At 63.2% G+C, this 57,671-nt stretch carries 45 protein-coding genes and 2 pseudogenes (2 of these 47 cut by a window edge); 19 read left to right on the top strand and 28 right to left on the bottom strand.

Annotation, left to right across the window (positions count from 1 at the left end):
* Window positions 1-51: the 5' end (the start) of a hypothetical protein gene (locus FQK05_RS17825; protein ID WP_158969360.1), read on the bottom strand. The gene continues 744 nt to the left of window position 1, outside the view; the window shows 51 of its 795 coding nt (coding positions 1-51); it begins with the start codon at window positions 49-51; its stop codon lies beyond the left edge, outside the window.
* Between the two features lie 493 nt (window positions 52-544).
* On the opposite strand from FQK05_RS17825, the gene FQK05_RS17830 reads away from it, so the two are divergent.
* Entirely contained in the window at window positions 545-751 is a 207-nt protein-coding gene (locus FQK05_RS17830) for a cold-shock protein (RefSeq protein ID WP_158969362.1), read from the top strand.
* 633 nt (window positions 752-1,384) lie between these two features.
* Window positions 1,385-2,281, top strand: coding sequence for an NAD(P)-dependent oxidoreductase (locus FQK05_RS17835; RefSeq protein ID WP_199252703.1), 897 nt, complete (start codon window positions 1,385-1,387; stop codon window positions 2,279-2,281).
* Between the two features lie 45 nt (window positions 2,282-2,326).
* Here FQK05_RS17835 and FQK05_RS17840 read toward each other — a convergent pair whose 3' ends face one another.
* Both FQK05_RS17840 and FQK05_RS17845 read right to left on the bottom strand, forming a co-directional pair.
* Entirely contained in the window at window positions 2,327-3,067 is a 741-nt protein-coding gene (locus FQK05_RS17840) for an SDR family NAD(P)-dependent oxidoreductase (RefSeq protein ID WP_158969364.1), read from the bottom strand.
* Complete coding sequence (locus FQK05_RS17845; RefSeq protein WP_158969366.1) at window positions 3,064-4,011, bottom strand: aminotransferase class IV; 948 nt, start codon at window positions 4,009-4,011, stop codon at window positions 3,064-3,066. Before FQK05_RS17845 ends, FQK05_RS17840 begins: the two co-directional genes overlap by 4 nt.
* A 408-nt stretch (window positions 4,012-4,419) precedes the next feature.
* Here FQK05_RS17845 and FQK05_RS17850 point away from each other — a divergent pair, with 408 nt between their 5' ends.
* Both FQK05_RS17850 and FQK05_RS17855 read left to right on the top strand, forming a co-directional pair.
* A complete protein-coding gene (locus FQK05_RS17850; RefSeq protein ID WP_158969368.1) occupies window positions 4,420-5,694 on the top strand; it encodes an acyl-CoA dehydrogenase family protein in 1,275 nt (424 codons plus the stop codon).
* A gap of 75 nt (window positions 5,695-5,769) precedes the next feature.
* Complete coding sequence (locus tag FQK05_RS17855; RefSeq protein WP_158969370.1) at window positions 5,770-6,414, top strand: GntR family transcriptional regulator; 645 nt, start codon at window positions 5,770-5,772, stop codon at window positions 6,412-6,414.
* A 99-nt stretch (window positions 6,415-6,513) separates the two neighbouring features.
* On the opposite strand, the gene FQK05_RS17860 is transcribed toward FQK05_RS17855, so the two are convergent.
* A complete protein-coding gene (locus tag FQK05_RS17860; RefSeq protein ID WP_158969372.1) occupies window positions 6,514-7,557 on the bottom strand; it encodes a zinc-binding dehydrogenase in 1,044 nt (347 codons plus the stop codon).
* 111 nt (window positions 7,558-7,668) lie between these two features.
* Between FQK05_RS17860 and FQK05_RS17865 the strand changes: the two genes are divergently transcribed.
* Window positions 7,669-8,451, top strand: coding sequence for an SDR family NAD(P)-dependent oxidoreductase (locus FQK05_RS17865; RefSeq protein ID WP_158969374.1), 783 nt, complete (start codon window positions 7,669-7,671; stop codon window positions 8,449-8,451).
* Window positions 8,452-8,522: 71 nt separating this feature from the next.
* Here FQK05_RS17865 and FQK05_RS17870 read toward each other — a convergent pair whose 3' ends face one another.
* Genes FQK05_RS17870 through FQK05_RS17900 form a run of 7 tightly spaced genes read right to left on the bottom strand, consistent with a single transcriptional unit; the run spans window position 8,523 to window position 15,758 of the window.
* Window positions 8,523-9,056, bottom strand: a complete 534-nt coding sequence (locus FQK05_RS17870; protein ID WP_158969375.1) for a biotin transporter BioY — start codon at window positions 9,054-9,056, stop codon at window positions 8,523-8,525.
* Window positions 9,057-9,085: 29 nt separating this feature from the next.
* Window positions 9,086-9,685 carry an energy-coupling factor transporter transmembrane component T family protein gene (locus tag FQK05_RS17875; protein WP_158969377.1) on the bottom strand — a complete coding sequence of 200 codons (600 nt, stop codon included), beginning with the start codon at window positions 9,683-9,685 and terminating at the stop codon, window positions 9,086-9,088.
* The gene (locus FQK05_RS17880; RefSeq protein ID WP_158969379.1) at window positions 9,682-10,437 is read right to left on the bottom strand and encodes an energy-coupling factor ABC transporter ATP-binding protein; all 756 of its coding nucleotides are present in this window, start codon (window positions 10,435-10,437) and stop codon (window positions 9,682-9,684) included. Before FQK05_RS17880 ends, FQK05_RS17875 begins: the two co-directional genes overlap by 4 nt.
* Window positions 10,434-12,173: an acyl-CoA dehydrogenase gene (locus FQK05_RS17885; RefSeq protein WP_158969381.1), complete on the bottom strand. Its 1,740-nt coding sequence runs from the start codon at window positions 12,171-12,173 to the stop codon at window positions 10,434-10,436. The genes FQK05_RS17880 and FQK05_RS17885 overlap by 4 nt, the downstream gene beginning before the upstream one ends.
* On the bottom strand, window positions 12,173-13,183 hold the full coding sequence (locus FQK05_RS17890) for an ABC transporter permease (protein ID WP_158969383.1): 1,011 nt from the start codon (window positions 13,181-13,183) through the stop codon (window positions 12,173-12,175). Before FQK05_RS17890 ends, FQK05_RS17885 begins: the two co-directional genes overlap by 1 nt.
* Window positions 13,180-14,730, bottom strand: a complete 1,551-nt coding sequence (locus FQK05_RS17895) for a sugar ABC transporter ATP-binding protein (protein WP_158969385.1) — start codon at window positions 14,728-14,730, stop codon at window positions 13,180-13,182. The genes FQK05_RS17890 and FQK05_RS17895 overlap by 4 nt, the downstream gene beginning before the upstream one ends.
* 56 nt (window positions 14,731-14,786) lie before the next feature.
* Window positions 14,787-15,758 carry a sugar ABC transporter substrate-binding protein gene (locus FQK05_RS17900; protein ID WP_233270561.1) on the bottom strand — a complete coding sequence of 324 codons (972 nt, stop codon included), beginning with the start codon at window positions 15,756-15,758 and terminating at the stop codon, window positions 14,787-14,789.
* A gap of 227 nt (window positions 15,759-15,985) precedes the next feature.
* Between FQK05_RS17900 and FQK05_RS17905 the strand changes: the two genes are divergently transcribed.
* Window positions 15,986-16,738, top strand: coding sequence for a tyrosine-protein phosphatase (locus tag FQK05_RS17905; protein WP_158969389.1), 753 nt, complete (start codon window positions 15,986-15,988; stop codon window positions 16,736-16,738).
* 371 nt (window positions 16,739-17,109) lie between these two features.
* Here FQK05_RS17905 and FQK05_RS17910 read toward each other — a convergent pair whose 3' ends face one another.
* From FQK05_RS17910 to FQK05_RS17925, 4 genes are all read right to left on the bottom strand, one after another.
* A complete protein-coding gene (locus tag FQK05_RS17910) occupies window positions 17,110-18,720 on the bottom strand; it encodes a benzoate-CoA ligase family protein (RefSeq protein WP_158969391.1) in 1,611 nt (536 codons plus the stop codon).
* Between the two features lie 80 nt (window positions 18,721-18,800).
* Entirely contained in the window at window positions 18,801-19,943 is a 1,143-nt protein-coding gene (gene cehH / locus FQK05_RS17915; RefSeq protein ID WP_158969393.1) for a salicylyl-CoA hydroxylase, read from the bottom strand.
* Between the two features lie 649 nt (window positions 19,944-20,592).
* Window positions 20,593-21,357 carry an enoyl-CoA hydratase-related protein gene (locus FQK05_RS17920; RefSeq protein ID WP_158969395.1) on the bottom strand — a complete coding sequence of 255 codons (765 nt, stop codon included), beginning with the start codon at window positions 21,355-21,357 and terminating at the stop codon, window positions 20,593-20,595.
* A gap of 215 nt (window positions 21,358-21,572) precedes the next feature.
* Entirely contained in the window at window positions 21,573-23,681 is a 2,109-nt protein-coding gene (locus FQK05_RS17925; RefSeq protein ID WP_158969397.1) for a 3-hydroxyacyl-CoA dehydrogenase NAD-binding domain-containing protein, read from the bottom strand.
* A gap of 250 nt (window positions 23,682-23,931) precedes the next feature.
* Here FQK05_RS17925 and FQK05_RS17930 point away from each other — a divergent pair, with 250 nt between their 5' ends.
* Window positions 23,932-24,717 carry an IclR family transcriptional regulator gene (locus FQK05_RS17930; protein ID WP_158969399.1) on the top strand — a complete coding sequence of 262 codons (786 nt, stop codon included), beginning with the start codon at window positions 23,932-23,934 and terminating at the stop codon, window positions 24,715-24,717.
* A gap of 34 nt (window positions 24,718-24,751) precedes the next feature.
* Here FQK05_RS17930 and FQK05_RS17935 read toward each other — a convergent pair whose 3' ends face one another.
* Both FQK05_RS17935 and FQK05_RS17940 read right to left on the bottom strand, forming a co-directional pair.
* Window positions 24,752-25,987: an Hsp70 family protein gene (locus tag FQK05_RS17935; RefSeq protein ID WP_158969401.1), complete on the bottom strand. Its 1,236-nt coding sequence runs from the start codon at window positions 25,985-25,987 to the stop codon at window positions 24,752-24,754.
* 381 nt (window positions 25,988-26,368) lie between these two features.
* A pseudogene (locus FQK05_RS17940) lies at window positions 26,369-26,485 on the bottom strand (IS5/IS1182 family transposase); the annotation flags it as partial.
* On the opposite strand from FQK05_RS17940, the pseudogene FQK05_RS26180 reads away from it, so the two are divergent.
* A pseudogene (locus FQK05_RS26180) lies at window positions 26,483-26,758 on the top strand (IS5/IS1182 family transposase); the annotation flags it as partial. The pseudogenes FQK05_RS17940 and FQK05_RS26180 sit on opposite strands and share 3 nt — an antisense overlap.
* Window positions 26,759-27,002: 244 nt before the next feature.
* On the opposite strand, the gene FQK05_RS17945 reads toward FQK05_RS26180, so the two are convergent.
* Complete coding sequence (locus FQK05_RS17945) at window positions 27,003-27,920, bottom strand: LysR substrate-binding domain-containing protein (RefSeq protein ID WP_158969403.1); 918 nt, start codon at window positions 27,918-27,920, stop codon at window positions 27,003-27,005.
* A gap of 271 nt (window positions 27,921-28,191) precedes the next feature.
* Here FQK05_RS17945 and FQK05_RS17950 point away from each other — a divergent pair, with 271 nt between their 5' ends.
* Together FQK05_RS17950 and FQK05_RS17955 are read left to right on the top strand one after the other, a co-directional pair.
* Window positions 28,192-28,692 (top strand): NAD(P)-binding protein, encoded by a 501-nt coding sequence (locus FQK05_RS17950; RefSeq protein ID WP_158969405.1) that lies wholly within the window; start codon window positions 28,192-28,194, stop codon window positions 28,690-28,692.
* 3 nt (window positions 28,693-28,695) lie between these two features.
* Window positions 28,696-29,634: a BKACE family enzyme gene (locus FQK05_RS17955; RefSeq protein WP_158969407.1), complete on the top strand. Its 939-nt coding sequence runs from the start codon at window positions 28,696-28,698 to the stop codon at window positions 29,632-29,634.
* A 310-nt stretch (window positions 29,635-29,944) separates the two neighbouring features.
* On the opposite strand, the gene FQK05_RS26555 is transcribed toward FQK05_RS17955, so the two are convergent.
* From FQK05_RS26555 to FQK05_RS17970, 3 genes are all read right to left on the bottom strand, one after another.
* A complete protein-coding gene (locus tag FQK05_RS26555; protein WP_158969409.1) occupies window positions 29,945-30,340 on the bottom strand; it encodes a DDE-type integrase/transposase/recombinase in 396 nt (131 codons plus the stop codon).
* A gap of 222 nt (window positions 30,341-30,562) precedes the next feature.
* Entirely contained in the window at window positions 30,563-31,471 is a 909-nt protein-coding gene (locus tag FQK05_RS17965; protein ID WP_158969411.1) for a LysR family transcriptional regulator, read from the bottom strand.
* A 242-nt stretch (window positions 31,472-31,713) separates the two neighbouring features.
* The gene (locus FQK05_RS17970) at window positions 31,714-32,037 is read right to left on the bottom strand and encodes a type 2 periplasmic-binding domain-containing protein (protein WP_158969413.1); all 324 of its coding nucleotides are present in this window, start codon (window positions 32,035-32,037) and stop codon (window positions 31,714-31,716) included.
* Between the two features lie 130 nt (window positions 32,038-32,167).
* Here FQK05_RS17970 and FQK05_RS17975 point away from each other — a divergent pair, with 130 nt between their 5' ends.
* The gene (locus tag FQK05_RS17975; protein WP_158969415.1) at window positions 32,168-33,247 is read left to right on the top strand and encodes a GlxA family transcriptional regulator; all 1,080 of its coding nucleotides are present in this window, start codon (window positions 32,168-32,170) and stop codon (window positions 33,245-33,247) included.
* 653 nt (window positions 33,248-33,900) lie between these two features.
* Complete coding sequence (locus tag FQK05_RS17980) at window positions 33,901-34,365, top strand: hypothetical protein (RefSeq protein WP_158969417.1); 465 nt, start codon at window positions 33,901-33,903, stop codon at window positions 34,363-34,365.
* Here the strand turns inward: FQK05_RS17980 and FQK05_RS17985 are convergent.
* Entirely contained in the window at window positions 34,362-34,787 is a 426-nt protein-coding gene (locus FQK05_RS17985) for a hypothetical protein (RefSeq protein WP_158969419.1), read from the bottom strand. The genes FQK05_RS17980 and FQK05_RS17985 overlap by 4 nt on opposite strands.
* Window positions 34,788-34,969: 182 nt before the next feature.
* Here FQK05_RS17985 and FQK05_RS17990 point away from each other — a divergent pair, with 182 nt between their 5' ends.
* On the top strand, window positions 34,970-42,175 hold the full coding sequence (locus tag FQK05_RS17990) for an autotransporter outer membrane beta-barrel domain-containing protein (RefSeq protein ID WP_158969421.1): 7,206 nt from the start codon (window positions 34,970-34,972) through the stop codon (window positions 42,173-42,175).
* Between the two features lie 117 nt (window positions 42,176-42,292).
* Here the strand turns inward: FQK05_RS17990 and FQK05_RS25915 are convergent, their stop codons facing one another.
* Window positions 42,293-42,574, bottom strand: a complete 282-nt coding sequence (locus FQK05_RS25915) for a hypothetical protein (RefSeq protein ID WP_199252708.1) — start codon at window positions 42,572-42,574, stop codon at window positions 42,293-42,295.
* On the opposite strand from FQK05_RS25915, the gene FQK05_RS17995 reads away from it, so the two are divergent.
* The 5 genes from FQK05_RS17995 (at window position 42,573) to FQK05_RS26560 (ending at window position 48,107) form a co-directional block, all read left to right on the top strand.
* Entirely contained in the window at window positions 42,573-45,068 is a 2,496-nt protein-coding gene (locus tag FQK05_RS17995; RefSeq protein WP_158969657.1) for an arylsulfatase, read from the top strand. The genes FQK05_RS25915 and FQK05_RS17995 overlap by 2 nt on opposite strands.
* 112 nt (window positions 45,069-45,180) lie before the next feature.
* Complete coding sequence (locus FQK05_RS18000) at window positions 45,181-46,161, top strand: MBL fold metallo-hydrolase (RefSeq protein ID WP_158969423.1); 981 nt, start codon at window positions 45,181-45,183, stop codon at window positions 46,159-46,161.
* Between the two features lie 27 nt (window positions 46,162-46,188).
* The gene (locus tag FQK05_RS18005) at window positions 46,189-47,220 is read left to right on the top strand and encodes a fumarylacetoacetate hydrolase family protein (protein WP_158969425.1); all 1,032 of its coding nucleotides are present in this window, start codon (window positions 46,189-46,191) and stop codon (window positions 47,218-47,220) included.
* Between the two features lie 144 nt (window positions 47,221-47,364).
* Entirely contained in the window at window positions 47,365-47,637 is a 273-nt protein-coding gene (locus FQK05_RS26185; protein ID WP_233270563.1) for a hypothetical protein, read from the top strand.
* 233 nt (window positions 47,638-47,870) lie between these two features.
* Window positions 47,871-48,107, top strand: a complete 237-nt coding sequence (locus tag FQK05_RS26560) for a hypothetical protein (protein WP_407644512.1) — start codon at window positions 47,871-47,873, stop codon at window positions 48,105-48,107.
* Here the strand turns inward: FQK05_RS26560 and FQK05_RS18015 are convergent.
* From FQK05_RS18015 to FQK05_RS18030, 4 genes are all read right to left on the bottom strand, one after another.
* The gene (locus FQK05_RS18015) at window positions 48,038-48,589 is read right to left on the bottom strand and encodes an NADPH-dependent FMN reductase (protein WP_158969428.1); all 552 of its coding nucleotides are present in this window, start codon (window positions 48,587-48,589) and stop codon (window positions 48,038-48,040) included. The two genes, FQK05_RS26560 and FQK05_RS18015, sit on opposite strands and share 70 nt — an antisense overlap.
* A gap of 269 nt (window positions 48,590-48,858) precedes the next feature.
* A complete protein-coding gene (locus tag FQK05_RS18020) occupies window positions 48,859-50,565 on the bottom strand; it encodes an FAD-dependent monooxygenase (RefSeq protein ID WP_158969430.1) in 1,707 nt (568 codons plus the stop codon).
* A 188-nt stretch (window positions 50,566-50,753) separates the two neighbouring features.
* Entirely contained in the window at window positions 50,754-51,347 is a 594-nt protein-coding gene (locus FQK05_RS18025; protein WP_158969432.1) for a VOC family protein, read from the bottom strand.
* 167 nt (window positions 51,348-51,514) lie between these two features.
* Window positions 51,515-54,976 carry an indolepyruvate ferredoxin oxidoreductase family protein gene (locus FQK05_RS18030; RefSeq protein WP_158969434.1) on the bottom strand — a complete coding sequence of 1,154 codons (3,462 nt, stop codon included), beginning with the start codon at window positions 54,974-54,976 and terminating at the stop codon, window positions 51,515-51,517.
* Between the two features lie 119 nt (window positions 54,977-55,095).
* Between FQK05_RS18030 and FQK05_RS18035 the strand changes: the two genes are divergently transcribed.
* Complete coding sequence (locus FQK05_RS18035) at window positions 55,096-55,569, top strand: Lrp/AsnC family transcriptional regulator (protein ID WP_158969436.1); 474 nt, start codon at window positions 55,096-55,098, stop codon at window positions 55,567-55,569.
* Window positions 55,570-56,048: 479 nt separating this feature from the next.
* Here FQK05_RS18035 and FQK05_RS18040 read toward each other — a convergent pair whose 3' ends face one another.
* Window positions 56,049-57,671: the 3' portion of an arylsulfatase gene (locus tag FQK05_RS18040; RefSeq protein WP_233270564.1), read on the bottom strand. Its footprint extends 87 nt past the window's final position; the window shows 1,623 of its 1,710 coding nt (coding positions 88-1,710); its start codon lies beyond the right edge, outside the window — the gene reads right to left on this strand; it ends in the stop codon at window positions 56,049-56,051.

Raw genomic sequence — 57,671 nt, forward strand, 5'->3', positions numbered from 1 at the left:
CAGACCGCGCACGGCCCGCACGATTCCGGCGGCGTTCTTCGGACGAAGCATTGATCCTCTTTCAGGTCATTCACTGACCCGGCTGTGGCCTGCAAAGATGGTGGCAAGCGATAGGGTGGTCGGGCCGCACCGGTGCGAACGGTCCCTTCGTGGGACGACCGCACAGAACTCTCGGTTCCAGAGTTCCGCCGGCCCGCGGGCTTCCAAAGCGACTTGTCTGAAGTTTCGCCTGCATCTGCGGCGTTCGGGGCCCCACGCCTGGCGAAGGGTTCATGACTTCGGAGACAACGAAACTGTGTCTGCCCAAACACATGGGGCTGGACTCTGATATTGTCAATCGCAACCTGTGGTCGTTGCGGATTGCACCCAAACAGAAAAGACGCTTGCCATCTTGCCCTGAGGGCCGTCTGGGTGCATAATGAGAGCGCTATAGAAGTTTCTTTCGAACCTCTGCCTCCGTCTACCGGCTCTCAGTTGATCGATACGGACTGACTTTGCCGGGTCGTCGCATCCTGTGGACGACACCAGAACAGGAGACACGGACATGGCCACTGGCACCGTGAAATGGTTCAACACTACCAAAGGCTTTGGCTTTATCGAGCCGGAATCCGGCGGCAAGGACGTTTTCGTCCACATCTCGGCTGTCGAGCGTTCGGGTCTGACCGGCCTGGCCGACGCCCAGAAAGTGACCTACGATCTGGAATCCGGCCGTGACGGTCGCCAGAATGCGGTCAATATCGCTCTGGCCTGACCTCGGCCTATCGGGCGCTCGGAAGAGCGCCCGAACTTCCTGACCCTAGTATCGGCCACGCTTCTGCCCTCTCGGGCAGAGGGCATACTTAAGGGTATTGCGTCCCGCCGCGTTTCGAGCGCTCCGGTACGCGCCTGTTCGTTGTGGCTGTTTCCGCAGCAGTCCAAATGGCGACGTCAGTCAGCCTCTGGTTTGAACGGGCGTACGGCCCCCCTAAATAAATAAATTCAATGAACCGGAACAGACGCTTCTTGGACGTGTCGAGGACCAGTGAGTTCTGGCGTCGGACGCATGCGATTCCCCTAAGACGACCATAGATCGCGACCTCCGCTGCACCGTTGGCCTTTCGGACTTTGGCTTGCCGTATGTCTTGCCCAGATCACGAGGCAGGCAAGAGCCCAAACAATCTGTCCCTCAATCGTCGTTCCGTTCCACATTTTCATCCTGCAGAACAGGATGGGTCAGGCCCGGCCGCCCGAACAGTCTCTGCCTCGTAGCCTGCCTGAATGCACAGCAACCCAGAACTTGCCTTATGTTAATTAAGTGTGTGGCGGAGCCGGGATGTGGGTCCTTCGCCCCTCGACATTGGCGATGTGGGGCGTCAAGACCGTGCCGGGGCGCAGGTCCCGGATGATGACCCAAGAAAGAGGTGGACTGGTGGAGAAGATCGGACTTGTCGGCGTGGGCCTGATGGGCCACGGGATCGCGAAGAACCTTGTCACGAAAGGCTGGGCGCTGAATTACGTCGACCATCCGGGCAACCAGCCGACGGATGACCTGGATGCGGCGGGCGCCGTGAAATGGAACTCGGCCGCGGACATGGCTGCAGCCTGCGACGTGGTAGTCCTGTGCGTCACCGGATCGCCCCAGGTCGAGGATGTGCTGATCGGGTCCGGCGGCGTTCTGGCGGCGCTGAAGCCCGGCACGGTGATCGTCGATTGTTCCACCGCGATCCCTGCATCCACCCAGAAGCTGGCCGCACAGGTCGAAGCGCAGGGCGCTCATTTCGTCGATGCCGCAATGACCCGCACGCCGAAAGAGGCCGAGGAAGGCCGCCTGAACCTGTTGGTCGGCGGCGCACCGGAACTGGTCGACCGCCTGCGGCCGATGCTGGGCGCCTTCGCGGAAAACATCTTCTATGCCGGGGCCACGGGCACCGGGCACCAGCTGAAGCTTCTGCACAACATCGTTTCGCTGGGCAGCGTGACACTGCTGACCGAGGTCTTCGCCTGCGCCCAGAAGGGCGGCGTCGATATGGGCGCGCTGGTCGACTGCCTGCGCAAGGGCGGTGGCAGCGGCGTGGCGCTGGAACGGGTCGCGCCCTACGTGCTGGACGACGGCGCGCTGGACCAGATGCGCTTCACCGTGTCGAACGCGGCCAAGGATGTGGCGTATTACAGCCAGATGGCCAGCGATCTTGATGCAGAGGCCGCAGTCGCCGCGGGCGTGAAGACCGTCGTCGACGGCCAGATCGAAAAGGGCAATGGCGGCGCCTTCATGCCCGAGCTGATCAAGCTGCTTCAGGGCTGATGGCCTGCGTCCCGGTCTGCCCGGGACGCGATACCGATCCCCGCGTCAGCACGCCTGACGCGGGTTTCTCAGACCGGCCGTTTCGCCGCCGTCGACGGGCAGGACGACCCCGTTCACGTAGCGCGCGTCGTGGGACAGCAGCCAGGCGATGACATCGCCGATTTCGTCCGGACCAGCAAAGCGTTCCAGCGGGATTCGCATTTCGATCGGCTTTCGGCGTAGCTCGTCGTTCAGGATCGCCCCCATCATCCGCGTCGCAACCTGCCCCGGACACACGGCGTTGAACCGGACCTTCGCCCCCAGCTCCAGCGCCAGCGCCCGGGTCATCCCGATCACCGCGGCCTTCGACGCGGTGTAGATCGCCAGGTTTTCCTCGCCCAGGTGCCCGGCGACCGAGGCGACGTTGACCACCGCCCCCTGCCCCGCGATCAGCCCTTCGATGCAAAGCCGCGTCATCAGGAAAACGCTGCGCGCGTTCAGGTTCATGACCCGGTCCCAATCGTCGGCGCTGGTCTTCAGGAAGTCGTGGCGTTCGCCGAAGCCTGCGTTATTCACCAGGCCGGTCAGTTTGCCCTGGCCCATCGACAGCGCGGTGTCGACCAGCGCCCGGCATTCGTCATCCGACCCGACATCGGTGCGCTGAAAGGCGATGCCGGGCGTTGCCGCCGCCACCGCTTGCCCCGCCTCCTCGTCCCGCCCGGCGATCAGGACGGTATTCCCGTCCCGCGCCAACCGTTCCGCCGTGGCCCGCCCGATCCCGTGGGTTCCGCCCGTGACGATGATCATGCCGCAGCCTCGGCCACGCTATAGTCGACCGGTGTCGCGTGCCAGCCTTCGGCGCGTTTCGCCCAGAACGTTTCCTTCAGCAGGGTCGAGATCGGGCCCGGCCGGTCGTTGTTCATGATCCGCCCGTCGATGCGAGAGGCGGGCATGATCCCGCCCGCCGTGGTGCAGGTGAATATCTCGTCCGCGTCGCGGAATTCCTGTGCGGTGATGTCCCGTGCCTCGGCCGTCAGGCCCAGTTCGGCGCAGAGTTCGAAGACGGATTTCCTGGTCACCCCTTCGAGCGCCCCGCGGGCCGGGCAGGAAACAGTTTTTCCCTTGACCATGAAGACGTTGAAGCCCGCTCCTTCAGTGATGTTCCCGTCGGCATCCGGCAACAGAGCATAGTCGCCGCCCTTGTCTTCGACCTCGAACAGGCTGCGGGTCAGGTCGCCCCAGTGGAAGTTCTTCACCGTCGGATCCACCGCCTTGGGAGAGATCCGCTCCACCTCGGAAATGATCAGGTGCATGCCGCGGTCGAACATTTCCTCTGTCGCGACCGACACCCAGGGCGAGGCAAAGCAGACCAGGTAGCTGCGGCAGTTCGACGGGTGGCGGGTCTTGCCCGGGGGCGGCGCCGCGCGCAGGCACTCCATCGAGACATAGGTGTTCGCAAGCCCGGTCAGGGCCACCAGCTTGTTCAGGATCGCCCTAAGATCCTCGTCCGATTCCGGCGGATACATCCGCAATTCCTCGCGCGAGCGGTGGAAGCGCGCGATGTGATCGTCGAGGCGGAAGAAATTGCCGTCGGCGGTTCCAACCACATCATATGTCACGTCCGACCGGCGATAGCCTGAATCCATGATCGGAATCGCTGCTTCTCCTACGGGCATGAAGCGGCCGTCGATATAGGCGGCGCCATTTTCGAAACCGGGAACCGGCGGGAAGATGCGGGCTTTGGGGTCCATCCTTAATCCTTCCTGGACGAGCGGCACGGTCCGGGCAGAGCTGTCGCGGATGCCCCGGTCAGGGCGATCCGCCAGCCACGCTCGCCGGGCGCTTTGACCGACATCCTTGGGCGCACAGCCATCATGGGGCAAGTCTGACGACACCGCCCGCACCGCGACAAAGGGCATCGTACCGGTTCGGATCGGTTGGTTTATCTGGTTTAGATTTTGATATTATTCATTTGTTCTAAAATGGTTTTCTGGATTTGAGATCGGTCTGTCCGCCCGGCTGGCGACGACCGGTCTCCAATACTCCTGTCGTCCCGGCCGATCCAGGGCTTCGCATACGGTATCGTCTGACGGTATTGTCATTCGGTGGATCGTTGACTAGTCTTGGTCCAGACAACAACGACAGATCCGGACACGCACATGATCCCCGAGAAATCCCAGAAGGTCCTGCGCCTTGAAGCGCAGCTGCACGCCTTCATGGAGGCACATATCTATCCCAACGAGGCGCGGTACTATCGCGAGTCCGAGGATGTCGGCCCCTGGGGTGTGCAGCCCGTGGTCGAAGAGCTGAAGGCCCTGGCCAGGGAAAAGGGTCTGTGGAACCTGTTCCTGCCCGAAAGCGACCGCGGTGCCGGCCTGACCAACCTGGAATATGCGCCGCTGTGCGAGATCATGGGCCGCAGCCACCTGGCGCCCGAGGTCTTCAACTGCTCTGCCCCTGACACCGGCAACATGGAAGTGCTGGAACGTTATGGCACTGAAGAGCACAAGAAACAGTGGCTTGAACCGCTGCTGAATGGCGAGATCCGATCCTCCTTCGCGATGACGGAGCCGGCGGTCGCGTCCTCGGATGCGCGCAATATCGAAAGCGCCATTGTCCGGGACGGCGATCACTACGTGATCAACGGGCACAAGTGGTACACGACGGGCGCCACAGATCCGCGCTGCAAGATCCTGATCTTCATGGGGAAATCAGATCCGACAGCCGAAACCTACCGCCAGCAGTCGATGATCCTTGTGCCCAAGGACACCCCCGGCGTGACCGTGAAGCGGTCGATCCCGGTCTTCGGCTTCTACGGCGTGCCTGATCGGGCGGCGGAGGTCGTGTTCGAGAATGTGAAAGTTCCGGCCTCGAATATGCTGCTGGGAGAAGGTTGCGGTTTCGAAATTGCACAGGGCCGCCTCGGGCCGGGCCGCATCCATCACTGCATGCGGCTGATCGGTCTGGCGGAACGGACCCTGGAAAAGATGGTCGCCCGGGCCGAAGACCGCGTGGCCTTCGGCAAGAAACTGTCCGAACAGTCGGTGACCCGGGAACGGATCGCGGAAAGCCGCATCCTGATCGAACAGTCCCGGCTTTTGACGCTGCGTGCCGCGCACATGATGGACACGGTCGGCAACAAGGAAGCCAAGTCCGAGATCGCGATGATCAAGGTCGCCGTGCCCAACATGGCCTGCAAGGTCGTCGACTGGGCGATCCAGCTGTTTGGCGGCGGCGGCACTTCCAACGATTTCGGTCTGGCCGCGGCTTATGCCACTGCTCGGCTGTTGCGACTGGCCGACGGCCCGGACGAGGTGCACCGCGACCAGATTGCCCGGCTGGAATACAAGCGCCAGGCGGCGCGGAATTCGGGCCGACCCATGACCGACTGGTCGCCGGCCGTCAGCACCGTGGCACTTGGGCCCCTAGCATGACACACTCCGTGCCGGCGCCCGTGGACAGCGGAACGCCGGCACTCTAACTTGCCGCGACCTAGACGAAGAGACAGCGTGACAGACGTGAGCGCAGAACCGGACGAGACGCCAAGTGCCGCCGAAATCATCGTCCGCGACATCCTGCGCGGGCTTTACGAGGGGCGCTATGTCTCGGGGCAGCGGCTGGTCGAACCGGACCTGATCGAACGCTATGGCGTCAGCCGCTCGACGGTGCGCGAGGCGATCAAGCGGCTGGCCGCGCAGGGCGTCGTGGAAACCCGCCACCAGCACGGGGCGCGGATCCTGAACGTCACGCGCGAAGAGGCGCTGAACATCCTTTCCATCGCCGAGTTGCTGGTGGGACTTGCCGCCCGCCAGGCGGCCGAGCACATCGACGAGGGCGACGGCCGCAAGGCCCTGCAGGACGCGCTGGACTACGTAACCGAGGCGGCGGCGGCCGAGGACCGGTTCACCTTCATCCAGGCGCGAAACCGCTTTCACCGCGCGCTGGCGCGGATCGCGCGCAGTCGGGTTCTGGAACAGACTCTGGCCAACCTTCATGTCCATCTTGTGCGCAACAAGCTGGTCATGACGCCGGAAGAGCGCGCCACCTCCTACCGTTGGATCGCCGACGCCGTCTTTGCCCGCGATCCCGAACAGGCCGAAGCCCGCGCCCGCGCCCATGTCCGCGCCATGTCGGACAAGCTGGGCCAGGGCTGAGGCCCGGTTCCCTGCTCCCACGAACGCAGACCCGGACACCGCGTCACCTGCATATCTTCTGCCGCCGGCAGCATCTGCGCCAGCGGCAAGGGCGGTCGCCTACCCGTTCGGATGGATCATCAGCTTGATCTGGCTGCCAGGTTTCCGCAGTGCTTCGAAAGCGTCCGGCAGACCTTCAAGGTTGGTCGTGTCCGTGATCATCGACTTCGCATCGATCAGCCCACGGCCCATCATATCCAGCACCCGGGCGAAATCGGCCTCGGCATAGCCCAGCACGAACTGCAGCTTCAATTCCTTAAGCGTTGCCGAAATCGGGATGATCTGGTCGGGTTTCATGCAGACGCCGACCAGCACGATGGTGCCCCGGACAGGCGCCAGATCGATGGCCTGCTGGATGATACCCGGCACGCCGACACAGTCGAAGATCACGTCCGGTGGCCCGCCCGCGGCTTCGGCAAAGGCCGCCCCGACATCCGGCGTCTGGCCCGGGTCCAGCACCGTGTCGGCGCCGAAGGCCGCCGCGGCCTCGCGTCTTGCCGGGGCGTATTCGGACACGACCACCGCCCCCGCCCCGCGCAGGCGCGCGAAGGCCGTGACCGCCAGGCCGATGGGCCCTGCCCCGATCACCAGCACCCGGCCGCCCAGCGGGATGTCGGCCCTGTCGACCGCATGCAGGCCCACGGCCAGCGGCTCCACCAGCGCGCCCTCGTCGTAGGAGACGCCTTCGGGCAGGGGCACGACCTGCTTTGCCCCCACCCGGATCGTCTGCGCATAGGCACCGGGGACGGACAGGGCCAGACCGGTGATCCGGTTTTCCGGGCACAGGATGCCCAGGTTCTTGCGGCAGGAACCGAACCCCATCTGGCGGCAACTGTCGCAGGCATTGACCGGCACCGCGGCCGCCCGCAGCCCCACCGGGACGTCCGGATCGTCAGAGGCGATAACCTCGCCCGCGAATTCGTGGCCCAGGATGGTGCCCGCCTCCTGCAGGAAGACGCCTTCCTGCGTGGCGTGAAGGTCCGATCCGCAGACTCCGCAGGCCTGGACCCGGATGACGACATGCCCGCCGTCGACCACGGGTTCAGGGACCTGTTCGATCGACAACGGCTGTCCCGTTCCGTGAAAAACGGCTGCTTTTCCCATGAAGAATCCTCCCGTTTGCATTGTTGGTCTTTTTTGTAGGACAATAATGTGTGTATGTCTATAAAGGGCATCCCGGGGAGGGGATGTCGAACCGATACGGGAGGACCAGGAATGGACCGTTTGAAGGACAAGGTCGCGCTGATTACCGGCGCCGGCACCGGGGTGGGCCGCGCCTGCATGGAAATCTTCGCGAAGGAAGGCGCAAAGGTCGTGGGGGTTTCGCGCACGCAAGGAAATCTGGACGAAGCGCTGAAGGCCGTGACCGATGCCGGCGGCGAAGGGGCCGTTGTGGCAGCGGATCTGGCCACGCCGGAAGGGGCGCAAAAAGCCGTCGACGGGGCGCTGGCGGCCTTCGGGCGGATCGACGTGCTCGTGAACTCGGCCGGTGTGGGCTACAGCTTCCAGGACGCCAACCCGGGCACGATGGAGGATACCGTCAACACCACGCCCGACGCCTGGCACAAGGTGCTGGCGATCAACCTGGACAGCGGATTCTACATGTGCCGGCTGGTGATCCCGCTGATGCAGAAGCAGGGCGGCGGATCCATCGTCAACGTAACCTCGATCTCGGGCTATCAGGGCCTGCCGGGCGCACATACCTACACGGCAGCGAAGGGCGGCATGATCAACCTGACGCGGTCGCTGTGCGTGGCCTACGCCAAGGACGGGATCCGCGCCAATGCCATCGCGCCGGGATTTATCGCCACGCGGATGGTGGAAAGCTTCCTGCCGCTGTTCGAGGACGAGGCCGTCGCCGAATCGATCACGCCCATGCGGCGCCCCGGCACCCCGGAGGAGATGGCCTATGGTTGTCTTTACCTTGCCAGTGACGAGGCCGGGTATTGCAACGGCACGATCCTGACGATCGACGGCGGCACCACCGCGCGGCAATGAAAAGGCCCGGCCTCGGCCGGGCCGGATCCAGGTCGGCGCAGGGTAAAACCGCGCCGACCTTGTAACAGGGTTCAGACCAGCGCCGGACGGGCTTTCCACAGGGCGGCGGTGATGCCTGCGGTCAGCACGGCCTTGATCACGTCACCCGGCAGGAAGGGCAGCGCGAAGGTCGTGGCCTTGGCAAGCGACACACCCATCGTCACCGACATGCCGATGATCCCGCAGATCGTCATCACGATGATGCCGCCGACGACGGCGCCAGTCAGCGCCGGGACGAAGGCCATGCGGTTTTCGAACCGTTCGGCCGTGTAGCCGGTCACGAAGGCCCCAAGCACGAAGCCCACAAGGTAGCCCAGCGTCGGGCCCACGAAAACGCCCAGGCCGCCGCGGCCGCCGGCCAGAAGCGGCAGGCCAAGCGCCACCAGCAGCAGGAACAGCAGCACCGCCAGCGCGCCCTTGCGCGCGCCCAGGATCGTGCCGCACAGCATGATCCCCATGCTTTGCGCGGTCAGCGGAATGCCGGAGGCCAGCGTCAGTTTCGGCATCAGGCCCAACACTGCGATCAACGCCGCGAAAAGCGCGATACGGGACAGGTCACGTTCCAATTGAATTCCTCCCACGGGTCACTTTGGGGTCAGTTCAGGTCGGCACGGGCGCGCAGGGCTTCGGCTGCCCGGTCGGCTTCGTCCAGCGCCCCTATCGCAAGCGGCGGCAGGATGCGCCAGCCCGGCCGTTTCGGGGACCGGCTGCGATGGGCGTCGGTCAGCCGGCCGGCACGCTCGGAGAGGGCCGGAATGAAGCGCAATGTCAGTGCGACCGCAAGGGCCAGCCTGCGGCGCGGTCTTTCCGGGACACCCAGCCCCCCCAGCCAGCGGTCGACCGTGTCCAGAAGCTCGGCCGGAGAGGTCGTGCGAGTCAGCATCATTGCGGCCCCGATGCAGGACAGAAGCCCGCCGGCGACCGCGACGCCCTGCATGGGGTCGCCAAGAATGGCATGGAAGATCGCGATCAGCGCAGCGATCACCACGGCCGGCCTCAGGTCCGACAGGATCAGCTTCAGGAACCAGCCGCCCGCAACGACAGCCATTCCCAGAACGACAACCAGCCCGACCCAGCCTGCGAAAGGCCAGCGGAGGAAACCGATGACCGTGCAGAACACGCAAAGCGCGATCAGTTTCGCCCCGGCCGGCCAATCGTGATAGCGCGTCTTCCGCGCCGACAGGGCCCCGATCACAGCGCGTCGGGCGGCAGGATGCGCCCTTCCATCGCGTCACGATAGGCCGGCAGGATCTGTTCCGGCGTGCCGGTCGTGCGGACCGTGCCCGCGTCTATCCAGATCAGGCTGTCGTTTCGGGCAAGGGCCGCAAGGTCATGGCTGGCCGCAATCTGCGCGACGCTCAGCCGCGACAGCATCCGGTGCAGGCTGGTTTCCGTCGGCAGGTCCAGTCCGGCAAAGGCCTCGTCCAGCAGCAGCAGCCCGGGCCCGGGCGCCAGGGCGACCATCAGGCACAGAAGGTGCTTCTGGCCCTGGGACAGCGAATGAACCAGCCGGTCCGGCCAGCCGGGCACGCCGAAGCGGGCAAGGATCCTGTGCGCCTGCGCCTCGGCCTCGCGCTTGCCCATGCCGTGGGCTTTCAGGCCAAAGGTGAGCTCCTCCAGCACCGTTGGGAAAAGCAGCCCGTGTTCAGGGTTCTGGAAGACGAAGCCGATCTCGGTCGTGGCCCGCTTGCGGTCGGCGGCCGGGTCGAAGCCGTTCACCGTCACGTTGCCGCTGTCGGGTTTCACCAGCCCCGCGACCAGCCGCAGGAACTGGGACTTGCCCGCGCCGTTCCGTCCCACGAGCCCGGTGCGCGAAACGTCGACATCAAGGCTGAGGCCATCGAAGACCACCCGGTCCTCGAGCTTCAGCGAAACATCCTCGAACCGGATCCGCGCAGGCGTGATCTCGGCCTCCAGGAACCGGTCGGGGGTCTCGCTTCGGCTCATAGTGCCGCTTCGTCCAGATCGGCCATCAGGGGCGATTTGGCCATGACCGGCGCCAGCCAGGCCGCGACCTGGGGCAGTTCGAAGCCCGCGAAGTAGCGGCAGGCCAGGCGCTGGCCTTCGCCCGCGGCCGGCAGGCTTGCCAGATCCAGCAGCAGCCAGCCGGCGACCAGGTGCCCCACGGCCGACAGCATCGGCGTCGCATTGGCCAGCGCTGCGGCGGGGTCGTTCATGCCGTGGGCCGTGGCGACTGCGGCCTCTACCGCTTCGCGCGCGGATCGCAGGGCGGTGGCGCAGTCGGCCAGCGCCTCGGGTGCCTGGTCCTCGGTCGCGCGGATGCGCTTCGCCAGCAGGTCGAAGCCGCCGGTCCGGTCGAACAGCATCTTGCGGCCCATCAGGTCGATGGCCTGGATACCGGTCGTGCCTTCGTGGATCGGGTTCAGGCGGTTGTCGCGATAGATCTGTTCGACTTCGAAATCGCGGGTATAGCCATAGCCGCCGTGGATCTGGATCGCATAGTGGTTGGCGATCAGACCCATTTCCGACGGCCAGCTTTTCACCACCGGAGTCATAAGGCTCAGCAGAACCTCTGCCTCGGCATCGCCAGCCCCGGCCAGGTCGACCAGTCGTGCGGCGTAAAGGCAGATGGCCAGGCTGCCTTCGGCAATCGCCTTCTGCGCCAGAAGCATACGGCGCACGTCAGGGTGGCGGGTCAGGGGCACCGGCGCAGGTGCATCGCGCGCGTCCAGCGGACGCCCCTGCACCCGTTCCTGCGCATATTCGCGCGAGGTCATGTAGCCCCGCCAGGCCAGCGCCGCGGCGCCGATGCCGACACCGATCCGGGCCTCGTTCATCATCTGGAACATGATCGGCAGGCCCTGCCCTTCGGCCCCGATACGCCAGCCCAGGGCGCCGTCGGTTTCGCCAAAGGCCATCACGCAGTTGGGCGTGCCCCGCCAGCCCATCTTGTGGTTCAGACCCGCTACGACCACGTCGTTCGGCGTGCCGTCCGGCAGTACAGCGGGCACGGCGAACAGGGACAGGCCTTTCGAGCCTGCGCTGACCGTGCCGTCCGCAGCCTCTGCCTTTGCCAGTACAAGATGCATGGTCTCCGGCACGACGTCCTGACCGCCGACGCTGATCCACATCTTGGTGCCGTGCACGCGGTAGCGGGGACCAAGCGCATCTTCTTCCTCGAACCGCGCGCGCGTCGTCACGTCCCCCAACGAGGATCCGACTGCCGGTTCCGAAAGGCACATCGTCCCAAGCGCGCGGCCTTCCAGCTGGGGAACCGCGAAGGCCTCGATCTGGGCGGGCGTGCCGAAGGTGCGGATCACCCGGCAATTGGCGACAGACAGCATCGGGAAGGATGCGGCGGCAATGTGGCTTGCCATGCTCATCGCCATGGTTGCGGCCGAAACGGTAAAGGGCAAGGACATGCCGCCCTGATCTTCCGGCACGGCGGCGAGGTGCAGCCCCGCCTCCAGCCAGGCACGGACGGCGTCGCGGGTACCGGGTTCGACCCTGACCTGACCGTCGGCCAGTTCGGGCTCCACCTTGTCGGACGCCCGCCAGGCCGGCGCGAACCGCTCTCGCGAGACGCGGTCGGCCAGATCCAGCACCGCGCGCCAGTCCTCTTCGGTCTGGCCCCGGTGTGCGGGCAGGTCGGTCAGGTCTCCGGTCTTAAGCCAGTCGAACAGCAGAAGATCCAGGACGTCCCGGTCGAAGGGCGCCGCCATCAGACGCGCCGGACAGTGTTCAGCGACGCCGAGATCAGCGCAAGGATCAGGATCCCGCCCTGCACGATATATTGCCAGAAAGTTGCCACACCCATCACCGAAAGCCCGTTGTTGATCACACCAATCAGCAGAACGCCGACCGCTGTCCCGATAATGTGGAACTTCCCGGGTTTCAATGTCGACGCCCCGATGAACACGGCGACGAAAGCATTCAGAAGATAGACGTCCCCCACCCCCTGCGGTCGCCCGGCGCCCAGATTTGCGCCGGCCACCAGACCGCCAAGCGCCGCGCAGGAGGCGCTGATGGCCATGGCGATCAGCGCATGGCGCGCGAAGGAAATGCCGGAAAGCCTTGATGCTTCACGGTTTCCCCCCAGGGCATACATGTTGCGGCCCGTCTGGGTGTGTTCCAGGAAGACCCACAGCGCCAGCCCCAGCAGCAGCAGGATCAGGATCGGGTTCGGGATGCCCGCGATCTTGCCCTGGCCGATGATCGTGAACGCCTCTGGAATGTCCGTCGAATAGACGGTGCGCCCGCCGGAGACGCCAAGGATGACGCCGGTGGCAACGAAGCTCATCGCCAGGGTTTCGACGATGGCGGAGATCCCGAGATAGGAGATCAGCGCCCCGTTCAGCATCCCGATCACCGCCGACAGCGCCAGCACGGCCAGGATGACCAGCGCAACGACGATCCCGCTTTCGGCACCCAGTTCCGCCAGGAAGCGCGCCGCGAAATAGCCGCCGAAGGTGGCCATCGCACCGATGGACAGGTCGAACAGGCCCACGACCAGACAGATCGTCAGGCCGAAGGCGATCATGCCCAGGATCGACACCTGGTTCAGGATGTTCAGCATGTTGCGAAGGGTCATGAAGACCTCGGGCCGACCGATGGAAAAGAGGACAATCAGGAGGCCCAGCGAGATCAGCGTGCCCCAGCGCGACAGGAATGTGATCCAGTCAAAGCCCTGCCGGTCAACGGCGGTGCCCTTGGCGGTATCCGTAGTGCTCATGCGGCGAGTGCCCCTCCGGCGGCGAGTGTCATGATGTTGGGTTCGGTCACCTGGTCGCCGGTCAGTTCGCCCACCACCCGTCCGGCGGCGAAGACAAAGACCCGGTCGCAGACCAGCGCGTATTCTTCCAGTTCGGTCGAGGCGAAGACGATGCCCTTGCCCTCGCGGGCCAACTCGTCGATCAGGTCGTAGATTTCCTTCTTGGCGCCCACGTCGACCGCCGCGGTGGGCGAGTTCAGAAGGAAGATCCGCGCGCCGGTGGTCAACCACCGGCCCAGCACGACCTTCTGCTGGTTGCCCCCGGACAGAGAGTCGATGGACGCCCCGATCCCGGCCATACGCACGCGCATCTTGGCGGTGACCTCCTCGGCCGCCGCATCCTCGCGGCCCCGGTGGATCAGCCGCAGGACCGGTTCCCGCAGGTAATTCGCAAGACTGGGCAGGGTCACGTTGGCCCGCACGCTGTCGGCGTGAAAGATCGCCTCGGCCAGCCGGTTCTTCGGCACGTTGGCGATCCCCGCCGCGATGGCATCGGCCGGATCGCGCAACGGCACGGGTCGCCCCTCGACCTCGATCCCGCCGCCGGTCGGGCGGTTCCGGCCGAACAGCAAGTTCATCGTCTCGTCCGCGCCCGATCCGGGCAGGCCGGCCAGCCCCACGATTTCACCCGGGGCCAGGTCGAAGGAGATGCCGCGCGCCCGCTGGCCCGACAGGTCCCGCACCTTCATCAGGGTCCCGGTGCGCGCATGGCTGGTGCCCCGGCGTTCGGCCAGCGAACCGCCACGGCCCACGATAGCCTCGACAATGCCGGAATGGGTCATGTCCGCCCGTTCGAAGGTGCCCGCATGGCGACCGTCCCTCAGGACGGTGGCGCGGTCGGCGATCTCGAACACCTCGGACAGGCGGTGGCTGATGTGCAGGAACGAATGCCCCCTGGTCGCCAGGGCGCGCATCTGTTCGAAAAGCCGTTCCACCTCGTGCGGCAGAAGCGCGTTCGTCGGTTCGTCCAGGATGACGATCCGCGCATCCGCCGATACGGCCCGCGCGATGGAAATCATCGCGTGCTGTTCCGGCCGCAGGTCCCCCACGATCGCCGTGGTCGGCACGTCCAGTGCGACGCGGTCCAGTACCTCGCGCGCACGGCGGTGGACCTTGCGCCAGTGAAGCAGACCAGCCCGGCGGGGTAGCCTTTCGCCCAGGTGCAGGTTCTCGGCCACGCTGAGTGTCGGCACCAGGTTCATGTGCTGGTGCACCACGGCGATGCCGGCGGCCGCGGCATCGGCGGGCGACGTCATGGTGACAGGCCGCCCGTCGATCAGGATCTCGCCGCCGGTCGGCGCATAGGCGCCGCAGACGCATTTGATCAGGGTGGACTTGCCGGCGCCGTTCTCGCCCAGAAGCGCGTGGATCTCTCCCGGGCGGACGCCGAAGGATACGGCGTCCAGCGCCAGCGTTCCGGGGAATTGCTTGGTCAGACCGCGGATCGTCAGCACCTCTCCCGAAGGATCGGAGGCGCCGGTCGCGGCCGGGTGATCTGTCGATGTCATGGGGTCCGTCCCGCGGAAGGGGGTCCGGGCGCAGGGCGCCCGGAAAGCTGGTTCAGTCAGTTCGTGCCGACGCCTTCGCCCGAGAAGAGCCCGCAGGTATCGAAGTCCAGCGGCTGGCCCTTGGCCGGGGCGGTGGCCTCGGTCACCAGGCAGGGGCGCAGTGTCAGAAGCGACGAGGACGGCATCTTTCCATCCAGCGCATCGGCGATCACGTCAACGGCCACGACGCCCATCCGTTTCACATTATAGGCAACGGTCAGTTCGACCGGCCCGCCCTGGCGCACCAGCTCCAGCACTTCCGGGATGCCGTCCTGGCTGACGACGAAGACCTCGTCCGCCTTGCCCGCCTGCTCGATCGCGCGGGCCACCGGTGCGGCCAGTTCGTCCCAGCCGACCCAGATCGCCTTCAGGTCGTCATTGGCCAGTAGCAGGTTCGTGGTCTGCGCATAGGCATCGTCGACCTGGCCCGGGACCTTGATCTCGATATTGGTAACCTCGATGCCGGGGAAACCGACCATCACCGCCTCGAACCCGCGCTGGCGTTCGATCAGTGCCGGCAGGACGTTCCAGTTCAGCGCCGCGACATGGCCCGTACCCTGGATCCGGCCGGCCAGTTCCGTCGCCGCGATCACCCCGTCGGCGGTATTGTTCGACCCGATATCGGCCGTGATCCCCGGGACCAGACCCGAGAACGTGGACACGAAGGGAACCTCGTTTTCCTGAGCGTACCTGATGACGCCCGACATCTGGGTGTTGGCCGAAGCCACGTTCAGGATCGCGTCGAAGCCCCGGTCGATGAAGGCCATGGCCGCGTTGTTCGTCGCCACCTGGTCGCCCTGGCCGTCGAACAGCTCGACCTCCCAGCCAAGGTCCTTGGCCCGTGCGATGCCGCTGTCGGCCTGCAGCTGGATCGAGGGCGAGTTGTAGTTCACCGCCACGACGCCCAGCTTTACGTCCCCGGCCGCGGCCGCGGTCGCCAAGGCACCCAAGACGACGGCCCCGGCGAGCCTGGTCATGTAATTGATCATTTTGTCCTCCCTGTGCGCCCCTCGAGGCGCATCGTGTCGCCCTGCGGTGGCCGGGCTCCCCACCCTTGGCCGCCTGGGGTCGATGGGGGCGAGCCTAGCCATGAAGCTCAATGTTGGTCAACGTTTTTGCAGTACAAGATTGTCAAACAATATTGGGAGACGTAAACTCGGCCCGTTCCACGTTCTGCCGTGGAGCGGAGAAATCTAACCATCAGCGGACCTTACCGATGAGCCAGCCCCGCCGCCTTCCTTTCGAAGGAGCCATCAACTTTCGCGATCTGGGCGGATATCCCGCAGGTCCGGGCCGGCAGACGCGCTGGAGCCGGATCTATCGCAGCGATTCTCTGGCCGAGCTGACGGACCCGGACCTTGAGCGCCTGTCGGCTCTGGGTCTTTACGGTATTTGCGACTATCGCTTGCCCGGGGAGGCCGCGAAGAATCCCGACCGCCTGCCGGACGGCCACGGAATGCGGGTGACGAACCCCGGTTTCCTGCCGCGCGGCACCGAACGGATGCTGGACGGCATCGCCGCCGGAACGATGACCGCCGGCGCGATCCAGACCGAGGTCATCGGCCACTATCGGCTTTTCGCGCAGGAGCACATCGCCGACTACATCCCCTTCTTCCGCATGCTGCTGGAGGCCGACGGGCGCCCGGTGCTGATCCATTGCACGTCCGGTAAGGACCGGACCGGCTGGGGGTCCGCCCTGGCCCTGCTGGCCGCGGGCTGTGCCGACGGGACGGTGATCAGGGATTATGTCCTGACCGACACCTATCGCCGCGACGTGGGCTTCATGTTTCCCGATGGCGTGGATGCCGGGGCGATGGACATGCTGACCAGTGCCCGCCCCATCTATATCGAGACGGCCCTGTCCGAACTGCGCCGACTGCACGGGACCGGCGACGGGTGGATGGATCTTCTGGGCCTGGACGGGTCCGAACGGGCACAGTTGCGCAATCTTCTCAGCGTCGCGGGGTGACGTAGCGCGCCCCTCGCCCCCTCGCCCGCGCGGGCGGCCAGACCCGTTCGTCGCCGGGGGCTCTTCCCCCACCCGCCCGTTCCGGGCGGACTCCCCCGGAGGTATTTTCGAAGAGAAGAAGCGGGCTCAACCGTCCCGGCGGTGGCCTGCAAGGCCCGCGACACAGGGGCGATGCCGGCCGTCTTGGCGTTGCGGTTTCACCCGGTGGGCATCCTGTCATTCGCCGCGCCGTCGAGGCCATTTCGCAGGACCTGCGCCATCCCGTGACCCTGCCACGGGAAGGCCTGCGGCAGGAGGAAGCGGCGGGCGAGTTCCGCTTCGAGTGAGGGCGAAACATGCACGGCCGTCGACCGGCCGCGCGCCCCTGACCCTTACACGGTGGTCCGGACCAGCGACTGCCGATCGATCTTGCCGGTGCCGGTCTTCGGCAGCTCGGCGACATAGATGAAGGTCCGCGGCGACTTGAACGGCGTCAGCTTCGCCTTGACGTAATCGCGCAGCTTCAGCGTCTGCACATCGTCCCCGGCCACGCCCGCCATCAGGCTCACCACCGCCCGCAGCGCCATCCGCTTGTCCGGCAACTGATGCGCCAGCACCGCGCATTCGTGAACGTCGGGATGTTCGTTCAGGCAGCGTTCGACCTCCAGCGGCCAGACCCACTGGCCCGAGACCTTGATCAGGTCGTCCGCCCGCCCCTGGAAGTAATAGTATCCGTCCTTCTCGACGAAACGATCGCCGGTATAGATCCAGTCGTCGCGCATCGTCTCGGCAGTCTTGTCGGGGCGGTTCCAGTAGCTGGGGGCCGAAGAATGGCCGCGCACCAGCATCACGCCTTCCTCGCCCGGGCCCGCGGGCGCCCCTTCCGGCGTTTCCAGCCGGATCTCGTATCCCGGCACCCGGGCGCCCGCCGCGCCGGGGCGGTGATCGTCCAGCCGGTTCGACAGGTAGACATGCAGAAGCTCGGTCGAGCCCAGGCCTTCGGTCGGCCCGTGGCCGGCAAGGTCTTTCCACGAGGCATAGACGTCTTCCGACAGGATTTCGGCCGCGGACATCGACTGGCGCAGGGACGAGAGGTCGAATGTGCCCTGCTTCGCCCGCCGGACCAGCGCGGTGTAAAGCGTGGGCAACCCGTACAGCACCGTCGGCCGCCAGGTCTGGATCGCACCCAGCACGACGTCGGGCACCGGTTGCCCCGGCATCAGCAACGCAGTGGCCCCGACCGAGGCCGGGAAGACGATGGAATTGCCGAAACCGTAGGCGAAATAGGCCTTGGGCACGGAATAGCAGATATCGTCGGCGCGCAGCTTCAGCACGTGGTTGCCAAAGCTTTGCTGGATATAGGCCACGTCGTGGTGCAGGTGGACGATCCCCTTGGGCCGCCCGGTGGAGCCCGAGGAATACATCCAGAAGGCCATGTCGTCGGGGCCGGTATCCGCGCAATCCAACGTGCCCGGCTGCCCGTCCAGGAAATCGGCCGCGGCAATGGCACCCTCGGCCGCGCCGTTGGCGACGATCACCTGCTCCAGCGCGGTGCCGGTCGTGGTCTCGGCCCCGAACAGTTCCATCAGGTCGGCGTCGGTCACCGCCAGCCGCGCGGCGCTGTCGGCCAGGAAATAGTTCAGGACATCCGGTCGGGTCTGGATGTTCAGCAGCACCGGCACGAACCCGGCCCGCACCGCCCCCCAGAAGGCCGCGGGAAAGGTTGGCGTGTCGTCCAGGAAGAAGGCGATCCGTTCGCCCCGGGCCAGCCCGAAGGCTGTGAAGGCATTGCCCCAGCGGGCCGCCTCGGCGATCAGTTCTGCATAGGTCAGCTGGCCCAGCGGGCCGGTCACGGCGACCTTGTCGGGATTGCGGGCCAGATTCTGCCACAGGACCTGCGAACAGTTGGGATGGTCGGCCTTGACGAAGCCGATCTCGTCGGCGCCGGGTGTGGTCGAGCCGACCGGATCTGCCAGGGCGCCGCTGGCCGTCTGGATCGTCATGTGAGTTTCGTCTCCTCCCAAAGATCTGCGTCGGCGGACCTCCTCCGGTCCGCCTGCCCCGCCGGGTCTGCCGGGCCTTGTCAGCCCTGAGCGGTGCTCTGCGCCTCGTAATCGGCCGCGAATTTCGGCGCGATGGCGCGCAGCCGGTCCGGGGTCATCCGGCCTGACCGCATCAGGTAGTCATGGGCGAAATCCATCGGCGCCAGCCGCATCTTTTCGCCAAAGTTTTCGTACCACGTGGCCGATGTATTGGCCGCGTCCACGATCTTGCGCGCAATCGGCGGGCGGGCCGCGTCATAGGCCGCCAGCGCTTCGTCCACGTCGTCATACTGAAGCAGCGCATTGATCAGCGCGATCGCGTCCTCCAACGCCAGTCGCGTGCCCGACCCGATGGAGAAATGCGCGGTGTGGACCGCATCGCCCAGCAGCGCATAACGCCCGGCCACCCAGCTGTCGCACCAGAGCCGCGGGAACTGCCGCCACATCGACTTGTTCGTGACCAGTTCTGTGCCCTTCAGCACCTCGCCGAACAGCTGGCTGCACAGTTTCGCGCTTTCCAGCTCGTCCATCTGCCCGAAGCCCCAGGCCTTGTAGGTGGCGTCGTCGCATTCGACGATGAAGGTGCTGAGGTTCGGCGCGAAGCGGTAGTGGTGCGCGTTCATCGGACCGTTTTCGGTCCGGATAAAGGTCTGGGTCAGCGTGTCGAAGGGGATGGTCGCGCCGAACCAGGCGAAGTGATTGTCGAAATATTCCAGCGTTGGCCGGAACCGGTCTTCGTAGGTCGCCCGCATCAGCGAATTCAGGCCGTCCGCGCCGATCACCAGGTCGGCCTGCAGGTCGTCCATGGACCGGACGACGGTGTCGAACCGGATCTCGACCCCCAGGGCCTGGGCGCGTTCGCGCAGAATCTCGATCAGTTCCAGGCGGCCGATGGCGGTAAAGCCCACACCGTCCAGGGTCACCTGTCCTTCGGGATGGTTCAGGGTCATGTCCTGCCAGCGTTCCATGTGCGGCACGATCAGGTCATGAGTTTCCGGATCGTCGGCCTTCAGGAAATCCAGCGCTCGGTCGGAAAAGACCACGCCGAAGCCAAAGGTTGCACCTTCGGGGTTCTGTTCCGTCACCCGCACCTTCACGTGCGGCAGCAACCGGCGGACGAGGATCGCGGTGTAAAGCCCCCCCGGGCCTCCGCCCAGAATCTCGATGGTGTTCAGCTTCGTCATGGCTCCCCCCAAGGCTTGCTGCAGGATCGTTTCCTACGCAATTCCGCCCCATCGTGCAATCGTTTTTATAATGGACAAATCTCGTACAGCCGTTGCACCTTTGGACAGGGGCGCAAACCCCGCCGCCGTTCCAAGGGGAAGTGCCCGCGCCGCTTGCCAAACAGGGCCTTCGCGGACGGAATAGGGCCACCACCTGCGACAGCCGGCCTTGTATCCGGGGCTGTCCGGATCGCTTCGAGCCAGTAGTGCATCGCGAAACGGTCCATCGATGGCAGCGCTCGGACGCACAGGCGGCCCAAGTGGGGGCCAAGGCCATCCCGATCTCGGACCTGGCCTGGGACCTTGCACGCCGGCACGGCGTCTGACCCGAACCGGGAATTCCCATTTCCAAGCTCTTCCCTGTCTACGGCCAGACGCCGTGATCACCGGATCCTCGGGCGGGACCAGCCACGGCATCAGGACGATCATGACACTGACAGGTGCGACGCCTGAAGGCCCGCGATCAGCGGGACCGGGGGGCGCCAATCCGCTAACCCATGGACGGCCGGCTTGTCGGGCGCCGGGGCCCTGAAGGCACTTTTGGCTCTTGCAGGTGTCACCTTAGGCCGCGCCGGCACCCGGAACCGCCGTTTGATCCGTCAGTAACGGCCTAACGGCCTTTCCAGACCGCCGCGCGTTTCTCGACGAAGGCGCGGGATCCTTCGGTGGCGTCCTCGGATGCCTCGATCTCGGGCCAGAGACGGTCGTTCATCGCCCATTCCGCCACCTCGTCCCCATCGTTGGCCATTTTCGACAGCGAAAGCGAATGACGTAGCGACAGGGGAGCATTGGCGGCAATGGTGCCGGCCAGTTTCAGGGCCTCGTCTATAAGCGCATCGGCAGGGACCACAGCATTGATCATGCCATGAGCCAGCGCGGTCGCGCAGGCGATAGGATCGCCGGTCAGCAGGATCTGGTTGGCCAGCACATGGGGCAGCCGCCGGGTCAGGCGGAAGGCACCGCCGGCGCCGGCGACCAGACCGCGCTTGGCCTCCGGCAGACCGAACAAGGTTCCTTCGGCAGCAATCACCATGTCACAGGCCAGCATGATCTCCAGCCCGCCCGCCAGGGCCGCGCCATGAACGGCCGCGATCACGGGCTTGGTCCGTTCCGCGGCAACAAATCCGCCGAAACGGCCCTGCCCCCGCAGGATCTCCTCTGCCTCGCCGGAGGCGAAGGCGGCCAGGTCCATGCCCGCGCAGAAGACCTTGCCCCGCCCCGACAGGATGCCGACCCGCAGCTCGGGATCGGCCTCGAATTCCGCCAGAACGGCCCGCATCTCGCGGGTCATCGCCCCGTCCATGGCATTACGCCGGTCGGGACGGTCCAGCGTGATCAGGGCAATGTTGCCCCGCTTCTCCAACACTACGGGCATGTCCGGTACTCCCTTCCCGTTGACCTCGAAAAGCCCTGCTGCCGCTGATGAGCATGGTCACGTCAGGCACCGCCCTTGATCTTCACGTGACTGCGGCACCGACACGCCACGGGGATGCCCGGCAGGGAAACCGTCCCTGCCGAAGACGGGACCGCTAGGGCGATGGCGGCATCGCTCATGCCGGATCGCTCATGCCGGATCCTGGTGTCCCTGCATCATTCCCGGCGCCAGTCAGTCAGGCTTGCCCTCGCCTCTGCCAGTTGCCGCAGCAGGGGCGAGACGGTCCAGTATCCATGCGGATCGCCATCCCGGGCGGCATAGTGGTCCATCCGGGCGACGATCCGGTCCAGCCCGATCTCGTCCGCCATGAACAGCGGCCCGCCACGCCACGCAGGAAAGCCATAACCGGCGGTCCAGACGACATCGATGTCCGACGGGCGATAGGCGATGCCTTCGTCCAGGATCATCGCCGCCTCGTTCACCATCGGGAACAGCAGCCGCTCCAGGATCTCCTGATCCGGGATCGCGTCGCGGCGGGTCACGCCGTGCTTGGCCGCCATCTCCTCGGCCAGGGCCGCGGTCTTTTCCGACGGCACCGGCTGGCGATTTTCATAGCGATAGTACCCCTCGCCCGTCTTCTGTCCGTGATCCCCGCGTTCATAAAGCGCGCGGCACATGGCGCGGTAGCCGGGGTCAGTCGGCCCTTCGCCGCCTGCGATCCATTCGACCACGGTGCGCGCACCCACGTCGACGCCGGCCATGTCCAGCATCCGGTTGGGTCCCATCGCCATGCCAAGATATTCGGTCGACTGCACCACCCCGTCGATCTGGCTTGGCGACGCGCCCTCCATCTGCAGCGCCTCGCTTTCGCGCATGTAGACCTCGGCCATGCGGTTGCCGATGAAGCCGTAGCAGACGCCGCTGACCACGGCCGTCTTGCCGATTTTCCGCGCCAGCCCCATCACGGTCTGCAATGTGTCCGGCGCCGTTTCCGCGCCGCGCACGACCTCCAGAAGGCGCATGATATGGGCCGGGCTGAAGAAATGGGTGCCGATCACGTCCCCCGGCCGCGCTGTCGCCGCCGCGATCCGGTCGACGTCCAGGGTCGAGGTATTGGTGGCGATGATCGCCCCCGGCCTGCAGATCGCGCCCAGTTGTGCCGCGATGTCCAGCTTCAGGGCCATGTCCTCGAACACGGCTTCGATCACCATGTCGCAATCGCCCACGGCGGACAGGTCCAGCCCCAGAGTCAGCCGGTCCAGCGTCTTCGCCGCCTGCGCCTCGGTCATCCGGCCGCGCTTCACGGCCGAGGCCAGATTGCCCTGGATGATCGACAGGCCCCGGTCGAGGCCTGCCTGCGTCGCATCCGTGACGGTCACGGCAAAGCCCGCGTTCAGAAAGGCCGTGGCGATGCCTGCCCCCATGGTCCCCGCGCCGATCACGCCCACGCGGGACACGTCCCGCGATGCCGTCTCGCGCCCCAGTCCGGGGATCTTCCGCGCCTCTCGTTCGGCAAAGAACAGGTGCCGCATGGCACGCGACTGGGGGCTGGCGACCAGTTTGGCAAAGCGGGCCTGTTCCAGTTCAACCCCGGCGTCATAGGGCATCGTCACGGCGGCAAGCATGGTGTCGTGGATCGCCCGCGGTGTGGCCAGCCATGGCGCCGCATCGGCCGCGGCTTTCAGTCCAGCCAGGACATCGCCGGCCTGGTCGCGATCGGGAACGGGCAGGTCCTGCGTGCGTCGTGGGGGACTGCCCGCCAGCTTCCGCGCCAGCGTTCTTGCGCCCTGCCCCGGATCGTCTGCCAGCGCGTCAATGATCCCGGCCTCCAGCGCGGCCTCGGCCCCGATGGGCTTGCCGTCGGAAATCATCCGTGCGGCGGTCTTCAGCCCCGCCAGGCGCGGCAGGTTCTGCGTGCCAAGGGACCCCGGGATCAGGCCCAACGTCACCTCCGGCATGCCGAACCTGGTGCCGGGCGCCGCGACACGGCCGTGGCAGGCCATCGCCAGTTCCAGACCGCCCCCCAGCACCGTACCGAAGAGCGCCGCCACCGCCGGACGGTCCATATCAGACAGGCGCTGCAAGGTGGCATTGAAAGGGCCGGCCGTGAAATCCGGGCTACCGAATGCCGCGATGTCGCCGCCCGCCACGAAGGTCGACCCCGCACATTCCACCACCAGCGCCACTGCGTCCCCGTCGGCCTGGAACGCATCCAGCGCCGCGGCCAACTCCCGCGCCAGCGCAGGGCCGATGGCATTCACCGGCGGGTTATCGATCGTGATCACGCCGATATCGGCGTCGCGGCCGTAGCTTACGATTGTCATCTGCGCGCTTTTCCCCAACCTTGCATCTGCCCCGCCGAACGGCCGGGCATCTGGCGCCGCCCCCGCAGGCGCCGGCATCCATCCCAGATCGTCCGCCGATTTCGTCAGACCTTATGAGGCTCGGTTTGGGAATGTCAATTGCCGGCCCGGAAGGTTACCCAAAGAGCCGGGCCCCGGAATTCCATTCAGTTTCGCTTGGTTGCCCGGCCGACAGGCAGTAAGGATCGGTGGATTTCAGTACGAGGGCCCTATGACCAAGGACACAAGCACGCGTCGCGGCATCCAGTCGGTCGAAATCGGCATGCGTGTGCTGAAATCCGTCGCTCGGATGTCCGGGCCGTCGACCCTGACCGGCATCGCGCAGGCTGCGGGCCTGTCGTCCAGCCAGACCCACCGTTATCTGTCCAGCCTGATCGTCAGCGGCATGGTCGCCCAGGACCCGCATTCGGGGCTTTACGACCTTGCATCGGGCGCGATCCATCTGGGGCTGGCGGCGCTGGGGCGGATCGATGCCTTCGCCACCGCCGAACAGCACATGAAGTCTCTGGTGCTGCAGACCGGGCGGACCGGACTGGTCACCGTCTGGGGCGACGCCGGCGCCACCGTCATCCGCCTGATCCCTGGCGTGCCCCGGGTCGTGACCAACCTGGCAGTGGGAACCACCCTGCCCCTGCTCACCTCTGCCAACGGAATGATCCACTTCGCTTTCGGCGACCCGGCCGAGATGGACGCCCAGGCCGCCGTCATCGCGGCCGGGGATCCGGACATGGCGCCGAAAGACCCGCAGGCGCTGCGTAACGCGATCCTGTCGGAAGGCTTTGCCGCGGTATCGGGCGATTTCATCCCCGGCCTGCGAGCCGTGGCCGCCCCCGTGCTGGACGCACAGGGCGACCTTGTCCTGACCGCGTCGCTGATCGCCAGCCGCGCGTTTCGCAAGACTGGCGACAGCGAGGCCACCCGCAACCTGATCGAAACCGCATCCACAATCTCCGAGGCGATCGGCTATCGCGCGGGCCCGGCCGCGACCCCGACTTAGGGTCCGAACAGCCGTTTCCCGTTGTCGGTCCCTGTCAGGCAGCGGTGGCCAGGGCGAGCCCGTCGACCACCGCGGTAAAGGCTTCGGTCCGGGCCACGACGGCATCGGGGCAGACCACCCGCATCTCGCGCTCGATCAACTGCATCAGGCTGGAACCGCCGACAAGGACGATGGTGTCGATCCGCGTGACGCCGGCCATCTGCAGCGTCTCGGCCGCGGCCTTGCGCAGGGCTTCACCGAAACCGGTCAGGCAGTCGTCCAGCGAAGCGGGCGTGACCGGGGCCGTCAGCCCTTTCTCGATCAGGCCCATGGCGATCCTTGCGTCGTTCTCGGCTCCGTTCGCCGCGATCTTTCCGCGTTCGACGGCAAAGGCCAGGTCGTGGCCCAGCTCCTCCTCCAGCACGGTTGACAGACGGCGCAGGACACGCGGCTTTTCCGCCAGCTTCACCATCCGTGCGACGTCCCGGCGGATTTCGGCGGTGTAAAGGAACGGGATCTTGGCCCAGGTGGCCAGATCGGCATAGATCGCATTGGGCATGGGCAGCAGGCCTTCGCCCATCTCGCGCTTCAGGGCACCGCCCTGCCCCAGAAGCGGCATCGCGTGGGCCATCGACACAGCATGATCGAAATCGGTGCCACCCAGCCGGATCCCGTGGCTGGCCAGGATGCGGACCTCGCCGTCCTCTGCCCGGAATACCGAGAAGTCCGATGTCCCCCCGCCGATGTCGACGATCAGCCCCGTCCCGCCGGCGGCATTGGCGCCGTGGCTGGCCAGCGCCGCAGCCTCGGGTTCGAACAGGAAGTCGACCTGCGCAAAACCCGCCGCGTCATAGCAGGCGCGCAGGTCCGCCTCGGCCCGGGCATCGCGGTCGGGGTCGGCGGTATGAAAGTGGACGGGCCGGCCCGACAGCGCGCGGGTGAAGGTGCGCCCCGTTTCCCGTTCCGCCCGGCCTTTCAGTTCGACGAGAAAGGCCGTGACCACATCCGTCAGCGTCCGCCGCTTGCCAGAGATCAGGCGTTCCTCGTGGAACAGCGAAGTGCCCAGCACACTTTTCAGCGCGCGCATGTAACGCCCCTCCTCCCCCGCGACCAGCGCCCGGGCGGCGGCGGCACCGATCTGCATGGCGCCACCCCCTGCGGGGAAGAACACGGCGGTGGGCAGCGTTTCGGCCCCGGCCTCGATCGGCAGGCGGCGGGGACGGCCATTGTCCAGGACGGCAGCGGCGGAATTCGACGTGCCGAAATCGATGGCAAGCGTGTCGGTCGACATGGGCAAGACCGTCTCAGGGCTGGGAATCGGGAAGGGGCACCGGGTAGCCAATCCCGCGGACGGCTGCAAGGCGGGAGACGGCGGGTTTTTTTGGGGGCCCGCCCCCGGTCCGCACGGGGTGCGACCTTCCCCCCCTGAGGTACTTCAAAATCAATTCGGCGGGCCGTCCCGCCTATACGGCGCCGTTGCAAGGCCGCTGGGATACCCGGACCCACCCTGCGGCGGGCGTCACATTTGGTCCCTATATCCAGCGCGGCGATAGGTGTGACCTGGCGCATCGCCTGCCGGACATGGCGGCCCTTGTTGGAAGTGTCGTTCGGATCGGGCTCTGTTGTACAAATCAGCCGTTGGCCGGAGTTCCCCTTTCCCCGGACAGGCTGATCCCACGGCTTCCGTGATAGGGATGCCAAGCGCGGTGTAGCCCTTCAGGACGGTGATGCGGACCTGGAGTTCGGGGACCTGACGGTCGAAGTCCCGAGCCATAAGCCGCTGGCCCAACGGAGCGGCCGTGCGTGGAAACCCGGTTTCCCCGCCGCGATCTTGCGCAATGAGAGCCTGCGAGCGACCAGATTTCTGGTCCGGGCTCTCTGGAAAAAATGGACAGGCTGTCATGCCCGAAGCCGTATCGAGACGCAAATGGACTGCCTCAAGCTCTCCGGCGAACGGATCATGTCACGCGATCACGGCCGCCAAACCGCCGAAATCCAGATCCGCATCGCTATCATGAATCGCTGCTCGGCCCTCGGAAGAGCCGACACCGAAGTCGTCGCCTGGCCTTCGTCGGTTTGCGGTCATGGACGGCCTGCTCGAAGGCATCCAGGACGAACCCACTCTGCGCCGACGCGTTGACGCGCCAGCCAGCGATCTTGCGCGCATAGGCCAACCCGAACCAGTACAAGGAGATGAAGGCCTCCCATGGGTCAAGAGCGTGCCCCTGACCTTTGCATCCTGAGGGGCGCATCCAGTCCGTCAGGGGCGGCGCTCGAGTCCTTTTCCACAGGCAACCAGGCCTCCGTCAGGGGAGCCGGCGGGAAAACTGAAGACCGGCACGGCGGAACATGTCAGACAGGAACTCGGCCAACGGGGTCAGCGGCAGATCGGCCCGGCGCACGATACAGATCGGCGGGGTTTGCAGAACCGCATTCGGCAGGAGAATTTGGAGAAGATCGGTGTCGAGAGGAGTCCTGATGATCGCCGGAGGAAGATAGGCCAACAGGTCGGTGCTGGCGACGGCAACGAGGGCGGCGATCGAAGAGCCTGTTTCCATGACGACCTTGGGGGGCGGCAAGTTCTGTTGTTTGAAAATAAGATCGTAGTCCGCTTCACTCGCCTGGTTCAAAGGGGCAGCCTTGACCCATTCCGCATCGACGAGATCCTTAAGATCACTGGCACCGGAAAGGGGATGCCCTTTGCGGGCAATGACAGCGCGGAAGTTGCGGTGAAGGCATTCGCACTTGAAACTCGGCTGGATCGTCGTCTCGTTGAAAGGCCCGACAAAGAAATCGATCTGTCCACGCAGCAGCAGCTGCTCGACCGACTCGAACAGGGACTCCGTGACCTGTACCTGGGCCCGAGGATACTGTTTTCTGAAGGCGCTCAATGCACCAGGCATTAAGTTGAACATGGTCGCCGGTGACATCGCGATCGAAACTAGGCCGGTCAGGTCACCGTTGATTTGCCGTACCTCTTCTTCGGCCTTGCGCAGTTCGGACAGAACAGTCTGAGCACGCAGAACAAAGGCCCGGCCCGCCGAGGTCAGCCGTATCCCCTGTTGATGCCGTTCGAAGAGCGGGGCGCCAAGACTCCGCTCGATTTCATTCATGCTGCGACTGATCGCGGGTTGTCCGATTCCGAGTTTGCGTGCGGCGGCGCGCAGGCTTCCCTCTTCGGCCGCGGCAACCACATAACGCAATTGGGCAAGCTTAAGTGACATCTTTCCCCTCCTTCTACTCTCCACCTGCAGCCAGATCTGCGGCCGAAACGAGAACTCGCGAACCTTCGGCTCAAATCGCCTTTCCTGTGGAAGAGTGAGATGGCGATCCTCCCGAGTAGCATACTTGTTGGTCATAGGGCTGCATAGTCATGATGCTTGCAGGGCATCATGATCACCGGTCTGCCATCTGCCCTCCGACCGGCGCCTGATCTCTTCTCAGATCGGGGCTTCATGCCGCGGAAGATGTCCACGGCTGAACTTGGAGGAAGAGATGGCTGGCACTCCGGCTGATTGCGACGGGTTGATCTTAGGCGCAGGACCGGCCGGTCTCGCGCATGCAGCACAAATGGCGCTGCGCGGTCACAGCTTTGCAATTGTCGAAAAAAGCGAGCCTGTGGGCCATCAGGCCCCTGCCAAGACGATCAACGTGTGGTCGATTGCGCCTATCCCCCGATGGGGATCAGCGATACCCGCTCGCGAACGAGCGACCTTTCCTCCGGCCTTCTTCAAGCGCATCCGGTTTCGGCTTCACCCATATAAGGCATGGGGCGGAAGATACGACGCTGGAAAGTGCTCTCACCACGGCCTGCCGATGGGGCTTGCCCAGATTTCACGAAAAGAAATCGCCGGCCTTGACGGCGCCGATGTCCCGCCGATCCGGCCGGATCGGCAACTCGTTTGGCGTGGGAACAGGATCACCACCCCAACAGCCCTGGTCGACATCATGCGCCAAGCGACGGCGTCAAACAGTTCCGTTGAACAAAGAGGATAAGAAGTGGCAGCCAAATCTGAGAAAGTCATAATCACCTGCGCCGTGACCGGTGGCATTCATACCCCGACCATGTCGGAGCATCTGCCCGTCACTCCAGAAGAGATCGCCACGCAGTCGATAGAGGCCGTCGAAGCCGGTGCTTCGATCATACACCTGCACGCCCGCAATCCCGAGGATGGGCGACCCACGGGCGATCCTTCCGTGTTCATGAAGTTTCTGCCGCGTATCAAACAGTCTACCGATGCCATCCTCAACATCACCACAGGGGGCGCACCGAACATGAGTGTCGAGGAGAGGCTTGCGGCGGCTCTCGCGACCAAGCCAGAAATGTGCTCGCTCAACATGGGCTCGATCAATTTTGGCCTTTTTCCGCTGGCCTCGCGCTATTCCGAATGGAAACATCCCTGGGAGAAACCAGCCCTCGAGTCGACGGACGACGTCGTATTCCGAAACACTTTCAAGGACATGAAATACATCCTTCAAACATTGGGGGAAGAGCACGGCACCCGCTTTGAACATGAATGCTATGATCTTGGCCATCTCTACAACGTCGCGCACTTTCTTGATCGCGGCCTGATTCAGCCGCCGTTCTTTGTTCAGATGGTTTTCGGCATCCTGGGCGGCGTCGGAGCGGATCTGGACAATCTGATGTTCATGAAGCGAACGGCAGACCGGTTGTTCGGCGACGATTATCGCTGGTCCGTGCTGGCGGCAGGTCGCTTTCAGATGCCCTTCGCAACGCAGGCCGCGATGATGGGCGGATCGGTGCGCGTCGGGCTCGAGGATTCCCTGTCCATCAGCCGAGGGAAACTGGCCAGATCCAACGCAGAGCAGGTTTCGAAAGTCAGGAGAATCCTGACTGAACTGGGCCACGAGATCGCCACCCCCGCCGATGCCCGCCGGATGCTGGCTCTGAAAGGAGTCGACAACGTCGGCTTTTGATCCTGGCGTTGACCTTGCAACGTACAAATGTCCGACTGTAAGGGCGACTTCATACGTTGTGCGGCAGGACTTCCTGGGATTGACCTTCCTTGAAGCCGGAGGCGGATGAAATTGGGCGCCGTCGTCTTGTTCTGTGCGCTTCGCTCTCCGGGCTAGAACCGAGGTGCACCTGGTTTCCGAGACCCCTGCGTGGTTCGGTTTCTGCTGCCGGATCTCGAAGTCAACGGGCGACAGCATGCCGTTGTTCGTGTGCTTGCGCTTCGGGTTGTGGAACAGCCCGATGTATTCGAACACGTTTCGACGCGGGTCTTCACGGGTCGGATATGTCCGCTGTCCGATCCGGTCCCGCTTCGACAAATGGAGAGTTTTGTGCGACACCATAGTCAGGGCAGTTGCCGCGCCGGCTCATGCCGGGTTCGGGGTCGTGCTGGCGCAGGACTATCCGCCAGTCCTGGCTTGTGAACTGGGGGTCCTGGTGCGAATGCACGGCGGCCCGGCCCAAAGGCTTTCGTGGCCAGATCGCCATGGGAAGAGCCTGGAGCGCCGGGTCCGGCGTCATGCGGGATAGTGCGGACCGACCGACGACACGACAGGAAAACAGGCCGATGATAGCACACGGATCCAGCCATCCTTCGTGCGTTCTCAGGCAGGTGATGTCGGTCCCCCATTCCCGCCTGACCTCAGCGCTGCAATTGCTTGTCCCCATTTCGGCCTCCTCGCCTCAGAGTCAGGCAGCAAAGCGTCTGCAAATCCAGGGGCACCTCGGCGTGGTTCCGTGAGCAGCCCAGTTCTGCGGAGAGATTGACCCCGACCCGCGATCAACATACCGGCCAGCGGTCGCACAGGTAGGTCTGACAGAAGACCGCACTCCATCTCCAAGCCGGGAAGTTGGACGGAATTGCACAATGGGCGGCAACCACGGAAGTCGCTAGAAAAGAAGATTGATGTTTCCGGCCGGTGCCCGCGCCTTGAGGAATTCCATCGATGCAGCGCTGATGGTCTCGACCTGAGCCTTTTGCGGACCATCCAGATAGGACATCGTGAAGCGCAGCTCAGGCAGCGCCATCGTGATGTCGAGCACCACCAGATCGCCGCGCGCCAGTTCGTCCTCGACCGCGGCCAGCGGCACGTGGCCGATGCCCAGCCCTTTGCGCGTCAGCAGGATAACGCTGTTCAGCGCACTGATCGGATTGAGCTTCGCCGAAACGTTGTGCTGTTTCATCAGCCGTCTGAGGCTCTCGTAGGGACGGGTGACCTTCTCGGATGTCAGCAGGTTCATGCCGGCAAGATCCCCGGGCCCAAGGCGCCGTCCGTGCAGCGCAAGCGCCGGGGCTGCGACAAGGGCCATGGGACAGTCGCAAAAATCGATATTGGTGGCGTCGGCGTGCAGGATCGGCGCCAGCGTGAACGCCGCGTCTATCGTTTGGCTCAGCAGGTCTTCCTGCAGCAGTGGCGAGGCGCGCACGATCAATTCGATGCCAAGCCGAGGATGGCTGCGTTCTAACGTCATCAGGAAGTCGGCCAGCCAGATCGAAATCATCGGGTCGACGACGCCGATGCGGATCGTCCCGGACAGCTCCTCGTGACACTGGAGATCGTGCAGCGCGGCGCGTTGCAGCTCCAACATCCTTTCGGCATAGTCGAGAAAAGCCCGTCCCTGCGGGGTCAGTGCAACACGATAACCGCTGCGATTAAAAAGCTTGGTCTGAAGCCGGTCCTCCAGCGCCAAGATTCGGGCCGAGATCGTGGGTTGGCTTGCATTCAGCCGTTCGGCCGCCGCCTGATAGGTCCCGAGCTTGGCGACCATATAGAAGCTGTGTATCTGCGAGAACCTCATCGCCTTCTCCACCCCATGCCTGTCCCCGCCGGGGGGACGCCTTCGTTTTTATGCATCGGCTCACCGCACCCCCTGACGCCTCGGCCAGAACGGCCGCGGGCGGGGTTGTCCAGTTCGGAATAATTCTTGTGCATGCCCTGAAGCGACAGGATGGGTTGCGCCGTCATGACGGCCTCCGGGTTGCGGCGATCCGACTGACGCCAGATACGGCCCCATTCCGCATCTGCCCGCGTGTCATGGGATCACTGATCGCATTGTGGAAGCTGATATTCCGCCGTCCGGTCGACACCGGCGCGGAAATTTTTGCCCGAGGCGATGGGGCCCGACCATTCCATCAGGGCGGGGGCCAAAGTCAGGCTGATCCTCTCGGTGGCGATTTGCATGACCTTGCTGTCGTAGCCGATCAGCCTGCCGTCCTGCCAGTTGGAGCCGGGCATGTCGCCGGTGAATGCCACGGTCAGCGTGCGGTTCGCGACAAACTTGGACGCCGCAGCATCGTCCCCGACCGCGACCAAGGCAAGCCCCGGGGCGCGACAGGCGCAAGAGAGATTCTGGGGAAGCACCATGCGGAGAAGGGCCTAGCTGTCGTGTGGAAAAACCGCGTCTTGATTGTGTTAGCATCTGCAGAAAAAGCGTGGCACGTATTTCAGAATTCGGCCAATATCGGCAGAATTCGGACAAGACCGGTTTATCTTCATGCCACAGTCGCAAAAGCTGGAGCCAGGGTCGGGCGACAGCGACCATGTCGGACCGCTCGACCAGATCTGGGAGCGGCGCCTGAAGACGAAGCGCCCCGGCCGACCGTCGCTGTCGGTCGGGATTCTTGTCTGCCCGAGCTTTTCGCTGATGTCGCTGACCGGGATCGTCGAAAGCCTGCGCCATGCCGGTGATTTCGGCGATCAGTCCCGGCAGATCGACTGTCAGTGGGAAATCCTCGGGACCGCGAAATCGTCAGTCCGTTCGAGTTGCGGCATCGCGATCGCCACGACGCGGGACTATGTCAATCCGAACGACCTCGACTATCTCTTCGTTGTCGGCGGTCTACTGGAGCAGGCGGAATACCTTCCTGCCGCGCACCGGCGCTATCTGCAGGCCGCAAAGGCGGTGGACGTCACCATCGTTGGCGTCTGCACCGGCATCTTCCTGTTGGCCGAGGAGAGGCTGCTGGCGGGCAAGACGGTGTGCGTCCACCCCTATCACTTGCAGGACTTCGCACTGGCCTTTCCTGGCCACAAATGCACCACCCGCAATGATTACGTGGTTGACGGCAGGATCATCACGGTCCCCGGCGGCATATCTATCCTTAGCCTGATGGCGGCCATCATAAAAGCGCACCTTGGGCCGGATCGGGCCTCCAAGGCGGTGCACCAATTGTCGGTGACCGGGAAACGGTCGCTCAGCGAGTTCGAACGCACAGGTCTGATGCGTCAGGTCAGCGTCTCCGATCCGCGGATTCAGAAAGCCCTGGTTCTGATCGAGAACGATGTAAAGGGGCGGTTGTCGATCCCTGATCTCGCGGCCCAACTGGGGCTGAGCCCGCGCCATTTTTCGCGCCGCTTCGCCGAGCAGGTGGGACATTCGCCGAAGGCGTACATCCAGCAGACGCGGCTGCGCTACGCCATGTGGATGCTCAGCAATTCCAGCAACTCGATCACTTCGATTGCCTATGCGGCCGGATTTTCCAGCAGCTCGCATTTCTGCTCGGCCTTCCGCGAGCGGTTCGGCATTTCCCCGGGCTCTGTCCGCGCCCGGCATGACATCGGGGAAGAACAGTAATGTCGCTGGTTCAACAAGGAACGCGGATCACCGATCGATGGCGGGACAGTTAGGCGCGGTTCCGCGGCCGGCAATCGGTGCACGGAATGGCGAACGGCATTCGGCTCCAGACTTGGGTAATGGGTCTCTCTGAGTCACGAGATTCCGGCTACGCGACTTGACGCCTCCGACAGGCTGGTCCTGCCCGGTCGATCTGCCCGGCGTCTTGCGGCTCTTTCGGGAGCCCTTCCATTGCGCCGAAGAGGCCGAGTTGCTCTGGCGCTGATCTTCAGATGCCGTGGACGGTGCGGTTTCCGACGGGGGCGGTGTGCTTCTGGATGCGTGCGAGCAGGTCGGGGGCCGTGCGGAAGGGGGCTTGCCGGATGGCCCGTGGCTTCAGGCGCATGCCCATGACACAGTACAGGACCTGCGCAGGAAAGCAGATCTGGGGATGGGCACCAAGGGGTCAGCCAGCCGGTGATGAACGGGCCAATCTCGCTGTTTCTTTTGAGAACGTGGGACCTGAGCTCAATATTGACAAGGCTTTTGAAGCCAGCGGCCACCACGGCAGGGTGTAGATCAGCGGCATTTGTCAGCAGGGCGAGCGTGCCATCCAAGGACTCGGCCCAGGCAACGGCGTCTTCATCGACACCCTGGGTGTTCAGTCCCGGCATTTGACGGATCGGATCGAAGATGCGGGTCGACACGGCTGCGGCGACGGCGTGCGAGAGCTGGTTACAGGCGCCGTGGTCGGAGGCCCTGCACCTGCGGCCAGTCTGGCCGCCTTCCCGTCGGTCGAGGTTCGCCGCCATGTTTTCCGCCTTCTCCCCGCGTTCAAGGATGCGGTCGCGGCACCTTTCACGCTGCAATCCGGCACGGAGGGGATCGAGGGCGACGATCAGTCGTTGCGCGGCGAAGCCGGCCTCTGCCTTGGCCTCGCCATGGATGCGCACCGTGGTCGGGTCGTCGAAGACGAGGGCGAGGTGGACCAACGGCCGGACGGGGGGCAAGCGCCCCTCCTCGACAGCCCCGGTATGGTCCATGAACTTATCCGTGGCGCGGCGCAGATGCTGTTGGGTTGCGGTTTCCGGCCTGGGGAGATGGCGACCGTCTCCGGCCAGCTCAGGCGGTCCAGCTAGCTGACCCTGACACAGAGCCAGTTGAACACCATCGCCCGGATCAACGCATCGGCATCGATCTCCTGCCATTCGGATCGAAGCGCGCGGCTGACAACGAGGACCGCCATGACGCTCATCATGATAGGAAATTGCATCGGTTTTAGACCAATCATCAGAAAATTTTCCGATTTGCTTTGCATTCGGCCGCCACGCACCATGCCGTTACTCCACCACTGACCCGATTGCCGCATGACACCCAGAACTTTTTCGACGCGCCTGCTTGCAGAGGAGGCCGCTTGCCTTCCTGTGCCCGGATGGCGCCGCAGGTCCTGTTGCAGACAGAGCGCTGCATTCCCGACTTCGCGGGATATGCCGCCGAAGGCAGGGACAACGAAGTGTCCGCCGCCGTCCGAAGTGTGGCCGTCGCGTTCCGGCGAAAACAAGTGATGGAACAGCCGAGTCAGGCGACGTTCGTGCCGAAAGACAGGCGGCCTAGAGAATGTTGGCGAGTGAAATCGGACAAGGCTGGCCTGAGAAGGCGGACCTCGCGAAGGGGGACGCTCGTCAGAAGCGGTGCAAGTGAATCTGACAGCACATTACAAAATTCAGCGAAAGCGGCAGAGCATTGATCAAGGAACTCAAGGTACTTCTCGTGACCGGTTCAGAGCGTCCTTGCGCTGCGAGCCGAGCACTTTTCCGGGACAATGGCGAGCCGGCCACGCCGCGTTTGTTGAAATTGTCAGTATCGGTTGTTGCCTTGATCGCTGCGGCGCCCGCCCTCTTGGGCAGTCCCGCTGCGGCGCAGGTTGTCGACATGGTTCAGTATTTTGAAGGCCCGACGGGTCAGACAAATGAGAACCAAGACAATATCACGATGGATGTTTCCGCCAACGGCGTGAACACATTTTCTATTTCCGAAACGGTCGACAGTAGCGACACGGATTGGATCGGGGCCTTTACGCTGACCCAGGCGCAGATCGGGACGGACAATTCGGACGATCTGCCATATTCCAGCAACGGCACGTCAACATTTACGGTGGATGGCACGATAACCAACGCGATAACGAATGGTTATAGCGATTCAATCACCAGTTCGAACGAGTACATTTCGAGTGTCTTTGCCCTGCATTCCGCCGGGCAGCAGGCCAACGAAACCTACGGCTACGAAAAGAAGACGACGAATTACGATCCCTATCCCGGCGCGAATGCCCCGGACGTCACGTTGACAGTCGAGGCGGGCGATGACAGCCCGCTTCTGGACTATTCCCCTGTATTGGTGGGCAAAGCTTCCGTCCAGGTCACGATTGGCGAGTACAATGACGGCGACAGCATTACCTACGCCTATGGCGGCAATGGCGCGCTGAGCGCAGTTTCCATCGGGGCGCCGGGGTCCGTCCAGAAGGCAAAGGATTCGACGAACCAGGCCGAATACTATGGCGGCAACGGCGGCGATGTCACCCTGTCGAACGAGGTCGACATCACGGTCGAGGGATATGCTGGCGACGCCACCGTGGGGAGCGACGACGCGCTTTTGGCGCTGTTTGGCGATAAGGCCTATATTGGCGCAATCACGGCCTATTCCCTGGGAGGTCAGGGCCAGTACGAGGGCGGCGTCGGTGACGATTACGCAGGGCCGGGCGGACCCGGCGGGGACGTCTCGGTCACACAAAGCGGCGATGTCGACATGCATGGAATTTCCAATCCGGATGGATCGAATTTCATGCCGTCGATCGGGCTTTGGGCGATTTCGAGCGGCGGCCCCGGGGTGACCTTCGAAGGGAACGGCGTAGGAAACGGCGGCGACGCGGGCGACATAACCGTGTCCTGGACCGGCGGGCTGACCACCGGCGATGATGTGGTTAATACCACCGGCATCGTCGCGGGGTCCGTGGGGGGGAGTGCCGATCTCGAATCCTCGAACCCGGCCGCTCCCGGAAATGGTGGGGATGTCACAGTCGACATATCGAACGACTGGAACCTCGCGGTGGGCAGCGACGGGTACGGTGCCATTGGCGTTTTTGCCTTTAGCGCCGGCGGTCAGCAATCGCAGAGCAACGATGCGAGTGGCTATGCAGGCGATGTGTCGATTTCGGCCGATTCCGATACAAACATGTCGATCACGGGGAACAATCTGGGGTTTGGCCTTCTCGGACTCAGCACCGGCGATATCGCCAACTTTCTTTCGGATGAATCCGGCACGGGTGTCGGCAATGCCGGCGAAGTATCGATCGAGAATGACGGGTCAATTTCCGTTTCCGCCCAGTCCACCGGCGCCGCCTTCGGTATCGTCGCTCTCTCCGCAGGCGGCTACTCTCAGATCGATACGTTTTCCGAAGCGCCGTCAGGCGGCTCTGTTCTCGGTTTCTCGGGGGACGGTAACTCGAACCTAGGCAGCAACGGGGTTTCCGGCCAGGCCGTCTCGGTCACCAATACCGGGACGGTCACGGTCAGCGGCCCGACCTCGAGCGCCATTATGGCCATGTCGGTCGGCGGAAGCGGCGGGCTCGCGCTCTATCTGGCAGATGCTGCAGAAGGCATCACCGATGGCGGGTTCATGAATCTCGGCTCGCAGGCCAGTTCCGGCTTCGCTGGCGGGGGCGACGGCGGTCCGGTGAGAGTCGACAACACCGGCACGGTCGTCTCGGGATCGTCCGACTGGGTCGATGACGAGACCGACCAGTACAACAACGCCATGTCCTTCGGCATCGTGGCGCAGTCCATTGGCGGCGGTGGCGGCGCCGGCACATCCGGCCGAAACATCGGCGGCAGCGATGTCGGAGGCCAGGGGGGCGGTTATGGCAGCAGTGTCAGCGTGACCCATGGGACGGGGTCGGTCACGACCTATGCCGCGGCCTCCTCGGCGATCATCGCACAGTCCATCGGCGGTGGCGGCGGGGCCGGCGGAAACCGCAGCGGCATCGGCGGGGCGACAGGTGGGTCGGGCGGCAATGGCGGCGACGGCGGCAAGGTCACCGTCGACATCAACAGCGGCGACGGCATCTATACTGTCGGCGATTTTTCGTTCGGCGTGGTGGCCCAGTCCATCGGCGGCGGCGGCGGGGCCGGCGGCTCTGCCACAGCAGACGGGCTGCTGGTGGACCTGTTCTCGATGGCGACGGGCGGGTCGGGCGGCTCCGGCGGGTCCGGGGACAGCGTGACGGTCTCGCTCGATCAGACTTTCGTTTCGTCGGGCGCGCGTGCGGTCGGCATCGTGGCCCAGTCGATCGGCGGCGGCGGCGGCACCGGGGCCCAGGGCACCGCCCAGGGCGGATTCTTCGGCGGCGTCAGCTATGCCGTTGGCGGATCGGGCGGCGACGGCGGGAACGGCGGGACGCTCACGGTCACCAATGAGTCGAACGGCGTCATCATGACAGGCTGCGACGCGCAGGATTCCTTTGAATGCTCCGAGCTCAGCAGCTTTCTTGACGAATTGGACGACGATTCCTCGGTCGAAGATCAGAGCGACACGGTCAGCGACTGGACCCCGTTCGGAACAATCAACCTCCAGGGCGCCGACGCCATTGGCATCATGGCCCAGTCGATCGGCGGCGGCGGCGGCGATGGCGGCACAGCGACCTCCGGGTCCAGCGACGACGATAATGACAGCGACGATAACGATTCCGACATCAGCTTTAGCATCGGTATCGGCGCAACGGCCGGCGCGGGCGGCGCCGCGGGTGTCGGCGGGACGGTCACCATCGACAATGACGGCGCCATCATAACGGCTGGCGACCAGGCCTATGGCATTCTCGCCCAATCCATCTCGGGCGGCGGGGGCAATGGCGGCGATGCAACAGCCTCCAGCTTCGCCAGCGGATTGCCGGTCGGCTTCTCGCTGAGCGTCACGCTTGGCGGAGATGGCGGCGCGGGCGATCAGGATGCAGGCGATGTGACGATCACCAACGGCAGCGGCAGCTTCGACGGGGCGGCCGGTTCCATCGTGACCTTCGGGCAATATTCCACAGCGATCCTTGCTCAATCCATCGGTGGCGGTGGCGGCACCGGCGGGGCGGGAAGCTCGTCTTCCACCGCCGAAAGCTCTGCCGACGGCGACGACATCTCGATTTCGGTCGGACTGTCGGTTTCCATCGGTGGCAGCGGCGGAACCGGCAACGACGGCGGCGACGTCTCGGTCAGCAACGAACTGGGCGCGGCGATCCGCACGCTGGGTGCCGGATCGCGTGGGATCCTGGCGCAATCCATCGGCGGGGGCGGCGGCAGCGCCGGCGCGGCCGATGCCGCCGCCAGCAGCTCTGCGACAGGCGAAGTCAGCGCCACGATCTCGGCAAGCGCCTCGGTCGGTGGGTCGGGCGGCGCGGGCGGCGACGGCGGCGCGGTCACGGTCGTCAACGACGGGCTCATCTATACCGGTGGCATCCTGACCGGCAGCGATGGCAGCACTTTGACCACTGGCGGCGACGGGGTCGGCATATTTGCCCAGTCGATCGGCGGCGGCGGCGGCACCGGCGGCTCCTCGACGGCAGAGACGACGGTCGGCGCCAGCGAGGACGATTCCGACGACGTCAACGCCACCCAGTCCTCGGTCGGCAGCTATTCGGCGAACGTGTCGGTCGGCGGAGCCGGCGGCGCCTCGGGCGATGGAGGCACGGTCAGCGTGACCAACACGGGTCAGGCGACGACGACCGGCATGCGCGCCCATGCGATCTTTGCCCAGTCGATTGGCGGCGGCGGCGGGGCCGGCGGTTCCGCCACATCGACGGCCGACAACAACGCCTCCGACGGCAGCGAGGATGACGACAGCGACAACGGCACTGCCTATGCCGCCAGCATCGCGGTCGGCGGCACAGGCGGCGGCAGCGGCAATGGGGGCGAGATCGACATCACCCAGAGCGGGGCCATCGTGACCTACGGCTATGGGGCGGCCGGGATCAACGCCCAGTCGATCGGTGGTGGTGGCGGCCAGGGTGCCGATGGGACTGTCAGCAACAACGTGGACATCCAGATCGGTTTGAACGTCAGCAGCAGCGGCGGTGCCGGCGGCGATGGCGGGACCATCGACATCACCACCCAGACTGCGAATTCTTCGGTTTCGAACCCCGGTTCTGTCGCAACGATGGGCGACGATGCAATCGGGATCTTCGCCCAGAGCATCGGCGGCGGCGGCGGGACCGGCGCAGGCGGCTGCACCAACTCGAGCAACTCTGCCGTCGGCGAACTTCTCGATGCAGGTGTGAGCTATCTGGAAGACGAAAGCGCCAGCCTCTGCTTTGGCAACACCGAGGTCGACGGCGACTTCTCTGACGGCACCAGCCTGTCCCTGAGTATCGGCGGCAGCAGCGGCAACACGGGCGACGGCGGCACCGTGACGATAGATCACCAGACGGCCATCACAACGTTCGGCGACCGGGCCATCGGCATCGTCGCCCAATCCATCGGCGGCGGTGGCGGTTTCGTCATCAGCGCGAACGACCAGATCGAGTCCTCGACGGTGATAAGCAATACCAGTACCTCTGAAAGCGGCGTTGGCGGGCTTCTCAGCATGAGTGTCGACGCTGGCGCCACCATCCAGACCTTTGGCGATGGCGCCTGGGGCCTTCTTGCCCAGTCGATTGGCGGCGGCGGTGGCTTTGCGGGCGACCCGTCGGTCGGACTGCCGACCGCGCTCAGCGGGGCATCGGTGCAGAACGGCACGACCAGTTCGGGGATTGCGAGCAACGCATCGGGCTTCGACATCTCGGTCTCTGGAAAAATCGAGACCTCCGGCACCGCGGCCCACGCGATCTTTGCCCAGGCTATCGGCGGTGGCGGCGGCTACCTGACGGATTCTGACGGGACGCTGACGATCGGCCTCGACCTGCCGGGGGTCAATTTTGAGGATACCTACTACGCGGTCAACGGCGCCTCTTCGATCACCATCGCGGACGGCGCGTCGGTTCTTGCAAATGGCGCCTCCTCGGTCGGGATCTTCGCCCAGTCAGTCGGTGCGGTCGGCCCCAACCCCGGAACCGATGTCACGATCACCGTCGACGGCACGGTAAGTGGCGGCACCGGCGGACTTTCCGATGCCAGCGGCGTCGCGGCGGGCATCTATGCGCAAACGGCCAACGGCGGGACGATCACCATCGGTTCGACGGGGACGCTGACAACGGCCGATGGTGTCGATGGCTATGCCGTCTACACTCCAAGCAGCGATGCATGGACCATCACCAATGCGGGTACACTCACCGGCGCCGTGTTCACCGGCGCACCGACCGGGGGCGGTGACTTCAACCTCACGGTAACCAATACAGGCACGTTCAATTTCGGCCAGGAATTCACCAGCAGCTATCTCATCAATCAGGGCAAGTTCAGTATCGGCGGCGACGGCAACATCTATCAGTCGACGGCGTACGACCAATCGTACTTCGATTTGACGGACAGCAATTCCAACTGGCTGGTCGACATCGACGCCACGGCAAGCGACGGCGTCTTGAACGACGTCCTTTGGTTCGGTTCGGATAGCCTCAGTTATTCGACGGCGGCGATCGGCGGCACGATCACGCCCAACGTCATCGGTGGCCTGCTGCCACAAGGCTACGGGATCATAAACGCGCCTGACGGGCTGACGCTCCCCGAAGGGTCGGCCGTCATCGATAGCGACACAGTGGTGACGGGCAGCTATCTCTATTCCTGGGATCTGGCGATGAATTCGGACAATACCGCGCTCGACCTGACCCCGTCGGCCGATTTCACGCCAAGCGACGCAGATCTCACGAGCAACGAAGAGAACGCGGCGAGCTACCTGGGCGACGTCTGGGACGCGCTCGACGAAGGAGAGACGCCGACATCGAGCGACGGAACCAACGAGACCGACGCGTTCGCCGCCATGTTTGGCGCGCTCTATCAGGTAGACTCGGCGTCGGATTACGAGGACGCCCTGAGCGGCATGACAAATGCCGCCTTTGGCGCCATGACCTATGGCGCGGTTTCCGGATCGCAGACGGCCATGTCCTCGAGCCTCAGTTGCCCGCAGTTCGAAGGCGAAAGCATGCTGCTGCGCGAGCACAGCTGCTATTGGGGAAAGGCAAGCGGCGGTCGAACCGAGCTTCCCGGCGACAATGGCGCGACGATCAAGAGCCAGGACTATCGCGTTGGCGGGCAGATCGCCTTTGCGGATAACTGGATCCTGGGTGGCAGCGCCGCTTATGTCCAGAGCCAGACGTCGAATGACGATGGCTCGTTCCACAGCGATGGCGAAGGCTTCAACCTTGCCGCTGCCGTGAAATACGATGCGGACCGGTGGTATCTGGCGGCTGTCGGCACCGTAGGATACATGTGGAATGACAATCAGCGGAACGCCAGCATGCCGGGTCTGGGAGCGGCGACCGTCACGAGCCACAGCGATACCCTGGTCCTGGGCACGCGCTTTCGGGCTGCTTACGAATTTCCTTTCGAGCGTTGGTATGTCAGGCCAAGGGCGGACCTGGATATCCTTTATGCCCATACGCCTGGCTATACCGAAAAAGGCTCGGACACGCTGGCAATGCAGGTTGGAGACACCGATTACTTTGGTGTGACCGTCCTGCCGGCTGTGGAATTCGGTGGACAGGCCGACCTTTCAAAGAATTGGACGGCACGTCTGTTCGGAACTGTCGGAGCTTCCATTTCGGCTGCGGGATCGATCAAAAATGATCTGTCCTTCGTGATGGCCCCGGACAGTGTCGGGCCGTTCACAATCGAGACTGAAACTCCGAAATATCTCGGAAATGTCGGTCTTGGCCTTCAAATCTACAGCACGGAAGGGTTGGATTTGAGAGCGGACTATAATGCATCTTTCGGAGGCGGCTTTGAGAACCACTCAGTATCTTTGAAATTGAGCTATGTCTTTTAGGCGTCGGATTCGATAGCGGAGGGGCAATCTGAACGATGGGCAAGTCCGAACAGATCTCCGGCTATGCGTTGGCCAGCCTTAAGCTAAAAAGGGCTCCACGTTTTCAGAAGCAGACAATCACTGAACACAATCGACGGCCAGAGCAGTAAAGTGGATCAAATTCATGAAGGCAGTAAATTTCTCAAGTCTGCAAAACAGCCAAGGATGCGAGAGTGGTGCAGATAAGGGATACATTTCTTGCGACAATCTTCTGAGTTTGCCTACCGCCCTTGAAACGGGGGCTCGTTCCACTGTCGATCTTGCGGGGACTGCGGCTGCGGCGCGGCTCAGCATAAAAGGCAAATGGACCTTTTCTGGCAGATGCCTTTCCTTTTTCGGGTGGCTGGCATCGGCTGTCATGATTTGCTCTGCCGCGTGGTCCGACGAATTGAGTGGGCCCCCTGATGCCACCCAGCCGACGATCGAAATTGGCGGCGCCCAACTGCCTCCACAGCCCCAGCCTTTCAGGGGGGAGATCAAGACGCTCGCAAGTGAATCCAGACCGTCGTGGCCAGCTCGGATCGTGCCGCCACAAGGTGCGCCGAATGTCTTGCTCATTATGACCGACGACGTCGGGTTTGGGGCGCCGTCCACCTTTGGCGGTGTCATTCCCACCCCGGCTCTTGACAGAATTGCCGCTGAAGGCCTGCGCTACACAAACTTCCATTCCACCGCCCTATGCGCGCCGACCCGGGCAGCCCTGCTGACCGGGCGCAATCCGCATATGGTCGGGTTCGGCGTGGTCCCGGAGATGTCCACCGGCTATCCTGGCTATGACGGCGTGATCACGAAGGACAAGGCGACAATCGGCCGGGTGCTGCGCGACAACGGGTATCGCACCGCCTGGTTCGGCAAGAACCACAACACGCCGTTTTCGTTCACGGAACTTTACGGACCGTTCGATCAATGGCCGACCGGGCTGGGCTTCGACTACTTCTATGGCTTCATGGGCGGCGAATCCAATCAGTGGCGGCCGGGCGATCTAGTCCGCAACACCACCTATATCCAGCCCTTCCTGGCCGATCCGGATTTCAACCTGATTACGGCCATGGCCGATGAAGCGATCACATATGTCAGGGCGGCAGACACGCTGGCACCCGAGCAGCCATTCTTCATTTATTATGTCCCCGGAGCCGCGCATTCACCCCATCATCCGACAAAGGAATGGATCGAAAGGGCCGACAAACTTCACCTATTCGATCAGGGCTGGAACGCGCTGCGCGAGACGATCTTCGAAAAACAAAAGGCGCTCGGCGTTATTCCGGACAGCGCCCGGCTGACGCCTTGGCCGGACGGTTTGCTCAAGCGCTGGGAACAGCTGTCGGCCGATGAACAAAAGCTGTTCAAACGTCAGGCGACGGTATTTGCAGCCTATCTTATGTATGCCGATCACGAGATCGGCAGGGTCATACAGGCCATCGACGATCTGGGGCGGCTCGACAATACGCTGATCGTCTACATCAGCGGCGACAACGGGACGAGCGCAGAAGGGACCATGAACGGCACCCCCAACGAAGTCGCGTCGGCCAATCTGATCGACGTCCCGGTGGCGCAACAGCTCTCGGATTTCTACGATATCTGGGGATCAGAGGCGACCTATCCTCACATGGCTGCCGCCTGGGCATGGGCATTTGACACGCCTTTTTCCTGGACCAAGCAGATCGCATCCCATTTCGGCGGCACGCGGCAGGGCATGGCCGTCGCGTGGCCCCGGCGGATCAAGGACAAGGGCAGCATCCGTCACCAGTTCCACCACGTCATCGACATTCTTCCGACCATTCTCGACGCATCTGGGATCGCGGCCCCGACAGAGGTCGACGGGATCAGGCAGGCGCCGATCGACGGGGTCAGCATGACCTATACCTTCGATGCGGCGAATGCCGATGCGCCATCGGCACGGAAAACCCAGTATTTCGAGATGCTTGGTGACCACGCCCTTTACCATGATGGCTGGATCCTGAGCACCAAGGTCATGCGAGCGCCGTGGGAAAGTTCGGGTGCCGGTAATTCGGACCCGACCAGCTACCCCTACGAGCTCTTCGACCTGAGCAAGGACTGGACACAATATGAGGATGTGGCGGCCGCTCATCCCGGCAAGGTGGCGGAACTGACAGCCCTTTTCTATCAAGAAGCGGGGAAAAATCAGGTCTTCCCGCTCGATGCATCCGTCGCGACCCGGCAGAACGCATCGAAGCCAAGCATCGCAACGGGCCGCGACATGTATGTCTGGACCGGCCCGCTTACCGGCGTGTCGAGCACCAACGCGCCCTCGGTCCTCAACACGTCCTACAGGTTCACAGCCGAGATCGAGGTGCCCGAGACCGGCGGCGCGGGCATGCTGATCACGCAAGGCGGCCGCTTTGCCGGTTTCGGCTTCTACTTGCTCAAAGGCATCCCGACCTTCAGTTGGAACCTCGCCGGTCTCGATCACAAGACGTGGCGGGGCGCCACGGCACTGAGCCCAGGCAAACATGTCCTGGTTTTCGACTTCAAGTATGACGGGCTGGGCGCGGATACGCTGGCCTATGGCTCGATCGCCGGTTTCGGCCGGTCTGGCACCGGAACCCTGCAGGTGGACGGCAAGATCGTCGACAGCAAGACGATGACCAGAACGATCCCCTTTACCCTCGCCTGGGATGAACATCTCGACGTCGGCTCCGATACGGGTACGTCGGTCAACGTCGCCGATTACGACATCCCCTTCGCCTTTGACGGCAAAATCGAAAAGATCACCCTTTCGGTCGATGCTCCGACACTGTCGAGCAATGACATCGCCAAGCTTAAGGCGGCTCAAGCCAAAGCGGCGGACGGCGCCGTCCCGCCGGTGCCGCCAGATTCCGAGAACAAGCGATGATCGCGCCCGGCGCCTGTTGGAATTCTGCGACAATGCTCGGTCGACGATCATTTTGTATGGTCGACAGTTCCGAAAACGAAGAACAATCTCGATCCAATTATGGAGAGTTAGCATGAAGATGGAACAGGTCAGCAATAATTGCTATGCAGTTCTGAATGAAAAAAACAGAGTCTGCGATGCCAATTCCGGGCTGATCAATATCGGCGGCGGCATGGTGATCGACACGCAGTCCGATCTGCCGCATGCCCAGGCAATGATCAACATGTTCAGCAGAGTCTGGACGGGCATGCCGGAAAAGGTCGTCAATACTCATGAAGATTCCGATCACGTATACGGAAACCAGCTGTTTGGCAGCGCCCAGATCATCGGGCATCGCAGCCTGCCCGAGCGAATGAAGTTGGTGGCAGACCCTGATGAATTTCAACATATGATCGATGCGGCCCAAAGCGTCACCATCGGTTCGCAATTGAAAGCCGCTCACCCGGGTGTATTTGCCGCCGCGAAACAGATTGCCGAGGATTATGAATTCCGGGGCGTTCACCTGGTGCCGCCAAGCGTCCTGTTCGACGATCGTCTCAAAGTCGTTCTCGATGACGTCGAGGTTCACATCATTCACGTAGGACCTTGTCACCAGGCCGGGGATTCCATCGTTTGGCTTCCTCGGGAGCGCGTTCTTTTTGCCGGAGATGTTCTGTTCCGTTTGTGCACACCGATGGGCTGGGTGGGTTCTTTTAACAAATGGTATCAAGCCCTGGACATGATAATCAACGAATTGAAACCCGATGTCATCGTACCCGGCCATGGTCCGGTTTGCGGACTGGACGGGGTGCATGAGATGAAATCCTACCTGCAGTATGTGGAAAAGGAATCGCGCATCCATTTCGACGACGGGCGCAGTGCCAGCGAAGCCGCGCGCAGGATTGACCTGGGGCCTTATGCAGACTGGCTCTGTCCTGAACGAATCTACATGAACGTCGAACGGGCCTATCGCGAGTTCCGATCGGAACCGCAGGACAAACCGTGGGACAAGCCCGAAACCTTCGACGAGATTTACGGCGTCGCCATAACACGCGGCCTGACGCCAACATTCTGATCTGTCTTCGAATCGAAAGAACATCCCATGAAAATTGCACGCTTTCTCCCACCGGCATCTGAAGTTCCCGTTTTCGGAGGCGTGATCGGCACGCATGTCGTTGGCTTCGGGACGCTGCTGAAACGGTCCGGGCTGGACACTGACATTGTCAGCAACAGCAGGATATACCTTTCGAATTTGCCGGATAGCGAAGACATGGCCCGTAAGCTTCTTGATTGGGGCGCAGAGCATCTGAGTGAACTCGGAGACGACGAAGTTTTCAGTCTGGAGTCGGTGCAACTTCTGGCACCGGTGGAAGTTGCAGCCCTGTTCGATTTCGGACTTACACCAACCCACCTGCGGAACTCTCTGGAAACGTTCTTAAAACTCGAACACGGAAATCCAAAAACAGAGCCGATTCTGAACTCTTTGAAGGCTGGCCTTATTTCTGAGCCGGAGGATAAGCCCTCTGCCGGACCTCAACCACTCTCTTACTACAAATGCAACATGAACTCTATTGTCGGGGACGGGCAACATGTTCCATGGCCGACATACACCGCTCGTCTGGACATCGAGCCGGAGCTTGCCGTGATATATGGAAATACTCGACAACCCGTTTCCGGCTACTGCATCTTCAACGACATTTCCGCACGAGACGTTCAGGTCCCCGAGTTCATTGGCGGCCTTTGCCTTTCAAAGGACATGGGATTTGGAAATCAGCTTGGCCCGTTTCTTGTTACGGCTGACGAGGTCGGCAACCCGTTTGATCAAGATGTCGATGTGATCGTAAATGGCAAGGCGCGTTTCAAAGGTTCAACATCCGAGATCAGCCACGGCGCTGAGGACATCTTTCAGTGGATGGAAATGATTGGCCCCATCCGTCCTGGCACAGTTTTCGGGTTCGGAACCACCCCCGGATGCACCGGGTTGGATTTTGACGACTTTCTGGATCCGGGAGATACTGTCGAGATCAGGTTTTCCCGACTGGGAGCGTTGAAGTGCACTCTCGAGGAGCCAAAATCGAAGCTGTCCAGAAGCCGTTGGCCGGTTCGAAAACCCCTGGAAAGGTTCTATGAGTAATGTGTCGCCTCTGAGCATCACACTGTCAGCGCGCAGAGACGATCCAACCATCTGTTGCTGGGATCGGGCTTGATACTGTAACCGCCTCCCTACGGCATCGACGCGCCAAAGTTGGGTCGCATCATTCCATATCGGGAGGCGGTCATGTCGGAGATTATCACGGTCGGATTGGATCTGGCGAAGAATGAGTTTCGGGTTGACGGTTCAGACAGGAATGGCAGTGCCATCTTGCGCAGGAAGCTTAGAAGGGCCCCGATGCTTGACTTCTTTGCCAAGTTGCCGCCCTGCCTGGTGGCGATAGAGGTCGGCGGCGGCGCGATTTTTCTGGGTGCGGGAATTGTCCAAGATCGACCACGATTTCAGGCTCATCCGGCAGCGCACCTAGGCCGTCAATGCAATACGCGGACATCTTACTGAATTCGGCTGCGTCGTACCTTAGGGCGCAACGAATGCCCGGCGCCTGTTTGCCCTTGTCGCGGGCGAACAATTGGTCCTCCCTGATGGTCCGGACTGTTATGCTTGCCCAACCCGACGGTCGGATCGAGACCCTGGATGCCGACATTGGCCGGGGCACCAAGACAGATGAGGTTCCCCGTCGTCTGATGTCGATCCCAAGCATAGGCCCGTTGATCGCCGCAGCCATCGCCACTATGGCTCCGCCGCCGAAAGCGTTCCGGAAGGGCCGAGACTTCGTGGCATGGCGCGGCCTCACCCGGCGGCAGCGCGCAACAGGCGGCAAGCACGCACCCGCCGCGCCGTCATGTTTGCCAAGCACGATCTCTCCACCGTGCCGGTTCCAGCCCTGTCGTGCCGGTCATCACGCCATGCGATCTATGAGTTGGGCAAAACGCTCGGCAAAGGCTGCAATGAAGTCACGCAGGTCCTGATCCGCAATGACGCCGTCTTCGGAGATCATTTCGGGAGTTCTGAAACTGATATAGGTTTCCCCCGGCATGACAATGCTGCCCTGTACCGCCATGATTTGTCGCAGATGCTGTTGCCCGATTGCTGTTCCTATCGAGCCGGGGGACGCACCCGTCATGGCGAAGACCTTGCCATTCCAGACGTTTTCCGAAGGAGGTTTTGATCCCCAATCGATGGCATTTTTCAGGAGAGCGGGAATCGATCGGTTGTACTCCGGCGTCACGCAGCAAACGCCATCCGCTTCCCTGATCGCGTTGGTGAAGTTGCGAACCGCGTCGGGCCGGTCAGGTTCGAGATCGCCGTTGTAGAATGGCATGTCGTCCATACGTATGTAACGAAAGGCCATCGAAGCGGGCGCATAAAGTTGGATGGCCTTCGCAAGCCTGAGGTTGATCGACTGTTTGCGAATGCTGCCAACGAGCATGGCAATTGATTTTCGGGACATGGCTTCTCCTATCCTAGCTTTTCTTCCAGTTTGATCCGAAACTCAGCTTCTCCGTCGCGCACGCACCGGGCCCTCCGGGACGATCGCCATCGACAGCGAAATTCCTGCCTTCACGCCTGCGTCCAGCACGACGTTCGGGACAACACGTTCCCGCGATGCCGCGACCCGGCTTTCAGCAGAAATTGGTGCCGGTTTGTGGTCGCGGATTGACATTGCCGGTTTCGGGACAAGGCCGCCCAAATCGAAATTCCGCGCGGCCTTTTTTCAGCTCATTCCCCTTTGAGGAGGCCAAGGGCTTGCTGGAACCCATCCAGGTTCAGCACCGATGCGTCTCGCCAAAGAACATGTCCGTCGGGACGAACCGTGACCGCGCCGCTTTTCTCGATACCAAGCAAATCAGAGGCGTTCGGGCCGAAATTCGCATCGGCGCCGATGGTCAGCACCGTGACAGGGACTCCCGTCGCTGCCACCGCGGATTGCGCTGCCTCGTGCCAGGCCGGATCCAGGGCAAAGAGCGTGATGCCGACTGGCGCCACTCGCCCAAGAGTGGATGCCGCAAAACTACCGTCCGGGGAACTGAACGGAAGCCGTGCGCCGGGATGGGCGTCCGGGCGATACCGCGAAATGTCGCTTGGCCCAGGCGCGCATCCATCGTGCGCGACAAGTCCCTCATCATAGATGAACCCAAGGTCCATCCCTGCTCCCTGATCGAAGTGCTCCGCCTGGTTTTCGATTGCCGCCTGAACCGCCGCGCGGCGCCTCTGAGCCATGGCACCGTCCCCGTCGATTCCGACAACCGCGGCGTCATGCTGCCGCACGGGTCCCCGGATGTCGTCGAGCGAGACCGGCGCCAGAAGTGGCACCCCCAGGGCCTCGTCGATCTGACCCATTTTCATCATGTTCTTCACGCTTTGATCGGTATTGCGCTGCGCAATCGCACGACGCTCGACCTGATAGCTGTCCAACAGCGCAGACGGGGCCAAGCCGGAGACGACGGCATCGAGCTTCCACGCCAGGTTGTGCGCGTCCTGAATGCCGGTATTCATCCCCAGCCCACCCATCGGCGGGAACCGGTGGCAGGCATCCCCCGCCAGAAGCACATGCCCCGCCCGATAGGACTGGGCCACCTGCGCGCTCATGTTCCATGTACTGATCGAGTCGATCTTCACTTCGATGTCGAAATCGCCCATCGCCTTGTTGAGGATCCGGGTGGCGTCTTCATTGCTGAAATCCTCGACCCGGGCATCGCCGATAGGCACAAGCATGGCCCAGCTGCGACCATGCTTGTCGAAGTTCAGGAAGACCCCGCGCGCATCCGTGCCGCCGATCCAGTACAAAACGGCCTTGCGCCCTTCCCGATATCTGTCGAAATCGGCATGGAAGTAGATCGTCATGAACCGCGCCAGCGAAGGCGGGCCATCCATATCGATCCCGACCGACCTTCGCACCATGCTGCCGGCACCATCGCAACCGATCAACCAATCGAACTTCATCACCTGCTGGCCATCCGCGGTATCGACCGTTACCTCGCCTTCTGTTTCGTCCTGCCGCAGATCGCTAACGCAATGGCCATAGCGCAAGTCGCCCCCCAGCTCCATGAACCGTTCGGCCAGGATGCGTTCCAGATGCGTCTGCGGAAGGTTCAACGAGCGATACCGGCTGAGGGGGCCGCGGTCGTCCTCGGCCGCCCCCCGGACAGACAGCACTCCGTATTCACGACCGGCCATGCTTTCGACCCAGACGATCTTTCCGCTCATTGCCGTGTTGTCGCCTTCCGCCCACATCCGTTCGCCAACGCCCAGTTCGGCCATGATTTCCATTGTGCGGGTGTTGACAACATGGGCCGCGGGATAGCCGATCTGGTCGTGCCGACGCTCCAGAACGATCGGGTTCAAGCCACGCTGGCGCAGAAGGATGCCAGCGGTCAGCCCCGTCGGCCCACCGCCGACAATGATGATTTTCGAATCCCTCGACATTTTCGAGCTCTCCTCCCCTGTGACGGCCAGCACGGCCGAACCGGGGGACTTGCCCCCGGTAACGCGCCCGGGCCTCGAATGTGGTGCTGTGAGTGGCCTCGCCGGGGGGTAAGTTCCACAACCCCCCGCCAGGTCCGGCCCGTCGCGCGATGCGCGACAAGCGGTTGAGATTCTTGTCGCGCGCGCCCTCAGCCCGGCAAATGCATGTTGCCGGGGACCTCTGGTTGGTATTCGCCTGCCCGCGACTTCTTCAGCAGCTCCGACACCGACAGGCCGCCTTTCAACGCAGCGATCAGCTTGGCCGGGTCCACCATGACGCCGATCGGCTCGCGGGCGAAATCCTCCGAGGTCCGCATCCAGTGCGTCGAATGAATCCAGTTGCCGAAGTTGTCGCTTTGCAGCTCGACCAGATTGCCGTCCGGATCGACGTAATAGAACGACATGGTCGCCCCATGGTCAAAGCAGACGTCTGGCAGGATGCCGACCTCGGCCAGACGCTCGTAATTGTCCACCAGGTCCTCGAGCGTGCCGAATTCGAAAGCCGTGTGATGGATGCCGGTATGGGAGATCTTTTCGGGGTCGTCCTTCATCGCCGGGCTGGTCAGAAAGGCGATGCGGTGGTTCGCGGTGTCGTTGGTCGTCCAGCCCGCGCCCTCGAAGGTAAAACCTGCGGTGCAGCCCACGACGGCCTCATACCAATCGAGCATTTCCTGCAGACGCGAGGTCTTGAAGGTGACGTGATGCAGAACAGGTTTGCGCGCGAGCGGCCTGGGTTGTTTCATGATGTCAATTCCTTTTGGGTGGAGTGCTGGTGATGGGCGCCCGGATCGCCTTCCTCCTCACGGCAGATCGGGACGTCGGGGGTTTCCCCGGAAGACCGAAGCCCGGTGACGGGCCCGCCTGTTTCCAAGCCCGCAAAGTGCGGGGACCTTTCGAAGGCATGTTTCCGTTACCGGGCCGCCTCTTGCTTCAACGCCGCTTCCAATTTTGCCCATTTGGGGCGCACGGCGGCGATGCTCCGCGCCTTGACCGGGCCAAAGCCGCGTATCCCGTCTGGAATCGCTGCAAGTTCGAGAGCCGTCTCCATCGTCTCGGGCGACAGGGTGGCAAGGATGAGTTCGATGCTCTGCCTGAAGTCCTCGATCAACTGACGTTCTTCCCGCCGTTCCACCGTGTGGCCGAAGGGGTCGAGCCGCGTGCCGCGCAGGCATTTCCCAATGGACATCAAGCGCAAAAGGGTGAAGATCCACGGCCCAAATCGCCGCTTTGCAGGTTCGCCCGTCGCCGGGTCGACCCTAGCCAGGATCGGTGGCGCGAGATGCAGATACATCCGTCCCTGCGCTCCGAAAGCCTCGTCGATCATGGCCTTGAAAGAGCTGGCGGCGTAGAGGCGCGCAACCTCGTATTCGTCCTTGTATGCCATCAGCTTGAAAAGCGACCGGGCCACCGTCTCGGTTAGCGGGCCCTCCTGTCCCATTGCCGCGGTCTCTCTGGCGCGAACCCTTTCAATCGTCTTGCGATAGCTCTCGCCATAGCGGCTATTCTGATAGCCGGTCAGGAAGTCGACCCGCCGCGCGATGGTCTCGTCCAGTGTCCGCGACGGCAGGCGATGCGCCAGTCCGGGCGCCGGAGACTCGTCCAGGAACCCGGAAAGCCGTTCCGGATGTTGCGCCGCGACACGGCCCAGACGGAACGCCGTCTCGTTCATCTCGATCGCCACCCGGTTCAGGCGGATCGCGTTCAGGATCGCCGCCTCGGAGAGCGGGATCAGCCCTTTCTGGAAGGCGTAGCCGACAAGGAACAGGTTCGCACCGATTGCGTCGCCAAGGGTGCGCTCGGCCAGCCTTGTCGCACTGACGAGATCGACATGATCGCCACCCGCATGGCGCCGCACCGTATCCGCGAGCTTTTCCGTCGGAACATGAAAGGCGGGATCCCGGATGAAGTCGGACGTGATGGGTTGCTGTGCATTCAGGATCACGCGGCTGCGGCTGCCCGAGACCACCCCCAGCGCCTCCCGGCTTGCGGTCACGACCGGATCGCCACCGATCACCAGGTCGGCCTCGGCATCGGGAATGCGATGGGCCAGCGCGGTATCCGGCGAGGCGCAGAGCCGGATATGCGAGGTGACGGCGCCCCCTTTCTGGGCCATGCCGGTCATATCGAGGGTTGAACAGCCCTTACCCTCGGTATGGGCCGCCATCGCGAGGATCGCGCCGATGGTTATGATCCCCGTTCCCCCAACGCCGGTCACCATGATGTTCCAGGGTTCGTCCAGCGCCGGCAGCGCCGGCATCGGCAGATCGGCCGACAGGATGTCACTCAAAGCGTCCTTCAACGGCTTGCGCAGCTCGGCACCTTCCAGGGTGACAAAGGAAGGGCAGAAACCGTTGACACACGAATGATCGAGATTGCAGGACGATTGATCAATCCGCCGCTTACGCCCGAATTCCGTTTCCATAGGCGTCACGGAAAGGCAGTTGGACTTTTTCGAGCAGTCGCCGCAGCCCTCGCACACGAGTTCGTTGATAAACACGCGGCGGGTGAGCGTCGGCGTGGGGGCCGCGCGCTTGCTCCGCCGTCGCTTTTCAGCCGCGCAGACCTGATCATAGACAAGGGCCGTCACGCCCTCGACCTCGCGCAGCTCTCTCTGAACGGCGTCGAGCTCTTCGCGGGGATGGATCGTCACCCCCTCTGCGAAGCGCTTTTGCCCGCGGTACTTTGCGATGTCATCGGACGCCACAGCGATACGTTCGACGCCTTCGGCACGCAATTGATGCGTGATCCGCTGCGGATCCAGGGGCCCGTCATGCGTCTGGCCGCCGGTCATCGCCACTGCGTCATTATACAGGATCTTGTAGGTAATATTGACCTTCGCGGCCACGGCAGCCCGGATCGCCAGAAGACCCGAATGAAAATATGTGCCATCGCCGATATTCTGGAAAACATGGCGGGTCGGAACATATGGCGCCTGGCCGATCCAGTTCGCGCCTTCTCCGCCCATATGGGTGTAGGTCGCGGTGTTCCGATCCATCTTCTGGGCAAGATAGTGGCAGCCGATCCCGGCGAAGGCGCGACTTCCCTCGGGCACTTTGGTCGAGCTGTTATGTGGGCAGCCCGAGCAGAAATAGGGGGTTCGTTCCCAAAGCGGCACGTCCGGCAAAGCGGCACGTGCGTCCGTCGCCTGCCGCAACCGTTCGCCCAGATCGGGTGCATCGATCAAGGGCAGAAGACGCTGCGCCAGCACGGCAGCGATGCGGTCGCTCGACAGATCGCCATGCAAGGGGAACACGATTTGCCCCTGCGCGTCACGCTTGCCCAGAACCCGCGGGCGGCGGTCGGCCGGCATATGAAAAAGCTGATCCTTGATCTGGCTTTCGATCAGGGGGCGTTTTTCCTCGATCACCAACAGCTCTTCCAGCCCCTCGGCAAAGGCATGAAGACCTTGCGGTTCGAGAGGCCAGACAAGGCCCACCTTGTAGACCGAGATCCCCAGCTCCGCGGCACGTTCGAGAGGCAGCCCCAGGATTTCCAAAGCCTGCAGAAGGTCGAGATAGGATTTGCCCGTTGTCACGATGCCGATCCTTCGGCGCGCCGTGGCCCCTTCGACCCGGTCGATCCGGTTGGCCCGCGCAAAGGCGCCAACGGCCGGGATCTTGTGATTGTGCAGGCGGCGTTCCATTGCCTGCGGGCTGTCCGGCCAGCGAATGCTGAGCCCGCCGTCAGGCAGTTCGATATCGGTCGGCGTCGCAAAACTACGAAGGCCCGGAACGGCAATGGAGGCAGAAGAATCCATCGTGTCTGCGACCAGTTTCAAGGCCGCCCAGGTCCCGGAAAATCGGGATAGAGCCCATCCGAAGAGACCGAACTCCAGAATCTCCCGAACCCCCGAAGGGTTGAGCACCGGGATCATCGCGTCCACCAGCGCGTATTCGCTCTGGTGCGATGTCGTCGACGATTTGGCCGTATGATCGTCACCTGCCAGAACCAGAACGCCCCCGTGGGGTGCGGTGCCAGCCAGATTGCCATGTCGGAGAGCATCGCCCGAGCGATCGACGCCCGGCCCCTTGCCATACCACATCGAGAAGACACCGTCGCGATGCGCCCGCTCCATCAGATTTATCTGCTGCGTCCCAAGAACGCTGGTCGCGGCGAGGTCTTCGTTCACGGCGGGATGCAGCGTGATGTCCTGAGGATCAGTGAAGCTCCGCGCGCGCAGGAAAGTCTGGTCAACCCCACCCAAAGGCGAGCCTCGGTAGCCAGTTACAAATCCTGCGGTGTTCAGGCCCGCAGCCATATCTGCCCGCTTCTGCATCAGCGTCAGCCGGACCAAAGCCTGGGTTCCGGTCGTAAAAATGCGATCTTCAGAAAGATCGTACTTGTCATCGAGTTCTATTGTCTGGTCCAGCATTTCGGGCCTCCTGTGACGACAGAATATTTTCCCAAAAGCGCAATTTCTTGACTTTTCTTGACCTTTTTTGATATCTTAATGACAAATATTATCAATGTTACGCGAATTTTGGACATAAAATGACCGAGCCACTGAGCCCCGTAGATTTGAAGATCCTTGAGGTGCTGCAGCAGCAGGGGCGCATCAGCATGACCGAATTGGGAGAGCGCGTCGGATTGTCGACGTCCCCCTGCGCCCGCCGTGTCAAACGGCTGGAAGACGAGGGGCATATCACGAAGTATGTCGCGCTGTTGAACCCGGAGTCGCTGGGAGCATCGCTGATCGTCTTCGTCAACGTACGCCTTGGCAGCCAAACCCGAGACGCCTTCAACCGCTTCGAAGCGGCCGTGCAGAAATTTCCCGAAGTCGTCGCCTGCCATCTCCTCGCCGGCGGTTTCGACTATCTGGTTCAGGTTCGGGCACGTGACATCAAGGAATTTCGGGATTTCATGCGGAACAGTTTCACGGTGATCGAGGGCGTGGCCGAAACCCAATCCAGCATTGTCCTGGAAGAACTGAAATCGACCACGGAAATTCCTTTTGCACACCCCTAGCGGGACAGGCGTGCGCGCCATGGGCCCGCCTTGGGAAATCAAGCACCTTGCCGACACGTTCATTCGCCAATTTGCCGGCCGACGATGAACAGACAGGGACAGTCGGTGCCGCGAAATCGCCAGATCAAGCTGGGCGCCTTCGCCCCGGTTTGCTGTGATCTTGCCCCCGGTCGACCTGCGACACAGCCCGGCTGCCCGGAACGCCCAGGGCCCGACGTGACCTCTTCCGGAAGATAAGGCATTATTCTTGATCGCGATTGTCACGTTTCAGAAATCCTGATCTCTTTGTCTTGGCCGTGGTTATTGCCGCGTTTCGCGGCCTTGGCCGGGGCAGGTGACGGGGCGTTCTGTGGTGAAAGAAGGCACAGATCCGCACGTCTCATTTCCATGAGCGTCGATTGTTCCGGTCTTTTGAGAAAGCGGCGTAAACCGGGGTTGTGCGGGTTACGCCGCCGATCATGCAGTGCGCTTGCGCTGACCTATTTTTCGGATGTCGTATGTGGCGGTTCAAACAGATATTGCGTCTGGTTGGTTGCAACAATTTTCTGAGAGAGCCCGGTGTACCAGTAGATATCGTAGGCAGCCCGGCAATGCTCCCAATCAGCTTTCAATTCTGCCAGCTTGTCTTTCCGCTCCGCTGCAAGGTCTTGTCTCTCCACCGGATCATTCCCAAGGTCGAACAATTCGAAATCGCCGGCGCCCCATGGCGCGTTGCTATGGACAATTTTCCAGCCGTCCTTCCATACAGCCACCCTTCCAAACAGCTCCGTGCAGACTGGATCCTGTTGGGGGCGCGGCACGTCCTGCACACCTTGCAGCCAAGGCATCAGGGAATGTCCCGTCATCGGCTTCAGGTCGGGAGTGTCAATTTCAGTGACGCCGGCAATGTCCAGAAGGGTGGGCGCGATGTCGGTGATATGCACGAAATGGTCCTGTCGACCCCCCGCGCCCCAACCGGGATACGAGATGAAAGCGGGCGACCGAGTGCCGCCTTCGTACGTGAATCCCTTGGTCATCCGGAACGGCGTCTGGCTTACCGCGGCCCAGGACGGCCCATACCCGAAATACGACCCCCGTCGACCCAGGTTTTCCAACGAATTATCGAATGCGCGACTGATGTACTCGCGGTTCCGACCGCCAAGGACCTCTCCGGGCAACGTTCCTTCGGCGCCGTTGTCAGAGAAGAAGATGAAAACCGTATCGTCGTATTCGCCCTTCTCTTTCAGATAGGTAACGAGGCGACCGACATTCTGGTCAATCTCGTAGATCATCGCCGCATAGACCTCCATCTTGCGGGCTTCGATCTTGCGCTGTTCCGCATCCAGTTCGTTCCAGTGCGGCCAGAGGTCGGGTTCCAGGTTGGGCTGCACATCCGGCCCGATCAGTCCGATCTCCCGCATGCGTTCGAGCCTGGCACCCCGGATTTCATCATATCCCCCATCGTACTTGCCCTCGAACAGAGCGATGGAGTCGTCCGGTGCCTGCAGTGGCCAATGCGGTGCCGAGAAGCCGAGAAAGGCAAAGAACGGTGCATTGTCCGTTGCGGCTTCGATCTGATCGATCAGGTGCGTCGTGAAATACTCGGTCGAATAGGTGAAATCCTCGCCGAGATCGACCAGCTCCCCGTCACGCGTATAGGTCGCCTTGGGTAGGGCCTCGATCGCGCCCGTCTGGTCGAAATGATGGGCGGCACCGTTTATCAGGGCAAAGGAACGTTCAAACCCGCGTGCGGCAGGGCGCTGTTCTTCCCGGCCGCCGAGATGCCACTTTCCCGACATGTAAGTATGATATCCATTGTCTCGCAGCACCTGGGGAAAGCTGACGACACGGTCGTTCAGAAAGCCCTCGTACCCCGGAAGACCGCGCTGTTCATCAAGGATTTCCTCGGCCATGGTGCCCAACCCGGCCACATGATTGTCCGTGCCCGACATCAGCATGGCCCGGCTGGGCGAGCACGTCGGTGCCACGTGGAAATTGGTGAACCTGGTGCCTTCGCGCGCAAGCGCATCGAGAGAGGGGGTAGGGATTTCCCCGCCAAATGCGCCGATGTCCGAATAGCCCATGTCATCAGCGACAATCAGGACAATGTTCGGTCGCCCCTC

This window comes from Chachezhania sediminis, assembly GCF_009765275.1.
Lineage (GTDB): Bacteria > Pseudomonadota > Alphaproteobacteria > Rhodobacterales > Rhodobacteraceae > Chachezhania > Chachezhania sediminis.

Excerpts from the sequence above, each read along its gene's own strand:
- FQK05_RS18015 (WP_158969428.1), bottom strand. The coding sequence starts at position 48,589 with ATGTCCCGAAAATCAATTGCCATGCTCGTTGGCAGCATTCGCAAACAG.
- FQK05_RS17845 (WP_158969366.1), bottom strand. The coding sequence starts at position 4,011 with ATGGACCCCAAAGCCCGCATCTTCCCGCCGGTTCCCGGTTTCGAAAAT.
- FQK05_RS17935 (WP_158969401.1), bottom strand. The coding sequence starts at position 25,987 with ATGTCGACCGACACGCTTGCCATCGATTTCGGCACGTCGAATTCCGCC.
- FQK05_RS17865 (WP_158969374.1), top strand. The coding sequence starts at position 7,669 with ATGGACCGTTTGAAGGACAAGGTCGCGCTGATTACCGGCGCCGGCACC.
- FQK05_RS18005 (WP_158969425.1), top strand. The coding sequence starts at position 46,189 with ATGAAAATTGCACGCTTTCTCCCACCGGCATCTGAAGTTCCCGTTTTC.
- FQK05_RS17850 (WP_158969368.1), top strand. The coding sequence starts at position 4,420 with ATGATCCCCGAGAAATCCCAGAAGGTCCTGCGCCTTGAAGCGCAGCTG.
- FQK05_RS17945 (WP_158969403.1), bottom strand. The coding sequence starts at position 27,920 with ATGTCACTTAAGCTTGCCCAATTGCGTTATGTGGTTGCCGCGGCCGAA.
- FQK05_RS17900 (WP_233270561.1), bottom strand. The coding sequence starts at position 15,758 with ATGATCAATTACATGACCAGGCTCGCCGGGGCCGTCGTCTTGGGTGCC.
- FQK05_RS26560 (WP_407644512.1), top strand. The coding sequence starts at position 47,871 with ATGGCTCCGCCGCCGAAAGCGTTCCGGAAGGGCCGAGACTTCGTGGCA.
- FQK05_RS17970 (WP_158969413.1), bottom strand. The coding sequence starts at position 32,037 with ATGGTGCTTCCCCAGAATCTCTCTTGCGCCTGTCGCGCCCCGGGGCTT.
- FQK05_RS17910 (WP_158969391.1), bottom strand. The coding sequence starts at position 18,720 with ATGACGATCCAGACGGCCAGCGGCGCCCTGGCAGATCCGGTCGGCTCG.
- FQK05_RS17920 (WP_158969395.1), bottom strand. The coding sequence starts at position 21,357 with ATGCCCGTAGTGTTGGAGAAGCGGGGCAACATTGCCCTGATCACGCTG.
- FQK05_RS18020 (WP_158969430.1), bottom strand. The coding sequence starts at position 50,565 with ATGTCGAGGGATTCGAAAATCATCATTGTCGGCGGTGGGCCGACGGGG.
- FQK05_RS17895 (WP_158969385.1), bottom strand. The coding sequence starts at position 14,730 with ATGACATCGACAGATCACCCGGCCGCGACCGGCGCCTCCGATCCTTCG.
- FQK05_RS17890 (WP_158969383.1), bottom strand. The coding sequence starts at position 13,183 with ATGAGCACTACGGATACCGCCAAGGGCACCGCCGTTGACCGGCAGGGC.
- FQK05_RS17925 (WP_158969397.1), bottom strand. The coding sequence starts at position 23,681 with ATGACAATCGTAAGCTACGGCCGCGACGCCGATATCGGCGTGATCACG.
- FQK05_RS17840 (WP_158969364.1), bottom strand. The coding sequence starts at position 3,067 with ATGATCATCGTCACGGGCGGAACCCACGGGATCGGGCGGGCCACGGCG.
- FQK05_RS17965 (WP_158969411.1), bottom strand. The coding sequence starts at position 31,471 with ATGAGGTTCTCGCAGATACACAGCTTCTATATGGTCGCCAAGCTCGGG.
- FQK05_RS18000 (WP_158969423.1), top strand. The coding sequence starts at position 45,181 with ATGAAGATGGAACAGGTCAGCAATAATTGCTATGCAGTTCTGAATGAA.
- FQK05_RS17885 (WP_158969381.1), bottom strand. The coding sequence starts at position 12,173 with ATGGCGGCGCCCTTCGACCGGGACGTCCTGGATCTTCTGCTGTTCGAC.
- FQK05_RS17880 (WP_158969379.1), bottom strand. The coding sequence starts at position 10,437 with ATGAGCCGAAGCGAGACCCCCGACCGGTTCCTGGAGGCCGAGATCACG.
- FQK05_RS18030 (WP_158969434.1), bottom strand. The coding sequence starts at position 54,976 with ATGCTGGACCAGACAATAGAACTCGATGACAAGTACGATCTTTCTGAA.
- cehH (WP_158969393.1), bottom strand. The coding sequence starts at position 19,943 with ATGACGAAGCTGAACACCATCGAGATTCTGGGCGGAGGCCCGGGGGGG.
- FQK05_RS26185 (WP_233270563.1), top strand. The coding sequence starts at position 47,365 with ATGTCGGAGATTATCACGGTCGGATTGGATCTGGCGAAGAATGAGTTT.
- FQK05_RS17995 (WP_158969657.1), top strand. The coding sequence starts at position 42,573 with ATGATTTGCTCTGCCGCGTGGTCCGACGAATTGAGTGGGCCCCCTGAT.
- FQK05_RS17860 (WP_158969372.1), bottom strand. The coding sequence starts at position 7,557 with ATGGGAAAAGCAGCCGTTTTTCACGGAACGGGACAGCCGTTGTCGATC.
- FQK05_RS17835 (WP_199252703.1), top strand. The coding sequence starts at position 1,385 with ATGACCCAAGAAAGAGGTGGACTGGTGGAGAAGATCGGACTTGTCGGC.
- FQK05_RS18035 (WP_158969436.1), top strand. The coding sequence starts at position 55,096 with ATGACCGAGCCACTGAGCCCCGTAGATTTGAAGATCCTTGAGGTGCTG.
- FQK05_RS26555 (WP_158969409.1), bottom strand. The coding sequence starts at position 30,340 with ATGGGGACAAGCAATTGCAGCGCTGAGGTCAGGCGGGAATGGGGGACC.
- FQK05_RS17905 (WP_158969389.1), top strand. The coding sequence starts at position 15,986 with ATGAGCCAGCCCCGCCGCCTTCCTTTCGAAGGAGCCATCAACTTTCGC.
- FQK05_RS17930 (WP_158969399.1), top strand. The coding sequence starts at position 23,932 with ATGACCAAGGACACAAGCACGCGTCGCGGCATCCAGTCGGTCGAAATC.
- FQK05_RS17975 (WP_158969415.1), top strand. The coding sequence starts at position 32,168 with ATGCCACAGTCGCAAAAGCTGGAGCCAGGGTCGGGCGACAGCGACCAT.
- FQK05_RS25915 (WP_199252708.1), bottom strand. The coding sequence starts at position 42,574 with ATGACAGCCGATGCCAGCCACCCGAAAAAGGAAAGGCATCTGCCAGAA.
- FQK05_RS17950 (WP_158969405.1), top strand. The coding sequence starts at position 28,192 with ATGGCTGGCACTCCGGCTGATTGCGACGGGTTGATCTTAGGCGCAGGA.
- FQK05_RS18025 (WP_158969432.1), bottom strand. The coding sequence starts at position 51,347 with ATGAAACAACCCAGGCCGCTCGCGCGCAAACCTGTTCTGCATCACGTC.
- FQK05_RS17830 (WP_158969362.1), top strand. The coding sequence starts at position 545 with ATGGCCACTGGCACCGTGAAATGGTTCAACACTACCAAAGGCTTTGGC.